Below are 57,671 nucleotides of genomic sequence, written 5' to 3' on the forward strand. Positions count from 1 at the left end.
GAAACCTGCGTCGACCTGCGCGCGCGCCAACCGGTGCCCGCGAGCCTGATGTCGTCGATCGATACCGCCGTGGCGCGTGTCACCGCACAGGGGCTCGCCAATGCCGGCACGCCGAGCGCGACCTCGCAGACCTCGACACGGCAATTGCGCGACGCGCTGCACGCGCTGGTCGGCTTGCGTCTGTCGCTGTTTCCGGCCACGCTCACCACGCCCACGCCGCCCGAACCGGAGCCCGCCGCCTGATGCGCCCGTCCCGCACCCTGTTCTTCTTCCTTGCTGACTGCCCGCGATGATCGGTGAAATCGATATCTTCGGCGTGTTCGTGCCGGCCGTGCTCGTGCTGATGTTGATCGCGTATCTGATCAACCTGGTCATCCGCACGGCGCTCACACGTGTCGGCTTTTACCGCTTCGTGTGGCACCGTTCCATCTTCGATCTCGGCATCTATGTGCTGGTGCTGGGCCTTGTCGTCGTCGTTTCGCACAGACTAATAACGTGAAAAAAACCTGGTTCTCCGTCGGTCAAATTCTGCTGACCCTGATCGTCGTCGTGATCGCGGCCCTCGTGCTGTGGAAACTGGTCGGCTATTACATGTTCGCGCCGTGGACCCGCGACGGCCACGTGCGCGCCGACGTGATCCAGGTCGCGCCGGATATCTCGGGGTTGATTTCATCCGTCGAGGTGACGGACAACCAGCAGGTCAAGCAAGGCCAGGTGTTGTTCGTCATCGACCAGGCGCGTTACACGCTCGCACTGCGCCAGGCACAAGCCACCGCGCAGCAACGCCGCGCCACGCTCGAACAGGCGCGCCGCGAAGACGCGCGCAATCGTAAGCTCGGCAACCTGGTCGCGGCGGAGGTCGCCGAAGAAAGCCGCTCGCGTGTCGATCAGGCCGAAGCCGCGCTCGCCGATGCGAACGTCGCGATCGATACGGCCAGGCTGAATCTGCAACGCACCACGATCGTGAGTCCGGTCGACGGTTATCTGAACGACCGCGCGCCGCGCACCGGCGAGTTCGTCGCGGCGGGCCGGCCGGTGCTGGCGGTGGTCGATATGCACTCGTTCCGTATCGACGGCTACTTCGAGGAAACCAAGCTGCGCGGCATCGACATCGGCCAGCCGGTCGATATCAAGGTGATGGGCGAGCCGAGCGTGCTGCGCGGTCACGTGCAAAGCATCGTCGCAGCGATTGAGGACCGCGATCGCACGCAAGGCTCGAACCTGCTGCCGAACGTGAACCCGGCGTTCAGCTGGGTGCGGCTCGCGCAGCGGATTCCGGTGCGCGTCGCGCTCGACGAAATCCCCGCCGACTTCCGCATGATCGCGGGACGCACCGCGACCGTGTCGGTGCGCGATCTGTCGCCGACCGGCAAACCACGCCGCATTGCCGGCACGACGGGCACGTCGGGTGCCGTGGATGCGCCGGCGGCTCCGTCCGGGTCCGCGTCCGCTGTTCCGGCTGCCTCTGCTGCACAGGCGGCGTCCGCGGCTGCCATCTCGGGCGCCTCGCAATGAAACGCTCGCGCGCCCTGCCCTTATTGCCGCTGTTGTCGCTATTGCCGCTATTGCCGCTCGCCCTCGCGCTCAACGGCTGCATCAACGTCGGCCCCGATTACGCGCTGCCGAAGCAGGCGCTGGTCAACGCGCCGCTCGCCCATGCGCCGCTCGAAGGCGCCGATGCCGCGTTGACGTCGCGCCAGAACGTGCCCGCCGTGTGGTGGAAGCTGTATGACGATCCGGTGCTGAACGGCCTCGTCGACGAAGCGCTGCAATCGAACACCGACTTGCGCGTCGCTGCGGCGAATCTGGCGCGCTCGCGCGAAGCGTTGAGTGTCGCACAGGCGCAAGGCGGTTTCTCCGGCAAAACTTCGGCGGTGATCGAGCGCGCGCAGGAATCGGCCGAGCAGTACCTGCTCACGGAGAAGTTGCCGGTCGTCAACGAAGGCGACATCGGCATCAGCATCTCATACGAAATCGATCTGTTCGGCAAGCTGCGGCGCGGCGTCGAAGCGGCGCAAGCGGACACCGAGTCCGTGCAGGCCGCCGGCGATCTCGCGCGGATCACGGTGGTCGCGGACGTGGTGCGCTCTTATGTCGAACAATGCTCGGCGGCCGAGGAACTCAGGATCGCGCAGCAATCGCTGGCGTTGCAAAAGCAGCGCGTGGACGTGTCGCGCCGTTTGCGCGATGTGGGCCGCGGCAATCAGACCGAAGTGACGCGTGGCCAGACGCAAGTCGATACGCTGGCGGCGGATATTCCGCGCTACACGGCGCGCCGCAAGATCGCGCAATACCGGCTGGCAGCCCTGCTCGCTCGCGCACCGTCCGATCTGCCGCCGACGGTGCTGGCTTGCAATACGTTGCCGCAAATCCGTCAGCCGATTCCAGTCGGCGACGGCGCCGCGCTGCTCAAGCGCCGCCCGGACGTGCGCGAGGCCGAGCGTCAACTGGCGGCTTCGACAGCGCGAATCGGTGTCGCCACCGGCGCGTTGTATCCGACGGTGAGCATCGGTGCATCGGCCGGCTTGACCGGGGTCCTCGAAGACCTCGGCACCTCGCCGACCGCGCGCTGGAACTTCGGCCCGCTGATCAGCTGGACCTTCCCGACGAACGGTGCGCGCGGACGTGTGCGCGAAGCGGAGGCGTCGAGCAATGTGGCGTTGGCGAAATTCGACGGCGTGGTGCTGACCGCGTTGCGCGAGACCGAAACCAGCCTCGCCACCTACGCCGCCGACTACGCCCGCGCCGACGCACTGCGTGCCGCGCTGAAGTCGGCTACGGAGTCGGCGGATGAAACGCATCGGCTATATCTCGCCGGACGCGAGTCGTTCATTTCGGATCTGGATGCGACGCGCACGCTGACGTCGACGAAGTCTCAGGTAGCGGCCGCGCAAGGCCAGGTGGCGACCGATCAGGTCAACCTGTTCCTCGCGCTCGGCGGCGGCTGGGAAACCAATCCGCAGACGGCACCTGCCACCGCAACGCCTGCCAAGACCATGCCGAGCGCGGCGGCCACAATCAAAGTGCCTTGACCAGCCTCAATCGATTCTGACGACGGGCCGCGCTAGCGCGGCGTCGGCACCGCACCGCGCGCGCTGACCCAAGCCGGTCCAAAAGTTATTTTTGACAAGCTTTCTTTTACCTTTCAATTCGGGTTAAATACGAGCCTTCATTTATACGTTTCGGGGGCACGTATGTCGAACTTCATGCAAGGCGCAGCCACGTTGGGCGGCTGTATCGGCGTTTTCACGGTGGTTGTCGCGATGGTGGAGATGCTGGTGAACTGAGCGGCGTGCATATGCGGCGGCGGCTTCAGCCAGCCCGCCGCTTCGCCGCCTGGTGAATCGCGGCCCGCACCCGCGGATAAGTGCCGCAACGGCACACGATATTCGACATTGCCGCGTCGATGTCGGCGTCGGTAGGATCGGGCTTCTGCTTGAGCAACGCACAGGCCGCCATCAGTTGCGCACTTTGGCAATAACCGCATTGCACCACGTCGAGATCGAGCCACGCCGCCTTCAGCGCCTGCGCCTCGGCACCCTGCACGCCTTCAATCGTCGTCACCTTCTGCGTATGCAAGCTCGACATCGGCGTCTGGCAGGCGAGGCACGCCTTGCCGTCCAGATGGATCGTGCACGCGCCGCAAATCCCCACACCGCAGCCGAACTTGGTGCCGGTCATGCCGAGTTCGCAGCGCAGCACCCACAGCAGCGGCATATCCGGCTCGGCTTGGACAGCCACTGCCCGGCCGTTGATGTTTAGCGATCCCATGCTTTTCTCCATGCGCTTCAAGCGAGCTTCAAAGGCAACGCGCGCAACCGCTGTCCGGTCAGCGCGAACACCGCGTTCGCGACTGCCGGCGCGATCGGCGGCGTGCCCGGTTCGCCGACGCCTTGCGGGTGCATCCGGCTCGGCATGATGTCGGTTTCGATCACCGGACAATCGTTCATCCGCACCACCGGGAAGTCGAGAAAGTTCTTCTGCTGCACCTGGCCGTCGACGATCGTGACTTCGTCCTGCAACGCGGCCGAAAGACCGAACACGATCGCGCTCTCCATCTGCTGACGGATCAGGTTCGGATTCACCGGCATTCCGCAATCGATCACACAGACCACACGATGCACGCGAATCCGCTTGTCCGGCCCGAGCGACACCTCCGCCACTTGCGCGACGACGCTGCCGAACGCCTCGTGCAGCGCGACGCCGCGCGCTTGCGGAGCGCCATTCGCCGCGTGCTTCAGTGGATGCCCCCAACCGGATAGCGCCGCCACGCGCCGCAGCACGGCCAGATGGCGCGGATGCTGCGTGAGCAGCGCCGCGCGAAACGCGATCGGATCCTGGCCGGTGACCGCGGCCAGTTCGTCGGTGAAACTCTCGGTGAAAAACGCCTGGTGCGAATGGCCGACCGACCGCCAGAATCCGACCGGCACAGGCAATTCCACGATCTCGTGCGCTACGCGTGCCGTGGGCCATTCATAGGGTTGATCGAAGGCGCCTTCGCAGGTGGTCTTGTCAAGCGGAATGCGCGGTAGTCCGTAGTAACGCGCGAGCGATTCCGGCACGATCGCCTGACTCGCCGAGGTGCTGTGCCACGCGACCAGCTTGCCCGTGCCATCGAATCCTGCCTTGAAGCGCGACAGGCACGCCGGGCGATAGAAGTCGTGCGTGAAGTCCTGCGCACGCGACCAGATCGTTTGCACTGGATGGCCACTGCCCTCGCGCGCAATCGCTGCCGCCTGCGAAATGAAATCGATCTCGAGACGGCGCCCGAAGCCGCCACCCAGCAGTTGCGTGTGCATGTCGACTTTGTCGGCGTCGATGCCCAGCACTTTCGCGGCGTGGTGACGCGCGAGGGCGGGCATTTGCGTCGAGACCCAGACGGTAGCCGCGCCGTCCGCGAATTGCACCGTACAATTGATCGGTTCGACTGCGCCGTGTGCGAGATACGGCGCGTAGTACTCGGCCGTGATGGTTCGCGCCGCACCGTGCAATGCTGCATCCACGTCGCCGCGTTGGTAGTAGGCGTGGCCGTCGCTGTCATCCAGCGCTTGTGCGAGGCGGCGGTGCACGTCGGCGGTGGACAACCTGGCTGCGTCGCCGTGATGCCACTCCACCGTGATTGCGTCGACTGCGTTCATCGCGCGAAACGGATTGTCGGCAATCACCGCGACGCCGCCACTGCCGCCGTTGTATGGCTTCACCGAGAACGCCTTGATGACGCCCGGCATTTTCATCGCGGGCGACGCATCGAAATGCGATACGGTGCCGCCTAGCGTCGGGCACATGACGACGCCGGCATACAGGAGGCCGTCGGGCAACGCGTCGATGCCGAAGCGCGCCGTGCCGTTGATTTTCGACACGGCCTCGATGCGCCGCACCGGCTTGCCGATCAGCTTGAAGTCGGCGGGATCTTTCAGCGCGACTTTGCGCGGCAGCGGTTGCTGCGCGGCCAATGCCGACAGTTCGCCGAAGCTCGCCTTGCGGCCCGATGCGTGCAGCACGTAGCCCGCTTGCGCGCGGCATTCGCTGGCCGGCACATGCCATTGCGCGGCCGCCGCGCCGATCAGCATCGCGCGCGCCGAGGCGCCGGCTTCGCGCATGGGCGTCCACAGGTCGTTGATGCTCGATGAACCGCCCGTCATCATCGTGCCGGCTTCGCGCGCTACTTTGCTCGTCAGCCAGACTGCAGTGCGCTTGATGGTGCTGTCGTCGTCCGGACGAAACGGCAGATCGTCGACGATGTTCTGCACGCTGTTATAGATCTTGTCGATCGGCGAACTCTCCACCCGCACCTGCAACCAGTCGGCGTCCAGCTCTTCGGCCAGCAGCATCGCGAGGCCGGTGTGAATACCCTGCCCCATTTCCGCTTTGCTCATCATGATCGTCACGCTGTTGTCGGCGGCGATCTTGACCCAGCCGTTCAGCGCCGCCTGCGTGCCTTCGACCGGCAGCGGCGCGGACGTGGCCAGGCGCTGGCGCGGCGGCAGCACCGACCAGCCGACCAGCAGCGCGCCGACAGCGCCGGCGCTGCCGAGCAGGAAGGTTCTGCGCTTTAACATGACATGGTTTGCTGTGCGTCCACGGCGGCAGAAAAGCTGTAATGGCGCAGGTCGGCGCCAACCACTTCTTCGGAACACTAATAAGACGTGTGAGGGCCTGCTCGACTGAAACTCCCGCGTTCTGGCCATTTCCGCGCGGCCCGGCAAATGGCGTTGGATGGCGTCGGATGTCGGGCAAGCCGAGTGTTGTTTCATTAAATGACATTCGCCACGCCGCGGCACGCTGCATTGCAACTGGCTTGAACGGCAAACGGCAAGACATGGCGCATTTTCGCTAGCGCCCGGCATTGCACGTCGGATGGAATAAACGCGCGACCCGCACGTTCAGTATTCTAACGACGGCTCACACTACCTGCAGCCGGGACTGTGGGGGATGGCGTTCGGCAACGGCATCAGCAACCAGCCGACCAACACGTTGTTTTTTGTTCCGGGGCCTACGCCGACGACGGGGGTGTATGGGAGGATTGATGCGTTGCAGGAAGGTGGGCGGTGTCTTTTCCGATCGCGGAATTATACAAACTTTTGTATAATTCCGCGATCGATGCGAAGCCATTAAAGTTCTGCGGTAGCGCCCTGGACGACTTGCGCGAGTTCCCACTCCCGGCTCGACGTGACGCCGGCCATCAACTCGATCAAGTCCAGCACGGTCGGGAAGACTCAGAAGACCAGCAAAGCAGATCTGGATTTAGCCACAAAGCGCTACCGCGAATTGAAAGAGGTGAAGCCATGAGTAACCAAACATTTTCGAGCGTGTGGGACGCGATCGAGGACACGCCGGAACAAGCGGAAAACATGAAGCTTCGGTCAGTGTTGATGATGGCGATCAAGGACCATATCGCCCGTACCGGAATGAGTCAGGCAGAGGCTGCCAGGCGCTTCTGCGTCACCCAGCCGCGCGTGTCCGATCTCATGCGCGGCAAGATCAATCTGTTTGCACTTGATGCGCTGGTCAATATGGCGGTTGCGGCTGACATGCGGATCGAGTTGCGCGTGTCGGACGCGCCAGTGCAACGCCCTGCTGTCAACGCGAGCGTCAAAACGGCAGCACGCAAGAAGCCAGCAACAACGGCCAAAAAGACGACGGCGGCGAAGAAGCCGGCGACAAAGGCGCCTGCACGGCGGAGCAAGGGCGGCAACACAGATGCCGCCGTTGCCCGCTGATCGACAATTCCGTCGCGGTAAAGCATAGAGTCGGAATCCGGCCTGGCCTTACCAAAGGCCGAGAATCCTCAGCATCGGCCTGATGCATCGTTGAAGCGTCAACGCCGGTTCGACCCCGACACCACATCGATCCACACCGCAAGCACCAGAATGCTGCCCTTCACGATCATCTGCCAGTACGCATCGACGTCGAGCATCGACATGCCGTTGTCGAGGCTCGCCATCACCAGCGCGCCGATCAATGCCCCATAGACCGTGCCGGAACCGCCGCGCATCGACGTCCCGCCGATAAAGCACGCCGCGATCGCATCCAGCTCGCCCATCGAACCCGCCGACGGCGAGCCGGCTGCGAGCCGCGCCGTATTGACGATGCCACCGAACGCGCACATCAACCCCATCAGCGCGAAGATCGCCAGCTTCACGCGATTGGTGTTCACACCCGATAGCCGCGTCGCTTCGAGATTCGAACCCACCGCATAGATGCGGCGGCCGAATACGGTCTGCGTTGCGATCCACGTGAAAACGCCGAGCAGCGCGAGCAGCAACAAAACCGGCACCGGTATGCCGCCATAACGATCCAGCGTGGCGACGAACGCCGCCAGAATCACGCCCGCGCCGACGACCTTCACGACGTCCTGCCAGACCGGTACGACCGTCAACTGATAGCGTTCACGGTTGCGCCGCTGCCGCACGGTGAGAAAGGTCAGCAGCAGAAACAGCACGACGGCGAGCGTATCGCCCACAAACCGTGGTAAATACCCTTGTCCGACGAAGACGAAACTGTCGGAGACCGGTGCGATGGTCGAGCCGCCGGTGACGCCGAGCAGAATGCCGCGATAAGCCAGCATGCCGCCCAGGCCGACAATGAACGACGGCACGCGCCGGTAGGTCGACCACCATCCGTTGAACATGCCCATGACTACGCCGAGCAGCATCACCACGGGCACCGTGACGCCAATCGGCCAGTGACGGTTCACGTCGAGAATCGCCGCAACGCCGCCGAGCAGACCGAGCAACGAGCCCACCGACAAATCGATCTCGCCGGCGATGATCACGAACACCATGCCGCACGCGAGCATGCCGGTAATCGACATCTGCCGCAGCAGATTCGACAGATTGCGGGGCGTGACGAACGCACCGTGCGTGAGAAACGAAAAGAACATCCAGATCGCGGCAACAGCGATCAGCAACGCGAGAATCTTGTAGCGCGCGAACAGTTGCTGAATGCGCTGCGCGCCGCCGAATGCGCCTCGCGGCGCGGCATTGTCGGCGCGTTGGGTAATAACGTCGGGAGTCATGCGGCACTCGCTGCGGTTGGTGCGGTTCGGTTTAGGGATCGCTGCACGGGACGGATCGCGGCGCTGAGAATGTCCTCCTGCGTGAGGCCGTTGTTGATGAAATCGCCGCGCAATTCGCCCTCGCCGATCACCAGCACGCGATCGCTGATACCGAGCACCTCAGGCAATTCGGACGACACCATCACGATCGACACGCCACGCTGTGCAAGCTGGAAGATCAGTTTGTAAATTTCGTATTTCGCGCCCACGTCGACGCCGCGAGTAGGTTCGTCGAGGATCAGCACTTTGGGATCAGTCAGTAGCATGCGCGTCAGCACGGCCTTCTGCTGATTGCCGCCCGACAGGCTTGCGATCGACAGCATCGGATGCGCGGCGCGTACCGACAGCCGCTTCATCTCCGTGTGAATCGTATCGAGTTCGGCGGCGGAATCGATACGGCCGCCGGTCGCAAAGCGCTGCAACACCGCGAGCGTGATGTTGTGACCGACACCCAGATTCGGCACGATGCCGTGCCGCTTGCGGTCCTCGGGCACCATGCCGATGCCCGCGCTAATCGCATCGATGGGCGCGCGAATTTTCAACGGCTTGCCTTCCATTACCACCGTCGCTTCGCTCACCCCCGGATACGCGCCGAAGATCGCCTGCATCAACTCCGTGCGCCCTGCGCCAACCAAACCGGCGACGCCGAGAATTTCGCCGCGCCGCAGCGCAAACGATACGTCGTTCACACGCTTGCGGCGCGGATTGGTGACATCGAAACAGGTGACGTGGCGCGCTTCGAAAATCACGTCGCCGATCGGATGCGGTTCGCGCGGAAACAGGTTCTTGATTTCGCGGCCGACCATCATTGCGATGATGCGCTCGGTAGTCAGCGCACGCATCGGCTCGGTCGCGACATGCCGGCCGTCACGAATCACGCTGATCGTGTCGCACACGGCTTCGACTTCGTCGAGCTTGTGCGAGATGTACACGCAGGCCACGCCGCGCCGCTTCAGATCGCGCACGATGTCGAGCAGAATGCGTGTCTCCGAAGCCGTGAGCGACGACGACGGTTCATCGAGAATCAGCAGCTTCGCGCGCTTGTTCAAGGCCTTTGCGATCTCGATCAGTTGCTGATGCCCGCCGCCGTAGTTCATTACCGGTTGCGCGACGTTGATGCCGCCGATATCGAGCTCACGTAGTAACTCATCGGCGCGCCGATACATCGCGGCGTAATTCATCCGGCCGCCTGGCAACGTGATTTCATTGCCGAGGAAGATGTTCTCCGCCACCGTCAACTCCGGCACCAGCATCAATTCCTGGTGAATGATGATGATGCCGGCCCGCTCCGTGTCGCGCACGCTTGCGGCCTTCAGCGGCTCGCCTTCCCAGATGATTTCGCCATCCCAGGTACCGTACGGGTAAACGCCGGACAGCACTTTCATCAGCGTCGATTTGCCCGCGCCGTTTTCGCCGCACAAGCCGATGCACTCGCCCGGCGCAACCGTCAGGTCGATGCCGTCGAGCGCCTTCACGCCGGAGAATGCTTTGACGATGCCGCGCATCGTCAGTAAAGGTTGCGTCATTCGCTATGCCTCGCTGCAAGGCGCGCGGCGGCACCGGTGCGCATAATACGCACCGATATCCTCCGCGCACGCGTTACGCTCATTGGCTCGCGAGCTGGGCCCGGGTGTAGAAGCCGTCCTTGACTACGACATCGACATTGCTCCTGGTCAGCAACGTCGGTTGCAGCAGGACTGTGTCGACTTTCTTCTTGCCGTTGTCGTACTGCGCGTTATAGGCCGGCTTTTGGCCCTTCGCAAGCGCGACCGAGAGTTTCGCGGCTTCGCCTGCAATCAGCTTTAGCGGTTTGTACACGGTCATCGTTTGTGTGCCGGAGATCACACGCTTCACCGCCGCGAGGTCCGCGTCCTGCCCCGAGATCGGCACCTTGCCCGCCATATGCTGTGCGGCAAGCGCCTGAATCGCGCCGCCCGCGGTGCCGTCGTTCGATGCGACGATCGCATCGATCTTGTTGTTGTTCGCCGTCAGCGCATCCTCGACGATGCGCAACGCCGTCGACGCGCTCCACTCCGGCACCCACTGCTGGCCGACCACCTTGATGTCGCCTTTATCGATAGCGGGCTTCAACACTTTGAGCTGCCCCTCGCGCAGCATCTTCGCGTTGTTGTCGGTCGGCGCGCCGCCGAGCAGGAAATAATTGCCCTTCGGCTGTGCGTTGAAGACACCCTGTGCCTGCATTTCTCCCACTTTCTCGTTATCGAACGAGATATAGGCATCGACATCGGCATCGAGAATCAACCGGTCATACGAGACGACCTTGATGCCCGCCTTCTTCGCTTCGGCGATCACGTTGCCGAGCGTCTTCGAATTGAACGGCACGATGACGATCACGTCGACGCCGCGCGAAATCAGGTTTTCGATCTGCGAGATCTGCCGCTCCTCGCTTGCGTCGGCCGATTGCACCGACACTTTTGCGCCGAGCTTTTCCGCAGCCGCGACGAAGTAATCGCGATCGCGCGACCAGCGCTCGACGCGCAGATCGTCGATACAGAAGCCAATTTCCGGATGATCCTTGCTTGCATGCGCGAGCGGCGCGACAAGCGACAGACTGGCGAGTATCGCTCCACAGACGAGCGAACTCAGAACGGTACGGCGCGTTGCGAATTTCATTTCTGTCTCCTTCTTCTGATAGCCGGAATACCGGATTGGACGGCCTGCGCTGCGAGCCACAAGGCCGGACAAACGACAACCCAAAGCTTCCTTTTATTCGCGTAGTCGACGTGGCCACGCGATTTTTTTTAATGTCCCACCCGCCGTCTTGCGCGGCCTTCACTGCATGCGTGGTACTTCAGCGCACGCCATAAATCGCCTGATTCACCACGTTCTCCAGCCGCTCCTGCTGGCCGCTTGTATGCTGAGGATTCAGGTCACGCGACAGCGCGTCCGTGGCCAGCGTCGACAGCGAATAGCCGCCAGCCAGGATCTTGCGGCCGAACTCCGTGTCCCAGCCCGCATATCGCTGACGCTTGAACTGTTCGAGACGGTCGTTCTCGATTAACACTGCCGCGCGTTCGACGGCGAGCGCCAGATTGTCGATCGCACCGATGTGACCGTAAAACAGATCCTCGGCATCGACGCTCTGCCGCCGTACTTTGGCATCGAAGTTCATACCGCCGGTCGTGAATCCGCCGTGCTTGAGGATCTCATAGTAGGCCAGCGTCAGTTCCTCGACGCTGTTTGGAAATTGATCGGTATCCCAGCCGTTTTGGGGATCGCCGCGATTCGCATCGACGCTGCCGAAAATGCCGAGCGCGAACGCGGTCGCGATCTCGTGATGAAACGAGTGGCCGGCAAGCGTCGCGTGATTGGCCTCGATATTCACACGGATTTCATCCTGCAATCCGTATTGCTGCAGGAAACCGTGGACGGTCGCCACGTCGTGATCGTATTGATGCTTGGTCGGCTCCTGCGGCTTCGGTTCGATCAGCAGCGCGCCTTTGAAGCCGATCTTGTGCGCATGTTCGACCACCATGTGGAGAAAGCGGGCGAACTGATCGCGTTCGCGCACGAGGTCGGTATTGAGCAGCGTGTCATAGCCTTCGCGGCCACCCCACAACACATAGTTCTCGCCGCCGAGCCGCTGTGTCGCATCGAGCGCGTGGCGAACCTGGGTCGCCGCAAACGCAAAAATCTCAGGATTTGGGCTGGTTGCCGCGCCCGCCGCATAACGCGGATGCGAAAACAGATTCGCCGTGCCCCACAGCAATTTGATGCCGGTGTCCTGCTGCTTGCGCGCCAGATAGTCGGTAACGCGCCCGAAGTTCTCGCTGTATTCCTTCAGGCTCTCGCCTTCGGGCGAGACATCGGTATCGTGAAAGGTGTAGTAAGGCGTGCCGAGCTTCGTGAAAAATTCGAACGCGGAATCGGCTTTTTGCCGCGCCCGCTCCATCGCGTCGCCGGCTTGCTGCCATGGACGCCGAAACGTTCCCTCTCCGAAGATATCGACACCAGGCCAGACGAACGTGTGCCAATAGCAGACGGCGATACGCAGATGTTCTTCGAGTGTCTTGCCAAGCACACGCTTGTTCTTGTCGTAATGGTGATACGCAAGCGGGTTATCCGATTGCGGACCTTCGTAGCGAACTTCCGGAATGTGTTCGAAGTAGGACATCAGCGTCTCCTGTGTCGACCTGAGTTAGCGCTTTAGCGCTTACTCAGGTCCCATGTTGCATTGCAACCTGCGCAACATCATGTGCGGGTCGGCAGGGTGACGCCATGCTGACGCTTGAGACAGGTACCGGCAATTGCGAAATTGCACAGCGTGCTTGATGTTTCTTACCGCTTATGCGTTTGACCCACACCGGCGCGATCGTCAGGGCCTAGAATAACCAGACGCTTAAAAAACCCGTGCGGCATTCGATGCCCACCCAACAGGAGACGAGGGCGCAGCGGTTCCTCACGATCCGCCCGCCGCCACTGCCATGACCCGCCCTCAAACGCCACAGACGACCCATCGGATCGCGCTGCTGTTCAACGCGAACAAGGTGTACGACCGCGAGATCATCACGGGCATCGGCAATTACCTGCTGTCGACGCGCGTGGCCTGGGACCTGTTCCTCGAAGAGGATTTCCGTTGCCGGCTGGCGGGCATCGAGCGCTTCGACGGCGACGGCATCATCGCGGATTTCGACGATCCCGCCGTGGGCGAAGCGCTGCGCGACTGTTCGTTGCCGGTCGTCGCGGTCGGCTCTTCGTTCGAAGATCCAGCGCACTATCCTCCGGACTTACCCTATATCGCGACTGATAATGCGAAGCTCGTCTCGCTCGCTTATACGCATCTGATCGGCGTGGGTCTGGAGCACTTCGCTTTATATAGCCTTCCGCAGGCGCAGGAGAACCGCTGGGCCCAGCAACGCGAGTTGGCGTTCACTCATCTGCGCAGCGCGGACGGCCACAGCGCAAAGCAGATCGACACCGAAATCTATCGCGGCCTGTCGACCAGTGCGCCATCATGGAATCAGGCGACCGAGCAACTCACGGCATGGCTGCGCCAGTTGCCGAAGCCAGTCGGCATCGTCGCGGTAACCGACGCGCGTGCGCGGCATCTGCTGCAAGCGTGTCTGATCGCCGGCATCCCTGTGCCTGAGGAAGTGGCGATCATCGGCATCGACAACGATCCGCTCACGCGTACGTTGACCCGCATTCCGCTTTCTTCGGTGATTCAAGGCACCGAGGAAATGGGCCGCACCGCCGCTCACCTGCTGCACCAGATGCTGCGCGGCGCGCGTTTTCCGGGGCGCCGCATTCTCGTGCCGCCGGTCGGCATCAACGTGCTCGAATCGACGAAACACCAGCCGCTCGCGAGCCCGTATGTGATGCGCGCGCGGCACTTCATCCGGCAGTACGCATGCCAGGGAATTCGCACCGAACAGGTTGCCGATTACGTGGGCGTATCGCGCTCGTCGCTCGAAGAATATTTCCGGCGCGAATTGCAATGCACCGTGCATCAGGAAATTCTGCGTCATAAACTCGATGTCGCGAAGGCACTGCTTGCTAAGCGCGATGCGTCGAGCGCGGAGGTCGCAATCCGTTGCGGTTTCTCTTCTCTGCAATACATGTACGCGGTCTTTCGCCGGGAACTGGGCTGCACGCCGCGCGAGTATCAGGATCGCGCGAATTCGGCGGCAACACCCGGCTGAAACTGCTTTCTTCTTTTATTTCGACCGACGACATGATCAGCATCGCACCAATTTCCTCCGAGCCGTGGGGCACATTGCCCGGTGGCGATCCTGTCCGGCTCTTCACGCTGCGCAACACGCACGGCATGAAAATCGCCATCAGCGACCTGGGCGCGACGCTGGTCTCGTGGCATGCACCGGATCGCGCCGGACGGCTCGGCGATATCCTGCTCGGGCACGACACGCCTGCCGAATATGTCGCGGCGACCACCTACATGGGCGGCCTGGTCGGCCGGTGGGCGAACCGCATTGCCGATGCGCGCTTCACGCTCGACAGCATCGAGTACACGCTGGATCGCAACGAAGGGAGCAACCTGTTGCATGGCGGCACACAGGGCTTTCACCGCGCGCTATGGGACGTCAGCGAGGACAACGGCTCGCTGGTGATGCGGCTTGAATCGCCGGAAGGCGACGCCGGTTTTCCGGGCAATGTGACGGTGCAGGTGCGCTACATGCTCGACGACGACGGCACGTTGACGATCACCTATGAAGCCGTCACCGATGCGCCGACGCCGCTCAATCTGACGAGCCATCCTTACTTCAACCTGTCAGGTCGGCCGGGCAGCGACATCCGCGGCCATGTCTTGTCTATCGACGCCGATACGTTTTTTGAAGTCGATGCGGCGCTGATTCCTTGCAAGCGTGCCGACGTAGCAGGCAACGCATTCGACTTCCGGCAAAGCGCGCCGATCGGCGCACGGCTGGACTGGCCGCATACGCAGCTTGCGCGGGCCGGTGGCTTCGATCATTGCTACGTGCTGCATGACATCGCCGACGGCGAATCGAAGGTGCGCCGCGTGGCCTGCGCATACGATCCTGGCAGTGGGCGCGAACTGACCGTGTCGACCGATCAGCGCGGCTTGCAGTTTTACACCGGCAATGCGCTGAATGGCGACACGGGACGCGGCGGCATCGCATACCAGCCTCACGCCGGGTTTTGCCTCGAAGCGGGCGGTTTTCCGAATCAGGTCAATATGGCTGAGCAGGAACAGGTTGTGCTACGGATCGGCAATCCGTATCGTCAGGTGACCCAGTATCGGATCGGCGTACGCAGCGGCGTTTAAGCCGATACCTTATGGTTTAACGCAGGCTTCCTTACAATTCCGACTCTTTATTTCCTGCAAGACTGAATTACGTGATCGGGGGTTTCCCCTGGATTTGCTGCTTCCTAGAATTTGTCTATCAGTTGCGGAATACATGTTGCGCGGCGCCGGATAAAACAGTTCTCGGAGGGAAGCATCATGAAATCGTTGATCAAGGCGGTGGCGCTGGCAGTCGTGATCGCCGCCCCAGTCGCTTCATTCGCACAATCGAATCAACCGGTCACGCGTGCGGAGGTCAAGGCTGAATTGCGTCAACTCGAGCAAGCGGGCTACAACCCTGCTGCGTCAACCGACGCCACCTATCCCGCGGACATTCAGGCTGCGGAAGCACGCGTTGCGGCAAAAAATGCCACCGCGCAAGCCGACACGACCGGCTATGGTCCTTCGGCTAACGGTGCGTCGCAGGCCGGCCACAACGGCGACGCTGCGAACGCGAAGCCGGAAGAGCCAGCCATGGGCGGTCAGTAAGGCGCTACCGTCGCGTAGTTCCGTCACCGGGCGGAAGTCGTAAGAGACGCCAAACATGGCACGGCTTTGCGTATTGCTCTGCGTCGCAATCGTGCGCGGACGCGCACACACACCCCGCCGCAATCAGCGAGGCGATCAGGTTTCTTTTCATTGTTCTTGCTTGTGATGTGAGGAGCACGCCCGATGCGCCGGTCTCGACGGCGCATCGAACGCGTTGTAAAGGGGCCCGCGAGACGTCGCCGATATCAGATTTTGAAGCTCTCCAGCGTGGCGGGATGAAACAGCTCTTCCGGCTGCAGCAACCGGTTCGACAAGCCTTCCTGGTGATGCCGCGTCAGGAAGCGCGACAGCACATGACGGTTCGGCTCGAAGCCGTACGACCAGAAGTCGTGGCCCATCAAACGGCGCGCGTTGCGCAACTGCTCTTCGACGAAGGGCAGCGTCACTTTGGTCGCGGAGGTGTCGCTCAGTTTCGCGAGCGCGACGGCCTTGCTTTTCTCGAACGCCTTCGCGATCGCGCCCGGCAGCCACGGATGCTGCTCCGCCAGCGTCCGGCGCACGCCCAGCAGATGCATGATCGGGAACAGCTTCGTGCGTGTGTACCAGTCGGCGGCGGCCTTCTGCGGATCGTCGTAGAGATACTTCACGTTCGGATGACCGTTCGTGAAGCACGACGGCGCTCGCGGGCCGATGACCGCATCGATTTCGCCGGATGCCAGAAGGCCCGTGATCGTCGCGTTCGACGGTGCGTTCTCCAAACGCACATCGGCGGGCAGGTTAAGCCTGATCTTCTCCTCGCGGCCCGTTTCCTCGTAGCCACCGCGTACCCAGGTCACGTCCGACGCCTTCAGACCGTGATCCTCTTCGAGAAACAAACGCGCCCACACATTGGCCGTCAATTGATACTCGGGCACGCCGATGCGCTTGCCCTTCAGATCAGCGGCCGTATCGATGCCTCGATCGTTGCGCACATAGATCGACGTATGCCGGAACGCGCGCGACGGAAAGATCGGCACGCCGATATACGGACTCGTGCCGGCCGCCGTCTTCACGCTATAGCTGGAGAGCGACAGTTCGCAGATGTCGTAATCGGCATGACGGAACGCCCGGAAGAAGATCTCCTCGGGGTCTTGCAGCATGAAGACCGGATCGACGCCGTCGATCTGCACCTCGCCGTCCACGAGAGGACGCATGCGGTCATAGTTGCCTACCGCGACCGACAGATTGAGCTTGCCCATATTCAAAGTTCCCTGATGATTGGTTTTCTAGCCGCCGATGAGCACGTCGCACTGTTCTGCGCTGGATCGCAGCATCGCGAGGCAGATTTCGAGCGTGCCGCGCGCCCAGACACCATCGTGCAGCGGCGCGATATCGCCATGCACGGCGGCGATAAGTTCGTCGATGACTTCGGCGCGCGGCACGGCAGGCGCGTCGAGTTCGACGCGCTCCCGGCGTTCATCACCGTAGACGACGATGGCATCGGGCATCGGCCGCAGATCGCCGTGCTCGCATGACACGATGAGCGGCCCGAAGTGCTGATGACGCTTGCGCGCTTCGGGCGTTGTCTGGGAAAGCGGCGTGTAGGCGTTGCCGCCATAGGTGCCTGCAGCTTTCAGCCGCGCTTCTTCTTCCTCAGACTCCACGCGTGCCAACTTGCGGCGCGCGTTGCCGTATTCGTCGGCGCCGCGTGTCTGTCCCATCTCGCCGATCCAGCCGGTCCACTCGTCCGAATCGAAATGGGCGTAGCCGTTGTATGCGAGCGTCGCGAAGGCGCCGTTCTCGAACCAGATGGTCGCGGTGTAGGCGCCTTCGGTCGGACGCGCCCGATCCCATTTGCCCACTGCCGCTCGGAGGCGCGTCGCGCGGCTGCCTGCGAGCAGCCGAACGATATCGACCTGATGCGCGGCCTGGCTGAAGACGGCTCCGCCGCCCTCTTCAGTCTTCAGTTCCTCCGGCCTGCGCGGACGGAACAGATAGTCGGTGTAGTTGAGCGCCTGGATCATCTTCACGTCGCCGTACGCGCCCGATGCGACCAGTTCACGTGTGCGCAGATATGGCGTATCGAAGCTATGGCAATGACCGACGATCAGATGCACACTCGCGTCGCTGCATGCGGCGATCATGTCGTCGCATTCGTCGAGCGACAACGCCATCGGCTTCTCAACGAGCACGTGCTTGCCGTGCGATGCCGCAATCCGCGTGTGCGCCGCATGAAACTGATGCGGACTCGCGATATAGATCGCATCGATGTCCTGCAGGCGCGCGAGCGCCTCGATATCGTCGAAGGCGGGTGCGTCGAAATCGGCTTCGAACTGCTTGCGTGCCTGCGCGCGAGGATCGCACGCGCCGACGAGTTGCACGCGTGTGTCAGCGAGAAACGTCGGCAGCATCAGCGAGAATGCGCGGCCGAGACCCGCAATGCCGAGTCGGATTTTTTCCATCAGACTTGAACCTGATAGTTCCGCTCGAGTTCCGGCGCCGCTTCTTCACCAGGCTCAACCCACACCGGATGCGCGACGTACTGCTTCCAGTCGGTGTCCTTCGGCACCATCGCCTGGAACGAGCACACGCTGCGCGGTATCGCGTCCTCGCCGACTCCGATCGCCGTTTCGCCCGACTGGAATTCCTTCAGCGCATCGAGCATGCGGCGGCGGAATTCGACCACGGCGACGTCGCTCGCGCCGAGCCGCTCTTCGGTACGATCCGCGATCGGGCCCATCGTCAGCCACATCGCTATGTCCTGATTCGGAAAGCCCTTGATGCCGGTGAAGTTGCCCGCCTTCATCGCTTCACGATCCTGCCAGAAACGGTTGTCGTGGTTGCGCAGCGGCCGGTAGAACTCGTCGAGATCAATACCGACTTGCTGTCCGAGAAACTTGCGCCACGTCTCGGTTTCGGGTGTCTTGTCAGGATGACCCCACGCCATGAAATAGAACGCGGTGCTGGTGTCGTCGCACGGCACGTTGATGTTGGCCACGTTGTACAGGTTGTTCGGTGGAATGAGCACGGTAGCCGGCGCGACGAACACGGTAGAACGCACGTAATCGTGCGTGGACGCGTTCTGGATTGGGCGGCGCAGCGCAGCATAGCGGAAGCCGTAACTCGTGCGATGCACCTGCAGACGCGGCGCCTTGTCCGTCGACGGACGCAGCCAGTTCTTCGACGTCGCTTCTGCACCGCCCACACGCGCCGGCACAAAGTCCGACGAATGCAGGCTCGAGCTATGCGCGGAATCGATCGCACCTTCGAGAATCTGCGCCCAATTGCACGGCAAAATCGCCTTAGCGATGCTGACGCGCGTGTCCTCGGTCGGCGCCCAGGCGGGCGGCACGAATTCAGGTATTGCGTCCTGCGGGCCCATGTACGCCCAGACGAAACCGCCCCATTCCTTCGTCTCGTAGGCCTTGTGCTTCACCTTCCTGGTCATGTCGCTGCACGAAGGCTCGGACACCATTTCGATCACGTTGCCCTTTACGTCCATCTTCCAGCCGTGATAGAGGCAGCGCAGGCCGCAATCCTCGTTGCGCCCATACACGAGCGACACTCGCCGATGCGGACAGTATTCGTCCATCACGCCGACGTTGCCGTCAGTGTCGCGGAACACCACGAGGTCCTCGCCGAACACGCGCGCTTTCACGGGCGCGCCGTCCGGCTCGCTGATTTCTTCGATGAGACACACGGGCGTCCAATGACGGCGCATCAACTGGCCCATCGGGGCATCGCCTTCGACACGACACAGCAATTCGTTTTCTTCACGCGTGAGCATTTACGCTTCTCCTGACCAACGTATTCAATGGGGATGATTTTCAGAGGTCCAGCACCAGTTCTTCGCTCTTTGCGCGCGACACGCAGATCATGATCTGGCCGCGCTTCTCGTCGTCGTCGAGCACCATGTCGCGATGATCCGCTTCGCCCGCACACAGCGTCGTGCGACACGATCCGCATGTGCCGCTTTCGCATGAACTCGGCGCGCGGATGCCGTTGTCGCGCAGGATTTCGAGGATCGAGCGGTCCTTCGGAATGTCGAAGCAGCGGCCCGATCGCTCGAGCCTCACGCTGAACGGCGTGTTCTCGGCCGCGCGCGACTGATCCACGCCGAAGCTCTCGAAATGCACGCTGCCTGTCGGCCAGTGACCAGTCATGTCGCGCACGCCGTCCATCAGCGCGCGCGGGCCGCAGCAGTAGACGTGTGCACCGCTGCCGGGCTTTTCGAAAACAGGCCAGAAGTCGAACGCATTGGCGAGATCACCATGATCGTGATGCACGACGACGTGCGGCTTCCATTCCGCGCTGCTTAGTTCCTCGAGGAACGCCGTCGTCTCCGGGCTGCGCGAGACGTAATAGAGCTTGAAGCGCGGGCCGCCGGTGGCCTTGAGGTGACGCATCATCGAGAGAATCGGGGTGATGCCAATGCCGCCCGCGACGAACACAAAGCTGCGCGCGCGTTCGCTCAGTTCGAATTCGTTGCGCGGCTCGGAAACTTCGATGCGGCCGCCTTTCGCGACGTCATCCGTCATGCTGACCGAGCCGCCGCGGCCCGCTGCGTCGCGCTTCACGGCGATCACGTAGCGGTCCGTTTCGTCAGGATCGTTGCACAGCGAATAGTTGCGGTTCGCGCCGCTCGGCACGCGCACCGTCAAGTGCGCGCCCGCCGTGAAGGGCGGCAGTCCGCGCCCTTCTTCATCGCGGAGCTCGAAACGGAAGATGCCTTCCGCCACCGGGTCCTTCTTCGTCACCACGAGCGTCCTGAATGACAGTTCGTTGCTGGCCGAATCGCTCATTGCACCTGCTCTCCCGCATTTGTCTTCATTCGATGACACCATCCCTCCGGCGTCGATCACCATGACGTTTATATTAGATATCTAATCATTTAGAAGCAAGAGGGTTTTCCCTGAAATCGTTCGGATGACGCAAATGAAAACGGCGCCTTCACATCGAAGACGCCGCCCCTGCTGCGAGAACTGAACGCTAAGATTGCTTTTCCGCGTGCTCGCGCAGCGTATTGGCCGGCACGCCAATCAGCACCGCGAGTCCGCCAAGCATCACGAGCGCGGCGATCGCGGATAGGCCGATCGCAAGGCTGCCCGTCATCGTCTTGATCCAGCCGAGCGCGATCGGTCCACAGAACGCGCCCACTTGCCCCAGGCTGCTGATCGCGCCGATGCCTGCGGCGGCGGCATCATCGGATAGATATGCGGGAGGGATCGACCAGATAATGGCCGCCGCGCCGAAGTAGGAAATGGAGATCATCCCCAGACAGACGATGGCCGCCGTGGTGTTGCCCGACAGTACGGGCAGCAGAAAGCCGCCCAACGCGCCGACCGCCGTGCACCCGAAGAAATGCCAGCGCCGCTCGAGCGTGACGTCCGAACTGCGCGCGACCGCGAACATCCCGAGCGCGCCGATGATGTACGGCAACGCCGACAGCAGGCCCACGTTGAGCACGTCCGAAACGCCTGCCTGACGAATGATGGTCGGCGTCCAGTAGTTGAGGATCGTGCCGCACAGGGGCACCGTGCCCCAGCCTGCCGCGAGGATATACACGCGCGGGTCCCTCAGCGCGACCAGCAACTGATGATGCGTGTGCTTTGCGGGCTTCTTCTCGGCGCGGTCTGCGGCGAGCGCATCAAGGATGATCTTCTTCTGCTCGTCGTCGAGCCAGCGCGCGTCCTGCGGACGATCGACGAGGTAGAAGAACGCGACAACGCCCATCAGCAGCGCGGGCAGTCCTTCGAGAAAGAACAGCCACTGCCAATTCTTGTAGCCCAGCACATCGACGAAGTTATGCAGGATCCAGCCGGACAGCGGCCCGCCAATGATGCCCGCCGCCGCGATGGCCAGCAGAAAGCGTGACGTGATGCGCGCGCGCCGTGCGCCCGGATACCAGTACGTCAGGTACAGAATGATGCCGGGCCAGAAACCGGCCTCGGCCGCGCCGAGCAGGATTCGCGCGATATAGAACTGCGTCGGCGTGGTCATGAAGGCCATGGCGGTGGAAATGCCGCCCCACAGGACCATGATGCGCGAGACAGTGAGGCGTGCGCCAATCTTCTTGAGCCAGAGCGTGCTCGGCACTTCCAGCGAGATATAGCCGATGAAGAACAGGCTGACGCCGAGGCCATAAGCCGCATCGGACAAGCCGAGATCCTGCTTCAGATGCAATTGCGCGAAGCTCACGTTCACGCGGTCCAGATAATTCAGCACCCAGCAGACGAAGATGAACGACATCAGTCGCCAGGTGACCTTGTGATACGTGGCCTCGACGCGGGCTGCCGTCGCGTCCGATTCCGACATGAATTGCGTGACTGTGGATTTGGCCACTAAACGTCTCCAATTTCCGTGCATGAGGGCGACACACCGGCGCGCGAAGTGTGACCGCGTGTCGAGGCATCCGCTATTTTTTCTTCGATATCTAATCATAATGGTAGGGAGACGATCGCTCGGAAACAAGTTCGGGTTTGCACCGAGAAGGCCATGGCCGACGCCGGACGCGCAAGACGGAACACCAAGCAGCTATCATGTAGAGAAAGACCTGCACTCTGGAACTCGATACCGCCATGACACCAAAGAAGACTGTTGAAGGCACGCCGCGTGAAACCGCGGAGATGCTGCGCCACTGGCACGAATCGGTGCCGAACGACCGCCTCGCACACCTTGTGAAAGACGCCTCGCGATCGATGGTGCGCGCGTTGCAAATGCGGCTCGCGGAGCACTCGGTGTCATTCGGGCACTGGACCTTCCTGCGCATCCTCTGGGAAACGGACGGGCTCACGCAGCGCGAACTGAGCGAGCAGGCGGGCGTGATGGCGCCCACCACGTTCGCCGCCGTGACGGCGATGGAAAAACTTGGACTGGTCGAGCGTCAGCAGCGTCCCGAGAACAAGAAGAACACGCACGTATATCTCACCGCCGAGGGCCGCGCGCTGAAGGACAAGCTCGTGCCGCTCGCGGAGGAAGTAAACGAGATAAGCGTGACCGGCCTAAGCGAACGCGATATCAAGACCGCGCGCAAAGTGCTGCTTATGATTATTGAGAATCTGGCAGACGACGAGTCGGGCTCGACGAACCCCATGCGACGCGTACTTTCCACTCGCGAACTTGGCAAGCTGATTGCCGAGCGCGGTGAAGCGTGGGAGGACGCTTAAGAGCTAAGAGCAAGCGTGGCTTGATACTGAAAAGAACATCACTGGTATCGCAGATGCTTGGACTGCGACAACGATTGCAGCTTCGGATCGTTCATGACGGTGCTGACGTTCGGCCTATCAGTCAGATGCGCGGACGATCCTGCGCAGCGGCGATTCTCGAACTGCTGCGTGGTAGACCGCAGATTTAAGTTCGGCTCGCGACAGTCGACGTCAGTATCGTTCTGGATTCGCATGGATTCGCGACAACTGGCCTATTTCGACTTGCTAACTCGTACTCGTCAAAGCGACGATAAAGTCAAGAAATACCCTTGTCTTGGCCGGCATGTGGTGCCGCGACGGATGGTACGCATAGAGCGGGAAGCGCTCATCCGGCCAGTCTGGGAACAGGTTGACGAGCCGTCCCTCCCGGATCAGGTGCTCGGCTCCGAGCAGAAGCATCTGCGCGACGCCAGAGCCGGCCAGGCACGCGTTGAGGAGTGCGCTCGGATCGTTCACCGTAAGCCGTCCATTCGTTTCGACAACAAGCTTTTTGCGCTTGCGATGAAACTCCCACGGATACGGCTTTCCGGTATCCGGGTTTCGGAATTCGAGACACCTGTGCACACCGCGACCCAGCTCTTGAGGCTCCGCTGGCCGCCCCCGGCGAGCGAGGTACGAGGGCGATGCGACAGTGACAACCGCCGTGTCAAGCAGCTTTCGCGCAACCAGACTGGATGAGCGAGGCTCGCCAAATCGCAAGGCCAGATCGAAACCGTCCATGATGAGGTCGCCGAGTTGATCTCTCGCAATGAACTCGAGTTCAAGTTCAGGATGCACATCCATGAATTCGTCGAGCTTCGGGCCCAGAATGATTCGCGAAAAAACCGGATCAAGATTGATTCGCAGCTTCCCGCGCACTGTCGCTGCACCTCCGGCCGCGGCTGCGGCCGCTTCCTCCATTCCCCTCAAGTGCGGCATGACCTGCTCGTAGAACCGTCGGCCCTCTTCCGTAAGGGAAACAGCGCGGGTCGTCCGATTGAAGAGCCGTATCTTCAGCCGCCTTTCGAGTCGAGCGATTGCCCGGCTAACCCCGGGTGGCGACATACCCATCAATTCGGAGGCGGCTGCGAATGTCCCCGCATCGACGACGGCAGCAAATACGCTGATACCGCTGGAGAGATTCTCGCTGGACGATCTCATAGGCGCTGCATTCTGGTCATTTAATGATCGGAAGACGTTCAGTCGAACGCCAACATAGCACGCAGGACGATTCCGACTCGCCGCCGCGATCGAAGGCCACGCCGCCGGTCCCGAACACTCGATTCAGTACCGTGCCAGGGCCGTTACTGGCTGGCGCTGCACAGTGCGTCAAAAACCGCACTATGACTCATTAGTAACTATCCGTCATCTCACAAATGTCATTCGTGTCATTTAGTTTCTCATCGCGTTTACCCACAATGCATCCCAACAGTACGTTTCAACCTTAACGACCCAAAGGAGCATCGCCATGAGTACCCGTCATCTCGCACTTGCCATCGCAGCCGCCATCGCCTTCCCTGTCGCTGGTGGGCAAGCTTGTTGAGGCAGTGACCGATCAGTCGCTAGAGGTCTACTTCCGGGAGCACATTTTCACGCCGCTCGGCATGAGCAATTCGGGATTTCTGATCAGCAGCGCGCAGAAGCGCCGGGTGGCGACGATGTACCACCGCCAGTCGGACGGCTCGCTCAAACCCGAGCCGTTCGAGATCAACCAGCGTCCCGAGTTTTTCATGGGCGGCGGCGGTGCATTCAGCACGCCGCGCGATTACATGACATTCCTGCAGATGCTCCTGCATGGCGGCACCTACAGAGACGCCCGGATTCTGCAGGCAGACACCGTGGCGTCAATGTTCCGCAACCACATCGGCGATCTGCAGGTGACGGAATTGAAAACCGCGCAGCCAGTCTGGTCGAACAGTTTTGACCAGTTTCCGGGGATGACACACAAATGGGGACTGTCGTTCGACATCAACACGCAACCTGGGCCACACGGGCGCAGCGCCGGCAGCGTCAGCTGGGCGGGCCTTCTGAACTGCTATTTCTGGCTCGATCCGGTCAAGCGGGTCACGGGGACCGTGTTTACCCAGGTTCTGCCCTTCTACGATCCGCGCATCGTGGACCTTTACGGGAAGTTCGAAGAGGGACTGTACGGCGGACTCAGCCGCGCCTGACATAGACCCGCTCATCACTATCACGCCGCACACCGATACGGCAGCACTTAACCAGACAAGGAAGCTAGATCATGTACGTCATCACAGGCATTACCGGAAAGGTCGGCGGCGCCCTCGCGCAGACGCTGCTCTCTGCCAATCAACGCGTGCGCGCCGTCGTGCGCGACGCTGGGCGCGCACAGGCATGGGCCGAGCGTGGCTGCGAAGTGGCGGCCGCTAACATGGACGATGCGGCGTCGCTCTCCGCCGCATTCGAAGGCGCCACCGGGGTCTTCATCCTGCCGCCGTCCGAATTCGATCCGTTGCCGGGCTTTCCGGAGGCGTGTGCGGTCATCGACGCCGTGAAGGCAGCGCTCGAATCAGCGCGTCCCGGCAAGGTCGTCTGTCTTTCGACGATAGGCGCGCAGGCGACCCAATCCAACCTGCTGACCCAGCGCACTCTGATGGAACAGGCGCTCAGTGACCTGCCGATGCCAGTCACGTTCCTGCGTCCCGGCTGGTTCATGGAGAACGCTGCATGGGACGTCGGCCCGGCGCGCGACGGAGGGGTCGTTCACAGTTTTCTGCAACCGCTCGACAAAGTCGTGCCGATGGTCGCGACAGCGGATGTCGGGCGCGTTGCTGCGCAACTGCTGCAGGAGACCTGGAACGGCAAGCGTGTGGTGGAGCTGGAAGGGCCGCAGCGCGTGAGTCCGAACGACCTCGCAGCGGCGTTCGCCGAAATTCTCGGGCGCCCGGTTCGTGCCGAGGCCGTTCCGCGCGAAACGTGGGGTGCATTGTTCAGGGCACAAGGTACGAAAGACCCGATGCCGCGCATCCAGATGCTCGATGGCTTTAACGAGGGCTGGATCGACTTCGAAGGGGATGAGGCAACTGTGGTCAAGGGCCAAGTGGAACTGGAAACGGTACTTCGGCGGCTAGTGTCGCAAGCCGGCTAATGCCGCTTGGTTCGACTGACGCGCGGCAGGGGAAATCGGAGGAGGTCGTCGGACAGGTACTGTCCGACCTCGGCTTTGACGAGACACGCATGCTGGTCGCAACAAAGGTCCGGTTGCGCACGGGACAAGGGCCGAACGAGGTCGGGCTTGGCCGCTCGCACATCATGCGGTCGGTGGAACGCAGTCTCAAGCGGATCGGGCGCGATCACATCGATCTGTTCCAGTTACACGACCGTGACGCACTGGTGCCAATCGAGGAAACGCTGCGCGCACTGGACGACCTCGTGACGCAAGGGAAGGTCCGGCATATCGGCGTGTGCAATTTCAGCGCGGGTGACCTCGAGCGCGTACATGGGATTACGGCATGCACGCATTGGACCCGCGTGGTAAGCAACCAGGACCACTATTCGCTGACTGAAGGCCGACCCCATTGTTTTCGAATTGCGAAAGGTCGCGACGGAACTCGATTCGACGCCGGCACAGGTTGCACTGGCGTGGGTATTGGGACGTAGCGAAGTGACCTCGGTGATCATCGGTGCACGCACCGAGGCTCAGCTCGAAGATAACCTGAACGCGCAGCGGCTGGTTCTTTCGGGCACGCAGAGAGACCGGCTCGATCGCGTGTCGCAACCAGAGGTAACATATCCACACTGGATGCAGCAGTTCCACGACAAGGATCGCATCTTGACTTGACTTGATGGAGCCCGCCATGAGCAACGCCTCTTCAGGCAATCCCGACGAGCTGTTGTCAGGCGGCAGCCGCTACCATCAGGTGTATCCCACTCTGGACGAAACGCAGCTGGCGATATTGGAGCGATACGGTGAGCGACGCAGGCTGAAAGCCGACGACATCCTCTATTCCGAAGGCGACCGGCATATCGCGATGTTCGCCATTCTCTCCGGAACGATCGAGGCGACCAGAGCATCCGTTCAGGGCCCCCAATTGCTGGGCACACATGGCCCCGGCAGTTTCACCGGCGAGGTTGGCACGCTCGCCGGCCGGGCCGCGGCGGCCACGACACGCGCCGTTTCCGATTGCGAGGTCATCGTCATCGATGAGGAATCACTCCGCGCGCTCGTGATTGCTGAAGCGGAGTTAAGCGAAACCATCATGCGCGCCTATATCCTGCGCCGGGTTGCTTTTATCCAGGGGCAGCACGCAGGCGTGGTGGTGATTGGCAGCACGGCCTCCGCCCCTACGCTGCACCTGCGTCACTTCCTGAGCCGCAACGGTCAGCCCTCTGCCTACTTCGATATTGTCGAGCACACCGAGACAAAAGAACTCCTGACACGTTATGGCGCAACGGAAGCCGACATCCCGATTGTGGTCACGTTGCAAGGCGCCGTGCTCAGGCGACCCAGCCACAGGGCCGTCGCAGATGCTATCGGCCTGAGTCCAGACAGGCTGAATGGCGCGCGCTTCGACCTCGTTGTGGTCGGCGCGGGACCCGCAGGCCTCGCGGCCGCGGTTTATGCCGCATCAGAGGGGCTGAAGGTGGCGGTTCTGGATGCCAAGGCGCCGGGGGGCCAGGCGGGCACCAGTTCGAAGATCGAGAATTACTTTGGATTTCCGACTGGCATATCGGGGCAGGCGTTGGCCGGCCGCGGCCTGTCTCAATGTCGCAAGTTCGGGGCCGAAGTCGGTGTGCCTATCGAGGCACTGACGATCGAATGCGCGGACGCCCAATCCTTTCAGATCGGACTTGATCATGACGAGGGCGTTCACGCTCGCGCTGTCGTCATTGCTACCGGTGCGCGTTATCGGAAGCCGGAGATTACTCGCCTGGAGCATTTCGAGGGTCGCGGCATCTACTACAGCGCAACATTCATGGAGGCTGCGTTCTGCAACAACCAGGAGTTGATTGTGGTTGGCGGTGGAAATTCGGCCGGACAGGCTGCGGTATTCCTTGCGAGGTTCGCACTTCATGTTCATGTCGTTATTCGCGGCGACGGGCTCAGTGCAAGCATGTCGGATTATTTGATCAGGCGGATCAACGCGGCAGCCAACATCACGCTTCACACGAGGACAACGATCGTCGAGTTATGCGGCGAGTCGAAACTTGAGGCGATAAGGTGGGACCGGCAGGGGCAGGTCGAACACAAGTCCATCCAGCACGTTTTTCTTTTTCTTGGAGCTCGGCCTAATACCCGGTGGCTTGGCGATTGCGTCGCCTTGGACAAGGATGGGTTTGTGCTGACCGGCGCCGCTACCGGCGACAAGTGGAAAGCAGTTCGGCCGCCGCATGATCTCGAGACAAGCCGGCCCGGTATCTTTGCCGCCGGTGACGTGCGGAGTGGCTCCGTCAAGAGAGTGGCGGCTGCCGTGGGAGAGGGGGCAGCCGCCATTCAGGCCGTTCACCAATATCTTGCAAGCTGCGGGTGACGTCTGTCGAGCGTTACCCAATTCGTCCGCTATGGAGAGGGTCGAGTGTCTCCTGTGGATCTACTGGCATTTGCATTTTTCGGTAGCGTCCATTCACGGCTGGCGCTGCACAGTGCAATTGCGCAGAAGGATGGCCCTACCGTGCTGGTCGGACATTCGTGGGCAGGCACAGTTGTCAGTGACGTGGGAACGGACCCGAAAGTGTCAGCCCTGGTGTACGTCGCCGCTCGCGCACCAGACGCAAATGAGGACTTCGTCGCATTGTCCGGTAAGTTTCCTACCATGCCAGTCCGAGCCGGCGTTAAGAATAACAACGGACAAACTGTGATATCTGAGGACGCTTTCCTGAACTATTTCGCCAACGGCGTCACGCCAGAAAAGGCGAATGAGCTCTATGCCGCGCAGTGGCCCACGGCCGCTTCGCTATTTGGTGAGCGCACGACAGCTGCCTGGCATTCCAAGCCAAGTTGGTATGCCGTTTGAATTTCGAGCGAGTCGCTTTAGCAGGTCAAGGGCAGGCGTGATCCCGCCGCAGCAAACCGTGCGACCTGACCAAACTTAAGGTACGTGACGTATGTCACGGGGAGCACGCCGCAAGTCGGGCGATGATCATGCAGCAAAGGATGCAGCGACCGGCACCGTCCGATATCTTGGCATCGAGGTCGACGCTGCGCTGGAGTAGATGAGACGGTCGGGGGTCACGAGGCGGTACTCGCCGAGCGCCTGCATTCAGCCCGCTACTTCGAAGATATCGCGCAGCCACTGCGCGAATACCCTGACCCGCGATGAAAGCTGACGGTTGTGCGGATACAGCACCGACACGGGCATCGGTGGCGGCGGAAAGACGGCGAGTACAACCTTCAGTGTTCCGGCAGCCAATTCGCCCGACACACGGTATCGGGGTACCTGAACCATGCCGAGGCCCGCCACTGCGGCGCCCGTGTACAGATCCGCCCCCGTGACCGACACGATCGACGCAAGCTGCATCTCGATCACTTCTCCGTCGACCGTAAATTCCATCGGCAGCGCCCGTCCCGAGCCGCTCGAGATGTAACTCACCACGCGATGGGCCTCGAGCGCCTGCAGCGTCGCCGGTTCGCCGAATTGCGCGAGATAGGCAGGACTGGCCACGGTGACCTGTTCCAGCGAAGCGACGCGCCGCCCGACCATCGACGAATCCTGCAGCGTCCCCGCCCGCAGCACGCAATCGATCCCCTCGCGCACCAGATCGACCAGCCGGTCATCCTCGCCGATATGGAGTTCGATACCGGGATACTGCGCGACGAAATCCGCCAATGCGGGCACGACGAAGTGCTTCGCCAGCGTCCCCTGCACATTCACGCGCAGCAGTCCCTTTGGGGCGACGTTGCGAAACGAGCCCTCCGCTTCCTCCAGATCGGCCACGAGGCGCACGCAGCGGCGATAGAACGCCTCACCGTCATGGGTCAGGCGCACCGTGCGCGTCGTCCGCTCCAGCAGCCGCGTGCCGAGCCGTTCCTCCATCCGCTTCATCAGATTGGTGACGGTGGCACGGGGAATCTGCAGGTCGTCCGCCGCATGGGTAAAACTACCGCGCTCGGCGATTCGGATAAAAACCTGCATTTCCTGGAAACGGTCCATATGAGCGCGCCGTCAATTGTTAAAGCAAATGGAATGATGATACCAGTTTGCTGGTAATTATCTTTTCCGTCGAATCGTCGAATATTCGTCTCACCCAGTCATTACCTGAATCACCCACCGAAAGGGAGCAAATCATGACCATCATCAGGAACAGCCAGGTTGCCATCGTTACAGGCGCATCACGTGGGATCGGCGCGGCGGTTGCGCGGCGCCTCGCCAGCGACGGTTTCGCTGTCGCCATCAACTATGCGTCGAGCTCGAAGGAGGCCGAGGCGCTGGTCGCCGAGCTGTCGGCGCAAGGCGCGAAGGCAATTGCAGTAAAGGCAGACGTCGCGAACGCCGGCGAAGTCCGGGCGATGTTCGAGATCGCCGAACAGCAGCTCGGCAAGATCGACGTGCTGGTGAACAACGCCGGCGTGCTGAAAACGGTGCCGCTCGCCGATACGTCGGACGCGCTGTACGACCAGACCTTCGACATCAACGTGCGCGGCACCTTCAACACACTGCGTGAAGCAGCCGGGCGGATGAACGAAGGCGGCCGCATCGTGAACTTCTCGAGCACGACGCTCGCGCTGAACATGCCGGGCTACGCTGTCTACAACGCGACCAAGGCCGCTGTCGAGGCATTCACCCACGTTTTCGCCAAGGAACTGCGCGGTCGCCACATTACCGTGAACGCTGTTGCGCCGGGCCCGATCGCGACGTCGCTGTTTCTCGACGGCAAGACTGAGGAGCAGATCCGGACCTTCGCGAACATGCCGCCACTGCAGCGGCTCGGCCAGCCGGAGGAGATCGCCTCGGTCGTCTCGTTCCTCGCCAGCGCTGACGCCGGCTGGGTCAATGGCCAGATTCTGCGTGCGAATGGCGGCGTGGCTTGAAGCTGAAGCCTTGCTTGAACGAACCTGGTCCGGTCGAGGCGTTCACCCCTGAAGACGCCCCATCTCTGCGGGACGGTCACGGGGTGCCGTGACCCGCGGACGTTCCGGGCGCGTCGACCCTGGATCATGATGACGGGCAGCCGGAAACTTCGTGAATGCTTCTGGCTACCATCTGCCGGCGAACGCGGACTACATCCGAATCAATTCAAGACGTCGCAAATCATTCAAAAATATAACGTCCGCTAAACCCACTAAAGGTTTGCGATTGTCAGCCGTAAAAGAGAATGCACCGCCGTCGTCAAGGGATGAACACCATGTCATCGGCCTCGCTGTGAACGGCGGCTGCCGGGGGCTAGCTTTCCTTTCGGAAAAATTTAAAAAATAGAAACGAGAGATATTCATGTTCAATACGAAACGCGCAATCGCACTTGCAGGCGCAAGCAGCCTTGCGCTGTCACTATCCGCTTGTATGACACCACATTCCTACGTGGACCAGTCGCTCGGGGATCCGCACTACGCTGATTTGAAAAAGCCAGCAAGTCCACAGCCCATCCAGTTGCTAGTCGAGTTCCAGACCAAGGGCGTTGCAAATGCGCGGGTCACCGAAACTGTCAGACCGCACGTATATGAACAGGTATCCCAATCCGGCCTTTTTAGTCAGGTGTCGTACGACCCAGTATCGTCTGGACGCAAGCTGTCCGTTTCGATCAACAACGTTGCACTGACAGACAACGTGGCAGCTAAGGGATTCGGCGTTGGACTTACGTTCGGTCTGGTCGGCACGATGATCACCGACGGCTACATTTGCAGCGTCAGCTACATCGAACCCGGGCATGATGCTGTGACCAAGGTAGTCAAGCACGCGATCTACACGACGATCGGCAATGCATCGGGCCCGGCTGGGCTTCAGCCGATGCCTATACAGCAAGCGTCCGACACGATGCTTAGACAGATCGTGGCGAAGAGCCTCGAAGAAATCGATCAGTCGTCTGATATCGCCCAGTGACCCGGCTTCACAGTGCGCGTCGGCGCATCTCCAAGTCGCTTGCCGGACTGGCGGTAATGGGCGGCGTGTTGATATTGAACGGCTGCGTCACGCGGCAAGTGCTGCCTTATCAGGTCAGTGTAGCCAACCAGATGACACTATCGCGTGTTCCTCATGCGGCACGCTATCGGGTGACGACTGGCGAAGATCCAGCCGACGTACAAACAACGGTTCGGTCGTTGCGCGTGTTGGCACCGGGAAGCGGTTCGTGGTCCGACTATCTGAATCATGCGATACGCACTGAGCTGTCGACTTCCGGAAACTACGACGCTGGCTCAACCGCGATCCTGGAAGCGACGCTGCTTGAAGTCCATGTGTCTGATGGGAAGGCGGAACTGGCAGGCCGCTTTATCGTCAGGCGTGGCCAGACGGTCTGCTATGACAAACTGCTACGCGTGAACACTGATTGGGATTCAGAGTTTCTTGGTGCGCTTGCCGCGTCGAACGGTCTTAATCAGACCACGGCAATCTTTCAGAATCTGCTGCGCAAACTGTTCGACGATCCGGATTTCACCAAGGCCAGCCAGGCTGTGACGGCGCGGGTGCCACTCTGAGTTCACGTTCTCAAGCGCGCAGTTCCATATTGGTAATAATGGGCGGACTGCCGGCCATCAATTTCTAAACAATAAATCCGGAAATACAAAATGCGTTTTATCTCGCTTTCAGCGATCTGCGTCTTCCTTCTCGCCGCGTGTGCGGGAGCGCCAACCATGAATCCTCTACCCGCCGACCGGGGACACGATGTAAGCGTCGCACTTACTGGCGGTGTGAGCGAATTGCAGATCGATACGGGATCATTCGACATTTCTTCTGAAGCGAAGGCGGACCTTCTCGGGGCCTTCCATGCCGAGATGACGAAGATCGGTATTCCGGTTACGGCGTCGGGCGCTCCGGTCGCGCTGCACGTAAGCGAATTCAAGACGCGCCCTGTTGCGGCACGGATACTCTTTGGCGCGCTCGCCGGCAGCGACCACATCAAGGGGACGGTCACGGTCGCAGGAACCGAGTTCGAGGTGGGCGACACAGGCATCACGGTGGTGGGTGGCCTAGGTGTTGTCGCGAGGAACGTGGGCGTACAGACGGCAGATGGGATTGGACATCTGGCCGGCGTTGCCGTCAAGTAATAAGCGCGGTATTGTCTGGGGCGGTCAGCACTTCTGACGGCGAGGCCCGTGCCACAAGTGCCATTGGTTGCGGCGCGGGCGCCGAAACCCTGCCCCAGAGGGATGAGCATTCGTATCTGATCGACCGCTTTCGGCCGATCGAGGGACCGCTCGGGGTCGGTCACGGAAGCCGGGCGCTCAGGCGGCGTAATGTCATCGCTGAACAGCTTCTGATTTCCTCGGTCGGCCATCTTCAGCCGTTCGCCATCGCACCCATACGGTCATCTGAGCGGCTGGTCCGCACACTTAACATCTGTCATTCGACTAGTCCAGTATCTCACTGCAGAGAAGGACACGGCACCGCGGGAGACCAGGCCACCTTGCACGAGACGTAGATGGACCGAATTCACACCGTGCCAGCTGTGCCCCGCTGCGCCGCGCGGCGATTACATCCGATGTAATTGGCGTACCGAACAACCGCTTCTACTCTTTGGTTGCCGCTCCACCAATCCGGTGGCGCTCATCGTCAAGGAGATACCATGTCTGGCTACCCCGTTCACACGATCGAGTCTGCCCCCGTGCAATCAAGGCCCGCGCTGCAGCAACTGCAACAGGCGTTCGGCCTGATCCCGAACATCGCAGGCGCGATGGCCGCTTCACCAGTGCTGATCAACGGGTTCATCGGGCTGTTCGAGCGCGTGCATGCGAGCAGTCTGACGGAGCGGCAGATCCAGACATTGCTGCTGACCAACGCTGTCACGAACGCTAGCGAGTGGGCGGTCGCGTTTCACACCGCGCTCGCGTTGAAGCAGGGCGTGCAGCCCGCCGATGTCGACGCAATCCGGCACGGCGGCCTGCCTGATGAAGCCGGACTGGCCTCGCTGTCAACGCTGGCGCGTATGCTGATCGAAACGCGCGGCCACCTCGCTGAATCAGACAAGAGGCGCTTCTTCGAAGCGGGGTTCAGCTCCGAGCAGATACTCGAAGCCATTGCGGTGGTTGCCGCATCTACGATCACGAACTACACCGGCAGCGTTACCCGGCCGGCGCTCGAAACCCTGTTCGAGGAATTCGTCTGGCATGCACCCGCACTGTGAGTCCGTCATATTCATCCACCTTGATTAGGGAAAGCCGATGAGGGTCACCAGTCCGGATCCGAAGGTGCCGCCAAGCGAACTTGGCGATTTGTTGCGCTATTGGCGAGACGTGCGTGGCGTGAGTCAGCTCGATCTGTCGCTCGAGGCCGGTGTCTCGCAGCGTCAGATCAGCTTCATTGAAAGCGGACGCAGCGTGCCGGGCCGGCACACGATCTTGACCCTCGCGCAGACGCTCGATGTACCGCTGCGCGAGCGCAATGCACTGTTGCTCGCGGCTGGTTACGCGCCCGTGTATTCGGACGCACCGTGGAACGCACAGGAGATGCACAGCGTCATCCGCTCACTTGAGCGGGTCGTTCGGCAGCACGAACCGTTTCCGGCGATCGTGATGGACCGTCACTGGAACGTGCTGATGACCAACGATGCAGCGCCGCGCTTTTTCAACCACTTCATCGACATGGCTTCGCGCGAGGGACCGCGCAATATGCTGCATCTGATCTTCGATCCGCAGGGTATGCGTCCATTCGTGGCCGATTGGGACAACGTCTCGCGAGGCTTGCTGCAACGGGTATATCGCGAATCGGTCGGCCACGTGATCGACGACAACACTCGGCGTCTGCTCGACGAGCTTCTCGCGTATCCCGACGTGCCGCACGACTGGAAGGCGCATCATGCGCCGTCCGCCACGCCCACGATGCCCGTCATTCCGCTCGGCTTCGTTAGCGACGGCGTGATTCTTCGTTATTTTCGATGGTGACGAGCGTCGGAACACCACAAACTGTTGCCGCGCAGGAGCTGCGCCTCGAATGCATGTTCCCCGCCGATGATGTAACCGAAGCACGTCACCTGCAACTGTTCGTAATGCATTCAAAGGAACGCTGATCGGGTTGCCGACCGCAGCGGAACAGCCGAAGCCGGTGGGGGTAACTTATCAGAATCGTGAAGCGTATCTCTACGACTACGGTATGCCAAGATGAAAGGAATCACAGAAATTTGGAAGCGAAGTTCACGAACTTCCGTAGTTCGTCGAACTGAGTAACCAGTTCGAGGCAAAGGACGAACGCCACCATCGAAAACTGTCCTGGGTAGCGTTCAATCCATCGCAGCGATTGAGTCGCATAACGCGCTCTAACGGCGTCCCGCGTCATGACGTAGGTAATGGCGATTCCAATCGCGGCCCCCGCGAGTAAATCGGTTGGGTAATGATAGCCGAGGCGCGGAATGCAAATGAAGATAGCGGTGTACAGAAATGCCAGCACACCAACTTGTCGCCAGACAATGAAAATGCCTGTCGCGATCGACATCCACAGCATGGCGTGATCGCTCGGAAACGAACTCCACGTTGTCAGCATGGGGTCGTGTTGCGAGTCAGTTGCGAAGTGCAGATGGAGGTTGGGGTCGTAGAGAGGACGTACCCGGAATGGCAACAATTCAGCGAGAAGTCTTCCCGCGGCGAGTGCCAACAGACCGCTCGCGATCGTTGCGATGACTATTTCGCGCTGCCATTCACGACGCTCGCCAGGTTGGAACCATATCCACACAAAACAGGGATGAGCACGAGACCCTTGAACGCATACAGATCTGCGACGGCCCTTATTGCATGGTTAAGTAGAAAGAGAAAGCCAAAGCTCGGTTTTGCAAGAAGCGTCTCGATGACAGTATCGAAGCTGTTCATATTCTGTCGGTAAGCATGGATTCGTGACGGGTGCGCACTGGCTCCCCCTCTTGTCAGCCATGGTAGCGCCGAGCGGATTCAACCGATGAGCAGTTTTGTAAGAAATTTTCGAATTTGTAAATCTACAAACGCGACCTGCACGCGCCAACGCCAGCGGGGCATTGTGGCCGGTTGTTCGACCAGAATCATCAGATTTAATGATGCAAAAAATACTTCGGGCGCTGTTACAAACGAAGATTTTTCCTCTTGAGGCGAGGCAGGACGAACGATATCTTCAAGGCACTCGTGCGGTCTACCCAGTCCCGCGGGCGTGTGTTTCAGCGGCGTCCCGATTCCAATCCGGTGACGCCGCCTTTTATGCCCCCGGCGTTCCGATTACGGCGCTGCAATATGCGAACCGTCGACAGTCGCCACGCTGGGCACTTTTTGTCATTTTCTTTATTTGTTCGTCTTACTTAGCATTTTGAGTGCGTCGTGTGTGTGGTTCGACAAACAGTTAAAGCCACACGGACCATCATGCCATGGATTGATGCGGCGTCGCGCCAAGAGGATTCGAACGCACAGTCTGGACCGACCGTTGCAAAGAGGCACTCGTCCGCTGCCCGATCTCTGAGGAGGAGACATGAGCGACCATACCTGCCAACCTTACCGTGGCCTCGGGGTGCACATGCGCGTCGCCGAGAACGCCGCGCTTTCCTTCAATGGTGTCGAGCCACGTTATACCGTCACCTGGTATGTTCACGGGGAAGGTCATCGCTTCCCGGAAAACGTGATTGCACGTTATGCAGAGCCGCTTGAATTTGCAAGTGCTGAGGAGGCTGTCGCCTACGGTCAGCGTCGTGCGCATACCTTCGTCGATTGCGCATTCGTCGTCTCGAGGGCGTGACGTCACCACGCGCAAGACAGGCTTGTGACGCGTGGTACTGTCATGAAATCGTCCAAACTGATGATCGACGCCGAAGTCACGAAGCACTATGGTTCCCGATGTTGGGCACGGTGTGCACGTACCCAACGAACAGTTAGTTGCCGGCTGCCGTGATCGACTTGGAATTGGCGCTGGCGATGTTGATCACCGGATTGGGGACGGTGGTGTTGCCTGGGGGCCAGCCGTGATACACCTCGACCCTCGACCCGATCGCCGTCCAGTCTATGCTCCCGACAATGCCTTGCGCCAGGATCATGGTGTCGGTCTCTGGCAAGTAAATGATTCGCGTCAGTGGTGCGATGGTGCGCGGAGTGGGCTTTGAAATCGCTGCGCCCCAATTCGGCTTACCGCTCGCGTCAAAGCCGGTGAACGGATAGTGCGAGATGGTATTCGTCTTGTCCAGACCCGCCCAGACGCCCCCCTTTGCTATCGAGGCAGGAGCCATTGCGGATCCTTGCACTCGTATTGAACGCCGTACCCGGAATCGTCGCGTCGCCTGGATAGTCGATTGGATCGATGGTGTTCGCTACGAAGGTTCCTCCATTGGTGCCGGTGTAGATGTTGGTGCCTCCATAGAAGTACGCGCCGTCCGTGCCCGGATCAGGCGCGGCGTTCCCTTCGAAGTTGAGGGAGGGTCGATCCGTGCGCAACGGAGTCAGATCCCGGGTCCGGATTCGGCGCAGTAAATAGCACGTTAATAGCGAAGGTGGCGCGCTCTTTTTTTGAGCGCCATAGCGAATCGCGTTTCGAACCGCAAGTCTTGCGTAAGTTTGATGCCACTGCTGGCCCACGTCTCGCTTACAATAAGATTCATGCATGCTTGCTTGCGGTGGTTCCGATGAACCCGCAGCAGCCATGCCGGTCGGGTGTCGGCACCGCGTCCAACACCAGGAACCTCTCGAAGGAGCCAACATGACACGACTCATTGTTTTGCTTCTAATCGCCGGTACCGCTCTCCTCGCGGGCTGCAACACGATAGCTGGAGCTGGCGAGGACATATCGAAAGGTGGCCAGGCCATCCATAACTCGGCCGAGCAAGCGAAATAAGCGACGCTAACGCCACGCGCCAACTGTCCGACATCGTGCCGCACCGTCGCGCGCCTGCCCTTCTCTGCCCGTTTGGTTTATGAATGTAGGCAGCTGCTCGACCAACGGCGGGACGTGGCTGTTTAGTGAAGCTCACGAGGGCCGACTCCGACGGGCTCATTCCGATCCCTTGTGTCCGTTACTCTTGCGAAGACTGCTTACTTATTGTGATCGGCTGTTGTTATGAATCTGGATTTTCGGCAGGCCGTATCCGGAGACGCGGAATGGCTGTTTGACACGTACACGCGAACGATGAGGGGTTTCGTTACCTCAACGTATGGCTGGGATGAGGACTTGCAACAAGCGGGCTTTGCAAAAAGCCTTCGCCAGGGTTCTTGTCAGATCGTTGCGCGGGAAGGCAACCGATGCGGATTTGTGCACTGGGAGGTCGAACCGGATCTCGTCTGGCTGAGGATGCTTTGCATCGTGCCGGAAATGCAACTCAAGTCGATCGGCAGTGAAGCGCTTGCCAAGGTCATGTCGTTGTCCAGTCACTTGCAAAAACCGCTGTACCTGAATGTCTTCGTATGCAACAGCGTGGCCTATACGTGGTACAGGAGAATCGGTTTTGTCGAAATCGAGAACGACGGCAAGGTCTCCACTTTGGTGCTTGGTCCTTCGTCGCTACCGGCCTTTACCCTTACGGAGTGACATGTGCAGTCTTCCAGGCATCACGTCCATAGCGAACAGTCGGGTGCGGCCAGGTTCGGTCAATCGACACACTCGCGTAGATCGTCGACACCCATTAGCGGGCCCGGTGCTCGGTCAACAGGAACTCCGCTCGGGGTCAAACGTGCGTTCCTCATACGGGAAAGTTGGGTTGCAGGCGACCCATGACGCAACCTAAGGGACCCGGCGCAGTTCACAGCGATTCGGGAAAGAGCAACAGTTTCGCAGTCGGCGATGGTGACGAAATTCGAGGTTAAAGCACTTTCATCAAAATATCCTGCAAGCTGGCGCGCCGATTATCGTGTACGCCGAGTACGGCGCGCAGTCCCCCCATGCATCAGAAGATGAATCAAAGATTCACAAATGCCGCGCCACGACTTCGTCACCCCGGAGTTCAGAGAACTTCAAGTTTGCGACAATGAGCAGCGCACTCGATTTCTGCTGGTTTGGACCGCCCTTGATAACGGTGAGCAGCGCTCGGTTCGCTCGCCGCAGGCCCGCCCGCGTAGCTGGTAGCGCATACAGGCATGCCGGAACTCATGGCCATGCGCACAATGTTTCTGCAGTAGGCGGCGACGGGCATCGCCATCTGGTTCCTGTACCGTCGGCTACCGCATTCCGGTACACAGACTCAACGCCGTCGTCGTCAAGTCCAGCGCCCGGTTGAATAACCGAGCCGAAGACGGTCATCAGCCCAGGCATGAATGGGAGCGCCGCATGCGCGGCTTCCGCGATCCTGAACGTACGAGGTCTTCCCGTCGATCCAGCAGCACTTCGCGCTGAAGCGCCATCTAATGTGCGCCCCCCTCGACCGCGGACAACTCGGAGAACGTTTTGCGGCATGGAATCGCTTCACTGAGCTCACTCAAGATCCGTCCGCTTTCTGAGCAGATGTGTGCTTCCTTTGCGCTACTGCGTTGCCAGCACTTCAACGTGACAACGCCCTTCGCACCACTCGTGATGCAAATTCCTAAGCAAAACTTTCGTTTCGTCGTTGTTGTCATTGCACTTTACGTAAAGAAGTCCTCGAGGCGAAATGAAAATTTCGACTCGATTTATCGCGTGAGAAATGGGCCGGCTGAATAACCGTTACGTTGCGGTCCGATTACATTTTCGTCATCGGACATGCTCATCGATCGTCTTTACCAAGGCTCAAGCCCTTACGCACGCTCAATCCAAGAGACTTCATAGCCATCTTCAATGAGCGTCATCGATAGAACCAAATTCACCCGCCGGTTGACTATAGACAGAATGGGGCGAACCTCAATGGGAGATCAGATGCTCGAAATCATCAAGCGATTCAATGCACGCAATTCGGACAACAGGTCTCGCGGAGAGCAAGGGCGGCACGAGAAGGCGGGTTCATATCTTCGACACGTCATTTCGCGCGGCGCGCAAGTAGGTTTGGCGGCGTCGCTTGGCGCGTTCGCGAGCCTATGCTTCGCCCAGAGCCAGACTGCGACCACAAGTACAAGCAACGTTGCGCAGGGTCCGTCGATTGCGACGTGTGTAGCATGCCATGGTGCGCTGGGTGCCGGAAGTGAAATAGGCGTGCCGCGGCTGGCAGGCAAGAATCCAGAGTACCTTGCACACGCGCTGTCGATGTTCAAGGCCGGCACGCGTGTCAGCCCTCAGATGCAGGCGGTCGCTCAGAACCTGTCGGAGAGCGACATGCGAACCCTCGCGGTCTTCTTCTCGAACCAGCATCCGCCGCTTGTGAAAGCTTCACAGCCGCCAGCGCCGGAGCTCGTCGCGGCCGGCAAGCAACTCGCCGAAATGGGAGCGGGCACGAGCGTACTGGCATGTTTCAGCTGCCACGCCGCGGGCGGCAAGGGCAATGGCGCGCGCTTCCCCGCTATCGCAGGCGAGCCCGCCGCATTTACCGTCGCCCGGCTGCACGAATTCCAGGCGCGCGCAAAAGCCGCACCTCCGAAGGCTGGAACAATGACGGCAGTATCGGCTACGCTGGATGACACGCAGATCGAGCAGGTCGCCGCTTATCTGTCCGTTAACGGACCCTGAGGATCTGGAACAAGGAGCCGGGTAACGCTAATGGGACCGGCGAGTCGTACAAAAGGGGTTCGGGACAAGCTGTTCGCCGGCTAGCCGGCGAACAGAGAAGAAAAGTAGCGACTGAGTGATTGTCCGGAGGAGCCGGCCTTCTGGCGTTCGACCGGCTGATAACGTCACAAATTCTCAACGCTGACACCGCGCAGGAAGCAAAAGGGTGCCCAAAGGCGCCAGACTGCCCCGTTGCTTCAGTCCGTCTTTACAGGCCCGCCAGATCGTCACCCCGAACGATATCGTCGGCATGCGGTGCCGGCGCGCAGCGTTGTGTTTGTTCGGCATTGAATAAGTTTGCCTCACAACCTTCCCGGATTCCGATCAGCGCACCAACGCCGTTGGCGACTCGCTGCAGGCGACCTATAGTGTTGGGGAACGCCGGATAGTCCACGGACGACGTCCCAGCAGATGACTTGACGAAGCCGGGAAAAGCCGGGTCCGATGCGTGCTCAGTCCGGTGTCAGGCGGCAGGCACCTCGAAAGGAACATCATGACTTTCGGAATGCGACGCGCGATCCGCACGGGACTTGTATTCGGGTATGGGTGTCTTTTCCCGGTCATTGCATTCGCGCATGTCGGCCAAAGCGACATATCCGGCGGCCTGCTCGCCGGTTTCAGACACCCGATTTCGGGCCTGGATCATGTCGTCGCGATGGTTGCGGTTGGATTGTGGGGTGCCCAGCTGGGGAGGCCGGCGATTTGGGTGCTGCCGGTCACGTTCCCGATCGTCATGGCCTTCGGCGCTGTTCTCGGCGGCCTGGGCGTCCCGATTCCGGGGATCGAGGTCGGCATTGCGCTATCGGCACTGGCGCTCGGTGCGGCGGTGGCACTTGCTTTGACGCCGCCGCTCTGGATAGCGAGTCTGCTGGTTGCCGTGTTCGCCGTCTGCCACGGACACGCACACGGGGCGGAACTGCCCGGGTCCGCGAACGCAATGACCTACGCGATCGGCTTCGTCGCGGCCACCGGCACACTTCATGCACTCGGCATCCTGACCGGCACAGTCAATCGCTGGAAGGCGGGCGGCTACGCACTGCGGGCAGGCGGAACCCTCATCTCCGGCTGCGGTGTCTATTTCCTCACGTATGCGATTCAGGGAGCGTGACGCATGCGCGCATTGCACCGGGTGGTCCGGCAAGCCGCGGCCGGTCTGAGCACGCTGATGTTGCTTGCATCAGCCGAAGCACACGCGGTGTACCAGGGCGCGGGCGACTTTTACGCCGGGATGCTGCATCCGTTGACGTCGCCGGAACATGTATTGCCCATGCTGGTGCTCGGCGCGCTGGCAGGGCAGAACGGCCTGAAGCGATGTGAATTTGTGCTTTGGGCGTTTCCGGCCGCCATGGCGGCCGGCGCGTGCATCGCCCTTTCAGTTCCGGATCTGCGTGGTGTTCTCCTGCTCAACGTTGTCTCAGCCGTATTGCTTGGCTCCCTCCTTGCGGCTGCCTTGACGCTGCCGTCATGGCTGATCTTGATTCTATCGATCGGGTTTGGCCTGACCCACGGGTACGCAAACGGATCAGCCATCATCGGTCAAATCCGCCCAGGCGTTTTCATAGCGGGCATGGTGGTCGCGAGCTTCATCCTGATCGCCTACACGGTTGCGGCAACATCATTCCTGCTGCGGCTACGGCCCACCTGGATCGCCATCGCCATACGCGTCGCGGGCAGTTGGGCCGCGGCAATCGGGCTTCTCGTTCTCAGTCTCAGTCAACGTGCGGTGCTTCTCTCCTGAGCGGTCATCTCCATGGCCGTCAAGGGCATCTAAAGTGCAAGCACTGTCAGCCCGGTCGTTCGTTCATAAATCCACAGGGTCGCGAAAACCGAGATGGCTGCCGATCCGCCGTACAGGGTAGTCAGGCGAAACCAACGACTTGACCGATAGATGTAAAGGATGGGCAATAGCAGCAGGACCAGTGAGATCTGTCCCAATTCGACACCGATATTGAACCCGGCAAGGGCAGCCGCAAGAAGGGATCTCGGGAGGGCCATATCGGTGAGCACGCTTGCGAAGCCGAAGCCGTGGATCAAGCCAAAAGAAAACGCGACCAGCCAACGGCGCCTGCGCACCAGCGGAACAATATTGTTGAGAGCGGAAAGCAGGATCGTCACGGCGATTGCGATTTCCACCCAGCGCGACGGCAGCGCCACAACGTGCAGCGTGGCAAGAGACAACGTGATTGCGTGTGCCGCCGTGAACGCGGTGACGAGCTTCAATACATCGATCGACACGGCACCCGGGGAGTCGGCAGGAAACCACTTTTTCCCGTGCAACACGCAAGCTGCCGGCAACATCAGTGACAGGAGAAACAAGGCGTGGTCGAAGCCGCGCCAGATGTGCCACATGCCCTCCCCAATGAAATCGATGAAGGCGCGCCCGACTCCCTTCCCGCGTATGTCCAGGATCTCGGTCGGATGACTGAGCCCAAGAATAGCCGTCGTTGTCGCGCCGTTGCTCACGACGTGCACGAGGCCCTTGTGTAGCGTGTCGACGTCGGCAAACAAGCGGTAGTCGATGCCGAGCAGGGTCGGTCGAGTTGGACAGGCCACGTCGAATTCGAGCACCGCGTACGTGCCGTCGCTGTGGTGGTCGATCAGCATGTCGCCAGGATGAATCGCGCACGTTCGCCCGTCACCGGTAAGCTTGATCCGCGTGAAGGCATACGACTTGATGTCCGCTTCGCGGACGCGGACCTCGCCCCACGTCAGCACGCCGTTCCCGTCCGCATCGAGGATAAGCGGATTGTCCAGGTCCCGAAGTGCGATATCCCATCGGCCCGCAATCGTTTTGTCGCTGACTGTAAGCGTCAGGTAACTGTCGCTCGGCTTGTGCGCCTGCACCGCGGCAGCCCAGCACAACATGAAGAGAGCAACCCACCCGGACGCTCGCGGTTTCATGCAGACGGCTCGCCGCGCGTCGCCAGCATCGCGAACCCGGCCCCAAAGACAAGGCTTGCCAGCCGCGCCTCGAGTGACGTCAAGACCGGATGGCGCAATCGCGCGGTCTTCAGCCACGTCATTGCGGGAGCGGCGCGGGCAGGCTGCCGGGCGGCGATCGCCGCCTCCATCAGGATCCGGCAATCCGCGACCTCTTTTTGCACCTGCCAGTCAGCCTCGGCCAGGCTGAGCGCTTTCTCCGGGTCGTTAAGGAGTTTCAGGTTGAAAATGGCTTCCTCACGCAGATGCACGCGATCACCCCGCTCGGCGGATGCCGCAAACCGGCTTCGCAAATCTTCGACATGAGGCGCCAGATCAGCATTCAGCCCTGCCTGTTTCTCTGCCAGTGCCAGGCGAAGGAGCAGGTTGTCGTTGCGCACGTCGGCCGCGAGCAGGGCGAGGACCTCCCTGGGCCGGTTTCGGTCGAGCAGGAAGTCAGCCCAGGCTGCTTTAAGGTATGCGTCGCGCGGACTGGCGACCAGCGCCTTGCGGAAGAACTGTTCGGCGGCTTCCGGCTTGTCCATCCAGACCGCCGTTTCAGCTTGACTCACCATCAGCCAGGTGTAGAGCGAATCGGTCGGCGGTATCTGCGCGGCAAGCTGTTGCAAAAGGAGATAAGCCTGCTCGGGCCTGCCGCTGACCGCGGCCACATTGGCGAGGCATATCCCCGCGACGGCGGTATTCGTCAGGATGAGCCGACCGCAACTCTGCCGGGCCTCCAGGTAGCGGCCTTGCACTTGCAGGATATTCGCACGGATCAGCCATGCGTCCACGTTGTCCGGCTGGGCGTGAATTGCGCGATCGAGATCGTCGAGCGCGCTCGCAAAGAAATGATTGCTTTGCCGAACGCTCGCACGCAACACCAATGCGCGCGGCGGTGGGTTTGGCTGCCGGAGCCACGGTTCGATTGCGGCTTCGGCCTGACCCAGGTCGCGCGGGTCCTGATCGCGCCGAAAACGCTCCAGGTGGCGCTTCGCGAGTTCAGCCGCCAGGTCGAAGTTGTGACCGCCCGCAGCCAGGGCTGCGTGCATGCTCGCAATGGCCGAGTTAAGTGCGTCGTGCGCTCGGGGCGGAAGCGTTTCCAGCACCTGTGAATCCTGTTGCGGCCGCACGGGAGCCGCGTTCACCAACGCACCTGCCAGTCCAGTGAAGAGGCATGATACGCACAGGATGCGGCGCACATTCGTTTCCCTTTTAACGACACGCGTCCGGTTCGAATGATAGGCCCGTCGCTCCTTGAGGGCGGTCGATCTTTCTAGCGCCATGGCCGCCTCGGTCTGTCATGCGGCGGCGGGGTGAACCCCGCGCCGCATCATGGTTTGCTGCGACTCATTCAGGCTGCCCTTGCCCGGCTGTCAATTCATCGCACCAGGGATGGGCGTGGTCAGATAAGGAAAGGAATTGTCAAATACGCTGTCGTCGATGGCAGCGCCGTCTGTCAGCGGAGCCGCTCCGGCTGGAGCGTCGGACGGCGAGCAGCCGAAGATTCCAGGCTTGTTGAATGTACACAGAACCCCTATCACCACTCTGAGTGATGCCGTGACGACATCGTCCCCTGGCCGCCGTCCGTTTGGAAAGCCCGCGTTGTCGCCGGCGAGGACCCCCAGATTCTTCTGACTGCCCTTGGGGGTGGGTGGAATAGAGGTATTCAGACGCAACATTTCGGATGGTGTGACCGTGCTTAGCTGATTGAGTCCCTGAAATCCTGTGAGGAATGTAAAAACCAGATCGAGGCGCGGGAAGTTTGTAGGCGCTTTGGCCCCGGGGAAAAGGCTCTCGATCAACGCAGGAAGCGTGGGATTCGTCACATAGTCCGCAAACCGTCCATCGTTCGCGGGCTTCGAATTGTTGAATTTGTCCTTGTCCTTCAAGCCGATCACGAGTTCGTTGACCAGTGGCATCCCGAGCCGGGAAACTTGCATCCAGCCCCTCTCTGATATTCCTGCGGCGTCGTTATCGCTCAGCCTGTCCTTGCGAATGCTTGACGTCGTCCAGCCACCGATAACCGACTTGCCGCGCCCGCCAACCAGACATTGGGTCGGAACCTCGAGCGCGATCGAGGTGATGTTCTTGTCGGCCAGATCGTTCGGGTTACCGTTTCGGGGACCCAGAGGATTAAGGTTGAGCAAGTCGAACGTCTTGCCGAGCGCCACCGCAAACGACTCCTTTCTCTGGCCCACAAAAACGCGCCCAGGAGCCCCGCACCCGGGAATGTTGATCGTGTACACATATTGCCGCGCGTAGCTGGCATAACCACTTACGCTGCCAAACGTCTTGGTCCCTATAAAGTCCGTTGGTTTGGTGAACGTCGTGATGCCGCCCGGGCCCGTGACCACTTCCTCAGAATCTTCGTGATAGGCGCCACGCAATACCTTGAGCGTATACGTTTCGTTAACGTTCAGCTTCGATGAATCTCCCGCTGACACCGGGCCCGCCTGAACGAGCGGAATCGCCACCTGCTTGCCGCCGACGTTCAGTGCAACGTTGCCCACTGTATTCTTGAAACGAAACTGGAACGTCAGATGCGCTCTGGCGTCGCCGACATTGTCGATGTGAATTTCGTACAGCGCATTGGGGTCGAGTGCGAAGTAATTCGGGCCGCCGTAGGCGTCTTCCAAAGGCGAGTAGTTCGCGATCAGCGTCACATAGCCGCTTCGGTTCGGCTCATAGCTGTTGAACATGTAGAAGTCGGTGCCATCCACCTTCGGCATCGTCGTAATCAGCGGCGCCTCGCGATGGCTCGACGCGTAAGCAACGCTCGCGGCGGCGCACAATAGAATTCCGGCGGCGAGTACCTGCTTCGACGCGAAGTAAACAGGCCGAAGATTAAGTCTTGAAGTAAGCATGGCAACTCCTCAAAGATACGACGCCGAAACGGCGGTTCGTCACAGGAAGGAGGACACTGTCTCACTATAGGCAAGATTCGTCGCTGCGATATGGATTTCCCGCAGGCAAGTAGCGGGATGGTGTCGCGTGGCATGTGCATGTCGGCAAGGGTTGTGACGCAAACGTCCGGCTTGCCAGCTCCTGCCGGAGTTCGATGCCTGGCAAACAGGACTCCGCAGGCCTGCACCACATTCCGAAGATGGTGTTTCGGGGCGGGCCTATAAAGGCGGACTGAAGCCACGAGGCAGCCTGCCGCACTGGACCACACCAGAGGCGCGGGAACAATGCCACGCGCTGCACCGGACGATACCGGACGGAAGGGCGCGCTACCCGGACCTGACCATCGCCACCAGTCTGATGTTACGCACGGCATTCAGGATGCCGCTGCGTCAGGCCGAAGGCCTGATGGTATCCGTGATCAGCGTGATGGGACTAACGCTCGACGGCAGTGCCCAGCGTTGCGGCCGATGCAGCGCACTTACAGCGGAGACGGCCATCGGACCATGATCGACGCTCAGGGGCGGCTGGCTTGGCGGAACGCCACGGGCTACGGACGACGCGCGTTGGGTGAAGCCACCCTGGGCCGATACAAGGCACTGGTCAGTGCACGATTGCGGGCCGGTGGCCTGGCGACTCAACGCGAGGAGGGCGCCCCATCGGCGCGGCCGTGCTCAATCGCACGTCCGAAAAGTGGCGTGCGACGAAACCTTCGGGGCTCTCGCGCCGCTGTTCCGCTTCTCATCGGATGAAGAAGTGATGCGCCTCGCCAACGACACCGAGTTCGGCCCGGCGTCGTACTTCTATAGCCGCGACATAGGCCGCGTGTGGCGTGTCGCCGAAGCGCTTGAATATGGCATGGTCGGCATCAACACCGACCTCATCTCGAACGAAGTCGAGCCGTTCGGCGGCACGCCACACTTGCATCAGAACGAATGGCGGATACCCGCCATGACGCCGAGTTGTCCGACGCCCGGCGCCGGTGTGGTGCCGCCACCGCCCTGGCTCACCGTGTACGCGGCGTGCGGGCTATTGAACAGATACGCGCCTTGCAGATAAACGGCTGAACGCTTCGACAGCAAATACGTCGTGCGCAATGCGGCAATCGTGCCCCGCGTGTCGTCCGCGCGATTGACGATGCGGTACACGCCTCCGTCCACGACGAATGCAGGCGTCACGCTATAAGCTGCCGTCACGTAGTACAAATTCGAGCGCACGTCCGGCAACCCCGGCGACACCGTTTCGACGTGACGTCCGAGCCATCCGGCGCCGAGCTTCACCGGACCGATGTGACCATACCCGTTCAACTGCATCCGCACGTCCTTGTCTCCCGATTGGGTCAGCGCGAAAGGCGTCGTGCCGTCAAAAAAATTCGCGCTCGCGCCCGGGCCGCCGCGTTGTTCGTCGTAAGCACCGGCCACGCCGTAACCGTTCATGTCATAGCGCAACATCGCCGACCATTCGCGGCAACTCTGCGAGCTACCCGGGATCGACCCCACGCAGGTACCCTGCCCCGGCGAGTTGCCGGTACCAGCGGAGTCCCGCCCGAACGAATAGGTCGCGCCGAACGTCACGCCCGAGAACGAGCCTTTATACGCAATCGTGTTGTCGCTGCGCGCACTCGGCATGTACTGATCGAATGAGCCCGTGCCGCCGTAAATATCCGGGCCGAGCAGATCGGAATCGAGTATTGCCGTGTACGTCATCGTGTATTGCCGGCCGAAGGTCAATGTGCCGTATGGACTCTCGAGCCCTACGTAGGCCTGCCGCCCAAACAGCCGGCCGCCCTGATTGAGGGTGCCGGTCTTCGTGTTGAAACCGCTTTCGAGCACGAAAACCGTAGACAGTCCACCGCCCAGTCCTTCCTTGCCGCGAATCCCCCAGCGCGACGGCAATTCGCCGGTGACGCCCGGCATGCGCACGACGCTATCGCCCGCCGCGTTCGCGTGCGTGACCAGTTCGATGCCGGTATCGATGATCCCATACAAGGTCACGCTGCTCTGTGCGAATGAAGAAGCGCTGATGCCGAGCAACATGCTTCCGAAAGCCAGTTTGTATTTCATTGTCTCCATGTCTCCTTGATTAGTAGTTTGTGTGAGGGTGCAACGATCCAGACGCGGTTCATAGGAAGCGTCTTTATGTAGCCATACCAATTACATGCGCGACGACACCGGCCGTTATGCGGGCGGCGGGCGGTTCGCCACACTGAAAGATTGACCGCTTCGGATACGGCGATCCGCGCGTTGCGCCTGGATCGCCGTCACTTTTGGCATTGCGTGCGTCAGATGCCCGGCTTCGGAATATGGCGCTTGACCGCCATCAACGCGACCATCACGATCGCCATCGCGATACCGAGCATCCACAGGTATGACGAAGCACCGCCGGCGGTAATCACCACCGCGCCCGCGAATGCGCTGGCAATTGCGCCGAGCCGGCCGAACGCGAGCGCCGATGCGGTGCCGGTTGCTCGCACGCGAGTCGGATAGACGTGAGCACAGAGCGCGAACATCGTCGATTGAACGGCGTTGACGAACAGGCCGTGTATGCCGAAACCGAAGATCAGCAAGCCGGTGTGGTTGGAGATATTCACGCCGAGCAGCAGCAATGCGCTTAACGCACCGCCCGCGCTGCAGAGAATCAACGGCCAGCGCGAGCCGGCGCGAGCAATCACCACCGCGCACAACAGAGCTCCCACCACGCCGCCGAGGTTGTACGCGGTGAGCCCAGAACCCGCGACCGATACCGACAGGCCTTGCGTGGACAGCATGGTCGGCAGCCAGCTAAAGGCGCTGTATACCGCCAGCAGGCACAGGCAGAACGCGCACCAGATCGCCACGGTGTCGAGCGCCAGGCCCTCGCGGAATAGCGCGGTGAAACCCGTGTGCTTTTCGGCGGCCTGCTCGCGCATGTCGGTAAACACGCAGCCGCTTGCCACGGGCCGCGACATACGGCCAAGCAGGCGTTTGAGTTCCGGCCAGCGCTGCGCATGGCGGGCGAGAAAACGCGGCGACTCGGGCAACGTGAACAGCAGCAGGACGCCGAGCGCCAACGGCAGAACGCCGCCGACCAGGAACAGTCCACGCCAGCCGTACACCGGCAGAATCACATGCGCGAACAGACCCGCCACCATGCCGCCGAGCGGCACGCAGACGATCGTCGCGGTCACCGCGAGGGTCCGGCGGCGAGCCGGCGTGAACTCCGCTGTCATGGTCGTCGAGCTCGGCAACGCGCCGCCGATGCCGAGTCCTGCGATGAAGCGCAACACGGCAATGGCCGCAATGTCCGGTGCGAAGCAGATACCGCACGTTGCAGCGCCGAACAGCAGCACACTGCCGATCACGGCCCAGCGGCGGCCGAAGCGATCGGCCAGCAGCCCCGCACACGCGCTGCCGATGCCCATGCCGATCAATCCGGCCGCCACCACCGGCGCGAAAGCCGCGCGCGTCACGTCCCATTCCTTGATCAGGACCGGGATCGCAAAGCCGATCAACTGGCTGTCGAAGCCATCCAGCACGATCGACAATGCCGCGAGAAAGACCACGAGCTTCTGCATCGTGGTGTAAGGACCTTCGTCGAGCGTGCGGCCGATGTCGACCGTGTGACGTCCTTGTTCAGCTGCTGTCTGACGGCCCGCGAGCGGCGCGTCGGCGGCGCCGCTCGCGCTGGTTGCGTCACTGGCCGATCCTGCCGGCGGTACATAATTGCTCATGAAGCTGTCTCCTGTAGGGTGCGCGATCTACAACCCGAGCTTTTTTGTCGTCACGTTTTTCAATCAGTATGTGAGCGCGTAACCGGCTTGCGACATTGCCGTTTCGCGCAAAAGCCATGACATGCACGCATGTCCTGGACATGCCCGCGGATTCGCTGCGATGGTTCGTTCCGCAACCGCAGCAGACTTGCCAGGCCCTTCAGAACGGGTAACGGCGCGGCGTGGTTTGCATCGTGATCCAGCGCAAATCCGTGAACTCGGCGATCCCTGCCTGTCCGCCGAAGCGTCCGAATCCGCTGCCTTTCACGCCGCCGAACGGCATTTGCGCTTCGTCGTGAACGGTGGGTCCATTGATATGGCAGATGCCCGATTCGATGCGCCGCGCGACGTTCATCGCGCGCGCCACATCGCGGCTGAATACCGCGGCCGACAGCCCATATTCGTTGTCGTTGGCACAGGCCACGGCTTCGTCTTCACCGCTTACTCGCACGATGCCTTTCACCGGACCGAACGATTCATCGGCGTAGAGGCGCATGTCGGGCGTGACGTGATCGAGCAGCGTAGCGGGCATCAGCGTGCTGTCTGCGCGGCCGCCGCAGACGAGCGTCGCACCTTTGGCCAACGCGTCGTCGATCAGCGCATTGCAGCGCGCAACCGTGCTCATGTCGACGACCGAACCGAGCACGACCGGCCCCTTGCGCGGGTCGCCGAGCGGCAAATCGCGTGCCTTCTGCGCGAGCCTGGCGACGAACGGCGCGGCGATCTTTTCGTCGACGATGATCCGCTCCGTCGACATGCAAATCTGCCCCGAGTTGGCGAACGCGCCGAAGGCGGCCGCGTTGACGGCGGCATCGAGATCGGCGTCGTCGAGCACGATCAACGGTGCTTTGCCGCCTAGCTCCAGCACCGAGGGCTTCAGATAGCGTGCGCAGGTCGCGGCGATGATCTTGCCGACATGCGTCGAGCCGGTGAAATTGACACGCCGGACTTTCGGATGCGCGATCAGCGCTTCGACTACCGCGCCCGCGTCGGCCGGCGCATTCGTGACGAAGTTCACGACGCCCTTGGGCAAGCCCGCTTCCTGCAGCACTTCGACAATCAGGCCGTGCGTGCCCGGGCACACTTCGGAGCCCTTCAGCACGACCGTATTGCCGCACGCGAGCGGCAACGCAATCGCGCGCACCGCGAGGATCACCGGCGCATTCCACGGCGCGATGCCGAGCACGACGCCGGCCGGTTGACGCACGCCCATCGCGAGGCTGCCCGGCACGTCGGAGGGAATCAGTTCACCGCCGATCTGCGTGGTGAGCGCCGCCGCTTCCATCAGTCCGCCCGCCGCGAGATGCACGTTGAAGCCCGCCCACATTGCGGATGCGCCCGTCTCCTCGGCCATCACCGTGGCGAACGCTTCGCCGCGCGCTTCTAATGCCTGCGCGGCCTTCATCAGCAGTGCGCGGCGCTCGCCAGGCCCCATCGCGGACCATGCGGGGAAAGCAGCCGCGGCGGCATCGGCGGCGGCCACCGCATCGGCGACGGTCGCCGCGGGCGCGCGCGTCGCCACTTCGCCATCGAGCGGATTGCGGCGCTCGAAGGTCGCGCCGTTGCCCGCTTGCACCGCCGCGCCGTTGATCAGCATCGAAATCGTCTGCATCGTGTTTGTCTCCTGCGGTAAGTTTTATCTGTGCGACGCGGCCCGGACTCAGGCCACGACGACTTCGACCAGCATCGGCGATGACGACGCCAACACCGACGCCAACGCATCGCGCAGCACGTCATGCAGGCGGTCAGCGTCCGTTACGCGCGTGCCGGCGCAACCCATGCCTGCGGCCAGCGTCACGAAGTCGAGTCCGGGCAGATCGGTGCCTTGCACCAGATCGGTCGGACCGAAGCCGAATTCCGGCGCAAAATCCTGCAACGCGGCGTAGCGCGAATTGTTCAGGATCACGAATATAATCGGCAGCTTCATCTGTACGGCGCTGTAGATTGTTTGGATCGAATACATGCTGGAGCCGTCACCGATCAGGCCGATCACGCGTGTGCCAGGCCTCGCCAACGCCACGCCGACAGCAGCCGGCATGCCGTAGCCTAGGCCGCCGCTGTCCATCGTGTAAAAGGTGCCGCTCTGCGTGAACGGCAGATAGTTCTGCATCACGGGCCGCGAACTCGGCGCTTCCTCGACCACGATGTCGCGCGCATCGCGCACTTCGGCAAGCGTCTGCAGCGCGAACGCCACCGACATCAACGCCGACGGTTCCGCGCGCGCCCGCGCCGCGCGCGGCGCGGGCAACGGACGCACCTTCGGTGCCGGGCGCATCAGCAGATCGGCCACGCCCAACCGGATATTGCCGACCGCGGCGGTGCCGGTCGGCGCCCACGCAGCGGTCGCCGGATCATCGATCAACTGGTACAGCGCCGCGCCGTCAGGCAGATGCGGACCGTACCCCTCGACGTGATAGGTGAACGCCGGCGCGCCGATCACGAAGATCAGGTCATGCCCGCCCAGCAGGTCGACGATCTTATCGCGCATGGCCGGCAAGAAACCCGCGAACAGCCGATGATCCTCGGGAAACGCGCTGCGGCCCGTCATCGGCGCGACGAACACGCACGCGTTGTGGCGCTCGGAGAGACGCACCACTTCGTCCCAGCCGCCGGCGCGGTCGACCGCGCCGCCCACCACGAACGCCGGCCGCTCGCAAGCGTCGAGCGCCGCGCCGATCTGCTCCAGCACGAATGGCTCCGGTCGCGTTTCGGTGCTCACCACGCGGGCTGGAACCGGTTCGGCGGCGCGCTCCCAATCGTCGACGGGAATCGACACCAGCACCGGTCCGCGCGGCTCCTGCATCGCTACGTGATAAGCGCGCGCGATTGCAAGCGGCACGTCTTCGGCGCGCGCCGGTTCGATGCTCCATTTGATGTAGGGCTTCGGCAATTCGGTGGCTTGCGTGGACGCGAGGAACGGGTCGAACGGCAGAATCGAGCGGGCCTGCTGGCCGGCCGTGATGACGAGCGGCGTGCGGTTGCGGAACGCGGTGAAGATGTTGCCCATCGCGTTGCCGACGCCCGCCGCCGAATGCAGATTGACGAACGCCGCGTTGCGCGTGGCCTGCGCATAACCGTCGGCCATGCCGACCACGACCGCTTCCTGCAAGCCCAGCACATAGCGGAAATCTTCCGGGAAATCGCGGAACAGCGGCAATTCCGTCGAGCCCGGATTGGCGAATACCGAAGTCATGCCGACGCTGCGCATGAAATCGATCACGGCGTCGCGCACGGTGAACCATGCGTGTCGAGAAGTACCCGCTACGTCTGAACGGGGCGCGTTGCTGGCCATGCCTGCCTCCTGTGGATGGGCGCCATTTATTGATCGCCCATTATGGAAAGCCCGTCATTGATTGAAAATTGCCTTTTATAAGAAAAGGCATTACTTTCGCGCATGACCCCGCCCGGACTTCTTGCAGCCGATGACGACTTTCAGTTTCCAGCAGCTTCACGCGTTCACGACGATCGTCGCCAGCGGCAGCCTGGGCCGCGCTGCGGAAATCCTCCATGTCACGCAGCCGGCGCTGAGCCGCACCATCAAGAAACTGGAAGAACAGCTGGGGGCCCCGCTGTTCGAACGTCATTCAAAGGGAATGCAGCTGACCGCAATCGGCGAGGCGCTGCTGCCCCATGCGACGCTGCTGCAACGGGAGGCCGACAGCGCGCGGGAAGAGATAGAGGCGATGCGCGGACTCGCGAAGGGAACGATCCGGGTCGGCGCGGTGGCCAGCATTGCGACCCTGGTGCTTCCGCTCGCCGTTAGCGGCGTGCTTGGCCGCTGGCCAAATCTTCGTGTGGAAATAATCGAAGGCGTGTGGGACCGGCTCGCCGATAGTTTGACGAAGCACGAAATCGACCTCGCGCTCAGCATGGCCGTGCCCGACACCGAGGAAATCACCGCAATCGCCGATTGCTGGTGGGAAGACACGAGCTATGTGGTCGCGGCGCTCGATCATCCGCTCAGGCGCAAAGCGAATCTATGCCTCGCGGACACGCTCGATCAGCAGTGGTGCGTGCCGCCTCGGGGCACGGGTCCTTTCGAGCATATGCAGCACGTGTTCGCCGAGCATGGACTAGGAATGCCGGACATCGCGGTCGAGACCCGCTCGATTACCGTGCTGAAAAGTCTCGTCACGCGCGCCGGCTTTCTAAGCTGGATGGCCACACCGATGTACGACACCGAAAGCGCGGCAGGTGTGTTCGATACCCTGCCGATTCCGGGGCTCGTGGCGCGGCGCAAGTTGACCGCGTTCCGGCGACGCCATGGTATTTTGCCGGGGCCGGCAGTTAAGCTGCTGGAGCAGTTGCGGCAGCTAACGGCGCTCCAGCGGTAAACGCCGGCGCGCGGCTAACTGGCCGCTTGATCATGCTCAATCGAGAGGTTTCCTCGGAGGTACCCTACGCAGCCGGAGCGCGCCCGATTTTCATCTTGCATCTCGTTCATGTCCTTCGACTGCCGTGGGGCTGGGTGCGTACAGTGGTCGAGGATCGTGCATCCTTTACATCGCTACGCCGCTGGCGTATGAATTAAGTGTAAATGCGACGCGCATAAACAAAGGCGGACCTATGAAGAAGTTTTGGGTTTGGCTAATGTCGATGGCACTGCTCGGCAGTGTGGCCGCATGTGGAGGTGACCACGAGGACCATTTCGTTAGGCCCTTGGGCGTGGCCGGCATTATGGAGGGAATCTGGAGCGGCAACTTTCACTCGCATGTGACGGGCCGCGACACGGGCATGTTCGTCATCGTAACGGCAGGCGGCGAGTTCAACCTGATTACTGACGACTGCGCCCAGATCTCCGCGAGCATTGCTGCGAACGGTCCGTTCTTCTCTGGCGCCGGCACGAGTTATACGCAGACGAACTGCGACGGCGTTAACGTCACCGTGCCACCCGTCACCAGTGTGGGCACCATTCAACCTTTCCAGATCTCCGGTGTGTTCGATGATCGTACCGGTACCGTATTCGCCAACTACGTCACGGCGGACGATAGCGGCACGATCTCGTTCCTTGATTTCTTTCCCGACTACCTTAACGAGCAGGGTACGCTGCCGCGCACTGTGGGTTCGTATTCAGTGAAACAGAAATCTACCGTGTTGAGCGTCGGTGCGAACGGAAATACTTCTTTCCGCGATGTGACGGGACAAATCTTTGCAGGCAGGTTGTCCCTCATAGATCCGACCGTTGATGTTTATCGCATGACGCTGCAGGTGGGTAGCCAGTCGCTAACGGGTCTGGCTACCCTTGTCGATGACGGCGATGGCCGAAACAATGACTTCCTGTTTATCGTCGCCAATGGCGCGCTTGCCTACAACGCAGAACTAAGACGCAACTGATTAAAACATGTCAAATAGGTTCCCGAATTGTTGGGCCAACGCACCTGTTCGCCGCGTACAGAGGCGGACATTGCCGACTGGCCGCTTTCGGAATGCCTGACTACGGAGGATCAGGGTTGCCTGCTGCCGATCGCGGCATGCAAGGACGAAGCAGGTATGCCAATCGCAAGAGGCGGTACCCGTCCAATGGACTGATATGATTTTTATGTGGACGCCTCCTTTTTGCGAAGATTTTAAAGGAGGGAAGCCCTTATGCCAGTCTCGATCCGTCTGTCTGTCCCGGTGGTACTGAGGGCAACCGTCGCGCTTGCCATCTCAGGAGTTGGAATACTCCCGTCGTTCGCCCCTGGACCGCAGGCCGCAAGCCCAGACGAGGCGCCGTTTCTTCAAGAGAATGACGCCGCGATGACGAAGATGATGGCCGACATGTCGATCAGGCCGACGGGCGATGTTGACCGGGATTTCGTCGCGATGATGGTACCTCACCACCAGGGGGCCATTGACATGGCACAGGCCGAATTGCGCTATGGACGCAACGAGCAATTGCGTCGCATCGCGCAGGAAATTGTCGTCGAGCAACAACAGGAGATTGTTGCGATGCACCTCGCGCTCGGTCAGCCCCTGCCGCTGTCGACACCCGCACCAGACCCGCAGGAGCCTGCTTCCTCATCCGCGGGCGACGCACACGCGATGTCCCACCACGGCATGCAGATGAACATGCGGAGCCACACGCAAAAGGAGCCGCAATGAAACACACGTCCCTCCTTACTTCGGCGCTGACCGTGGCAGCACTGGCTGCAGCCCAGTTCGCATGGGCTGGGCAGGCCCCTGGTTCGTCGTCCGACCCAGATATTCCGGTCAGCCACCATGACCGCGTCTATGCCGCCGAGCAATTCTCGAACACCGTCTCCGTTATCGATCCGGCGGACAACAGGGTGGTCGGGGTGATTCGTCTGGGAGACCCGTCGCCAGGCAACTTCAGCCCGTTGTACAAAGGCCAGTTGCTCGTGCACGGCATGGGGTATTCGCCCGATCACCGCACAATTGCTGTGGTGTCCATCGGCTCGAACTCGGTCTCCTTCATCGATACGCGGACGAATGCAGTCAAGCACGTCACATACGTTGGCCGCTCGCCTCACGAAGCCTTCTTTACGCCCGACGGCAAGGAGGTTTGGGTGACTGTGCGCGGCGAAAACTATGTGGCCGTGCTTGACGGTACAACGTTTGAAGAAAAATCCCGGATCACCGTGCCAGCCGGCCCGGGCATGCAGATCTTCTCGCCAGACGGGAAGTATGGCTACGTGTGTTCATCGTTCAACCCTGAAACGGAGGTCATCTCGGTTGCCGACCACAAGATTGTCGGCACGGTGAAGCAGGCAAGCCCCTTCTGCCCGGACATCGCTGCGACCCCGGATGGCAAGCAGATATGGTTTACGCTCAAGGATGTGGGCAAGACCCAGGTGTTCGACGCGCGGCCGCCATTCGGGCTGATCAGGACACTCGACACGGGCCCGATTACGAACCATGTGAACATCGTGCATAACGCTAACGGTACGTTCGCCTATGTGACCGTCGGAGGCCTGAACCAGGTCAAGGTGTTCCGAACCGACGACTTCTCGCAGGTTTCGACGATTTCCGTCGGCGACCTGCCGCATGGGCTATGGCCGTCCGGTGACGGCAACCGTATCTACGTCGGCCTTGAAAATGCCGACGCGATGACCGCTATCGATACGCTGACGAACAGGGTAATCGCGACCATGCCCATCGGCCAGGCGCCGCAGGCTGTCACCTATGTACCGAATGCGGTCCCGGAAGGAGACGGCACGCAAAATACGCAGCCGCTCGGTCTCGCCGGGCAGAGTACGCACCTGGTCCTGGTTCCCGTGGGCTCGGGCAAGTCGATGGACCTCGCTAGCGCACCCACGAGCGTCGCATTGTTCGACCAGGGTCTCGTGCAGGTCCTTCAGGCGGCCGTCACTGGCCTGCAGCCAAAGCAAGCGTATGTGCTGGGCCTCGCAGACAACTCTGACGGCACCGGTAACATAGAAGCGCTGGCGAACTTCATGACCAATCCAGCCGGCTCCGCGATCGTGAATGCGCTCGGCCAGATCCGCCAGTTGGT

50 protein-coding genes and 7 pseudogenes (2 of these 57 cut by a window edge) are annotated in these 57,671 nt (G+C 61.2%); 35 read left to right on the forward strand and 22 right to left on the reverse strand.

Translation table 11 applies throughout. From position 1 onward, the window contains the following. The 4 genes in view from SB772_RS30630 to SB772_RS30645 are tightly spaced (at most 46 nt apart) and all read left to right on the forward strand, a layout consistent with a single transcriptional unit that may run on beyond the window. Positions 1 to 243, forward strand: the final stretch of a protein-coding gene (locus SB772_RS30630) for an FUSC family protein (RefSeq protein WP_410836898.1). The gene continues 1,860 nt to the left of window position 1, outside the view; the window shows 243 of its 2,103 coding nt (coding positions 1,861–2,103); the start codon falls outside the window, past its left edge; it ends in the stop codon at positions 241 to 243. Between the two features lie 46 nt (positions 244 to 289). Then, positions 290 to 499: a DUF1656 domain-containing protein gene (locus tag SB772_RS30635; RefSeq protein WP_410836899.1), complete on the forward strand. Its 210-nt coding sequence runs from the start codon at positions 290 to 292 to the stop codon at positions 497 to 499. After that, the gene (locus SB772_RS30640; RefSeq protein WP_410836900.1) at positions 496 to 1,515 is read left to right on the forward strand and encodes an efflux RND transporter periplasmic adaptor subunit; all 1,020 of its coding nucleotides are present in this window, start codon (positions 496 to 498) and stop codon (positions 1,513 to 1,515) included. The genes SB772_RS30635 and SB772_RS30640 overlap by 4 nt, the downstream gene beginning before the upstream one ends. Continuing rightward, positions 1,512 to 3,032, forward strand: a complete 1,521-nt coding sequence (locus tag SB772_RS30645) for an efflux transporter outer membrane subunit (RefSeq protein WP_410836901.1) — start codon at positions 1,512 to 1,514, stop codon at positions 3,030 to 3,032. Before SB772_RS30640 ends, SB772_RS30645 begins: the two co-directional genes overlap by 4 nt. A gap of 280 nt (positions 3,033 to 3,312) precedes the next feature. On the opposite strand, the gene SB772_RS30650 is transcribed toward SB772_RS30645, so the two are convergent. Then, a complete protein-coding gene (locus tag SB772_RS30650; protein ID WP_410836902.1) occupies positions 3,313 to 3,771 on the reverse strand; it encodes a (2Fe-2S)-binding protein in 459 nt (152 codons plus the stop codon). A 17-nt stretch (positions 3,772 to 3,788) separates the two neighbouring features. Beyond that, positions 3,789 to 6,059 (reverse strand): molybdopterin cofactor-binding domain-containing protein, encoded by a 2,271-nt coding sequence (locus SB772_RS30655; RefSeq protein ID WP_410836903.1) that lies wholly within the window; start codon positions 6,057 to 6,059, stop codon positions 3,789 to 3,791. 355 nt (positions 6,060 to 6,414) lie between these two features. Here SB772_RS30655 and SB772_RS30660 point away from each other — a divergent pair. Further along, a pseudogene (locus tag SB772_RS30660) lies at positions 6,415 to 6,615 on the forward strand (hypothetical protein); the annotation flags it as partial. A 170-nt stretch (positions 6,616 to 6,785) separates the two neighbouring features. Beyond that, positions 6,786 to 7,061: pseudogene (locus SB772_RS30665) on the forward strand (helix-turn-helix domain-containing protein); the annotation flags it as partial. Between the two features lie 257 nt (positions 7,062 to 7,318). Here SB772_RS30665 and SB772_RS30670 read toward each other — a convergent pair. The 4 genes from SB772_RS30670 to xylA form a co-directional block, all read right to left on the reverse strand. Beyond that, positions 7,319 to 8,518: a sugar ABC transporter permease gene (locus SB772_RS30670; RefSeq protein ID WP_410836904.1), complete on the reverse strand. Its 1,200-nt coding sequence runs from the start codon at positions 8,516 to 8,518 to the stop codon at positions 7,319 to 7,321. Continuing rightward, a complete protein-coding gene (xylG, locus tag SB772_RS30675; RefSeq protein ID WP_410836905.1) occupies positions 8,515 to 10,083 on the reverse strand; it encodes a D-xylose ABC transporter ATP-binding protein in 1,569 nt (522 codons plus the stop codon). Before xylG ends, SB772_RS30670 begins: the two co-directional genes overlap by 4 nt. A gap of 79 nt (positions 10,084 to 10,162) precedes the next feature. Then, positions 10,163 to 11,191: a D-xylose ABC transporter substrate-binding protein gene (gene xylF / locus SB772_RS30680; protein WP_410836906.1), complete on the reverse strand. Its 1,029-nt coding sequence runs from the start codon at positions 11,189 to 11,191 to the stop codon at positions 10,163 to 10,165. A gap of 178 nt (positions 11,192 to 11,369) precedes the next feature. After that, positions 11,370 to 12,692: a xylose isomerase gene (gene xylA, locus SB772_RS30685; protein ID WP_410836907.1), complete on the reverse strand. Its 1,323-nt coding sequence runs from the start codon at positions 12,690 to 12,692 to the stop codon at positions 11,370 to 11,372. Positions 12,693 to 13,002: 310 nt separating this feature from the next. Between xylA and SB772_RS30690 the strand changes: the two genes are divergently transcribed. The 3 genes from SB772_RS30690 to SB772_RS30700 all read left to right on the forward strand — a co-directional run bounded on the left by SB772_RS30690 (position 13,003) and on the right by SB772_RS30700 (position 15,830). After that, positions 13,003 to 14,220, forward strand: a complete 1,218-nt coding sequence (locus SB772_RS30690; protein ID WP_410836908.1) for a XylR family transcriptional regulator — start codon at positions 13,003 to 13,005, stop codon at positions 14,218 to 14,220. Positions 14,221 to 14,252: 32 nt separating this feature from the next. After that, positions 14,253 to 15,323, forward strand: a complete 1,071-nt coding sequence (locus SB772_RS30695) for an aldose epimerase family protein (protein ID WP_410836909.1) — start codon at positions 14,253 to 14,255, stop codon at positions 15,321 to 15,323. A 177-nt stretch (positions 15,324 to 15,500) separates the two neighbouring features. Then, positions 15,501 to 15,830, forward strand: coding sequence for a DUF4148 domain-containing protein (locus SB772_RS30700; protein WP_410836910.1), 330 nt, complete (start codon positions 15,501 to 15,503; stop codon positions 15,828 to 15,830). A gap of 245 nt (positions 15,831 to 16,075) precedes the next feature. Here the strand turns inward: SB772_RS30700 and SB772_RS30705 are convergent, their stop codons facing one another. The 5 genes from SB772_RS30705 to SB772_RS30725 form a co-directional block, all read right to left on the reverse strand. After that, on the reverse strand, positions 16,076 to 17,068 hold the full coding sequence (locus SB772_RS30705; RefSeq protein WP_410836911.1) for an ABC transporter substrate-binding protein: 993 nt from the start codon (positions 17,066 to 17,068) through the stop codon (positions 16,076 to 16,078). A 27-nt stretch (positions 17,069 to 17,095) separates the two neighbouring features. After that, positions 17,096 to 18,271 (reverse strand): Gfo/Idh/MocA family protein, encoded by a 1,176-nt coding sequence (locus SB772_RS30710; RefSeq protein WP_410836912.1) that lies wholly within the window; start codon positions 18,269 to 18,271, stop codon positions 17,096 to 17,098. After that, positions 18,271 to 19,596, reverse strand: coding sequence for a Rieske 2Fe-2S domain-containing protein (locus SB772_RS30715; protein WP_410836913.1), 1,326 nt, complete (start codon positions 19,594 to 19,596; stop codon positions 18,271 to 18,273). The genes SB772_RS30710 and SB772_RS30715 overlap by 1 nt, the downstream gene beginning before the upstream one ends. A 40-nt stretch (positions 19,597 to 19,636) precedes the next feature. After that, positions 19,637 to 20,611 carry a PDR/VanB family oxidoreductase gene (locus SB772_RS30720; RefSeq protein WP_410836914.1) on the reverse strand — a complete coding sequence of 325 codons (975 nt, stop codon included), beginning with the start codon at positions 20,609 to 20,611 and terminating at the stop codon, positions 19,637 to 19,639. A gap of 187 nt (positions 20,612 to 20,798) precedes the next feature. Continuing rightward, complete coding sequence (locus SB772_RS30725; RefSeq protein ID WP_410836970.1) at positions 20,799 to 22,124, reverse strand: MFS transporter; 1,326 nt, start codon at positions 22,122 to 22,124, stop codon at positions 20,799 to 20,801. A 263-nt stretch (positions 22,125 to 22,387) separates the two neighbouring features. On the opposite strand from SB772_RS30725, the gene SB772_RS30730 reads away from it, so the two are divergent. After that, positions 22,388 to 22,975, forward strand: coding sequence for a MarR family winged helix-turn-helix transcriptional regulator (locus tag SB772_RS30730; protein WP_410836915.1), 588 nt, complete (start codon positions 22,388 to 22,390; stop codon positions 22,973 to 22,975). Positions 22,976 to 23,239: 264 nt separating this feature from the next. Here SB772_RS30730 and SB772_RS30735 read toward each other — a convergent pair whose 3' ends face one another. Next, complete coding sequence (locus tag SB772_RS30735) at positions 23,240 to 24,154, reverse strand: LysR family transcriptional regulator (protein WP_410836916.1); 915 nt, start codon at positions 24,152 to 24,154, stop codon at positions 23,240 to 23,242. Positions 24,155 to 24,519: 365 nt separating this feature from the next. On the opposite strand from SB772_RS30735, the gene SB772_RS30740 reads away from it, so the two are divergent. The 6 genes from SB772_RS30740 (at position 24,520) to SB772_RS30765 (ending at position 28,968) form a co-directional block, all read left to right on the forward strand. Then, entirely contained in the window at positions 24,520 to 25,164 is a 645-nt protein-coding gene (locus SB772_RS30740) for a serine hydrolase domain-containing protein (protein ID WP_410836917.1), read from the forward strand. Positions 25,165 to 25,235: 71 nt separating this feature from the next. Continuing rightward, on the forward strand, positions 25,236 to 26,102 hold the full coding sequence (locus SB772_RS30745; RefSeq protein WP_410836918.1) for an NmrA family NAD(P)-binding protein: 867 nt from the start codon (positions 25,236 to 25,238) through the stop codon (positions 26,100 to 26,102). Next, entirely contained in the window at positions 26,102 to 26,614 is a 513-nt protein-coding gene (locus SB772_RS30750; RefSeq protein ID WP_410836919.1) for an aldo/keto reductase, read from the forward strand. The genes SB772_RS30745 and SB772_RS30750 overlap by 1 nt, the downstream gene beginning before the upstream one ends. Further along, positions 26,544 to 26,795: an aldo/keto reductase gene (locus SB772_RS30755; RefSeq protein ID WP_410836920.1), complete on the forward strand. Its 252-nt coding sequence runs from the start codon at positions 26,544 to 26,546 to the stop codon at positions 26,793 to 26,795. The genes SB772_RS30750 and SB772_RS30755 overlap by 71 nt, the downstream gene beginning before the upstream one ends. 16 nt (positions 26,796 to 26,811) lie before the next feature. Beyond that, positions 26,812 to 28,485, forward strand: a complete 1,674-nt coding sequence (locus tag SB772_RS30760; RefSeq protein WP_410836921.1) for an FAD-dependent oxidoreductase — start codon at positions 26,812 to 26,814, stop codon at positions 28,483 to 28,485. A 54-nt stretch (positions 28,486 to 28,539) separates the two neighbouring features. Further along, on the forward strand, positions 28,540 to 28,968 hold the full coding sequence (locus tag SB772_RS30765) for an alpha/beta hydrolase (RefSeq protein WP_410836922.1): 429 nt from the start codon (positions 28,540 to 28,542) through the stop codon (positions 28,966 to 28,968). Positions 28,969 to 29,214: 246 nt separating this feature from the next. Here SB772_RS30765 and SB772_RS30770 read toward each other — a convergent pair whose 3' ends face one another. Next, a complete protein-coding gene (locus tag SB772_RS30770) occupies positions 29,215 to 30,105 on the reverse strand; it encodes a LysR substrate-binding domain-containing protein (RefSeq protein WP_410836923.1) in 891 nt (296 codons plus the stop codon). Between the two features lie 134 nt (positions 30,106 to 30,239). Here SB772_RS30770 and SB772_RS30775 point away from each other — a divergent pair, with 134 nt between their 5' ends. The 6 genes and pseudogenes from SB772_RS30775 to SB772_RS30800 all read left to right on the forward strand — a co-directional run bounded on the left by SB772_RS30775 (position 30,240) and on the right by SB772_RS30800 (position 35,110). Further along, entirely contained in the window at positions 30,240 to 30,983 is a 744-nt protein-coding gene (locus tag SB772_RS30775; RefSeq protein ID WP_410836924.1) for an SDR family oxidoreductase, read from the forward strand. A 400-nt stretch (positions 30,984 to 31,383) separates the two neighbouring features. Further along, complete coding sequence (locus SB772_RS30780; protein WP_410836925.1) at positions 31,384 to 31,989, forward strand: hypothetical protein; 606 nt, start codon at positions 31,384 to 31,386, stop codon at positions 31,987 to 31,989. A 56-nt stretch (positions 31,990 to 32,045) separates the two neighbouring features. After that, positions 32,046 to 32,582 carry a hypothetical protein gene (locus SB772_RS30785; protein WP_410836926.1) on the forward strand — a complete coding sequence of 179 codons (537 nt, stop codon included), beginning with the start codon at positions 32,046 to 32,048 and terminating at the stop codon, positions 32,580 to 32,582. Positions 32,583 to 32,738: 156 nt separating this feature from the next. Then, a complete protein-coding gene (locus tag SB772_RS30790) occupies positions 32,739 to 33,152 on the forward strand; it encodes a hypothetical protein (RefSeq protein ID WP_410836927.1) in 414 nt (137 codons plus the stop codon). A gap of 518 nt (positions 33,153 to 33,670) precedes the next feature. Continuing rightward, positions 33,671 to 34,228 carry a carboxymuconolactone decarboxylase family protein gene (locus SB772_RS30795; protein ID WP_410836928.1) on the forward strand — a complete coding sequence of 186 codons (558 nt, stop codon included), beginning with the start codon at positions 33,671 to 33,673 and terminating at the stop codon, positions 34,226 to 34,228. Between the two features lie 37 nt (positions 34,229 to 34,265). Next, positions 34,266 to 35,110: pseudogene (locus SB772_RS30800) on the forward strand (helix-turn-helix domain-containing protein). Between the two features lie 101 nt (positions 35,111 to 35,211). On the opposite strand, the pseudogene SB772_RS30805 reads toward SB772_RS30800, so the two are convergent. Next, positions 35,212 to 35,903, reverse strand: a pseudogene (locus SB772_RS30805) (phosphatase PAP2 family protein). A gap of 622 nt (positions 35,904 to 36,525) precedes the next feature. Here SB772_RS30805 and SB772_RS30810 point away from each other — a divergent pair. Next, entirely contained in the window at positions 36,526 to 36,789 is a 264-nt protein-coding gene (locus SB772_RS30810; protein ID WP_410836929.1) for a hypothetical protein, read from the forward strand. Between the two features lie 136 nt (positions 36,790 to 36,925). Here the strand turns inward: SB772_RS30810 and SB772_RS30815 are convergent. Then, positions 36,926 to 37,460: pseudogene (locus tag SB772_RS30815) on the reverse strand (SMP-30/gluconolaconase/LRE-like region family protein); the annotation flags it as partial. A 280-nt stretch (positions 37,461 to 37,740) separates the two neighbouring features. Here SB772_RS30815 and SB772_RS30820 point away from each other — a divergent pair. The 6 genes and pseudogenes from SB772_RS30820 to SB772_RS30845 all read left to right on the forward strand — a co-directional run bounded on the left by SB772_RS30820 (position 37,741) and on the right by SB772_RS30845 (position 42,382). Continuing rightward, a complete protein-coding gene (locus SB772_RS30820; RefSeq protein WP_410836930.1) occupies positions 37,741 to 37,875 on the forward strand; it encodes an entericidin A/B family lipoprotein in 135 nt (44 codons plus the stop codon). Between the two features lie 222 nt (positions 37,876 to 38,097). Further along, positions 38,098 to 38,565 carry a GNAT family N-acetyltransferase gene (locus SB772_RS30825; protein ID WP_410836931.1) on the forward strand — a complete coding sequence of 156 codons (468 nt, stop codon included), beginning with the start codon at positions 38,098 to 38,100 and terminating at the stop codon, positions 38,563 to 38,565. A 657-nt stretch (positions 38,566 to 39,222) separates the two neighbouring features. Continuing rightward, positions 39,223 to 39,470: pseudogene (locus tag SB772_RS30830) on the forward strand (IS6 family transposase); the annotation flags it as partial. Positions 39,471 to 39,861: 391 nt separating this feature from the next. Next, on the forward strand, positions 39,862 to 40,605 hold the full coding sequence (locus SB772_RS30835) for a c-type cytochrome (RefSeq protein WP_410836932.1): 744 nt from the start codon (positions 39,862 to 39,864) through the stop codon (positions 40,603 to 40,605). 532 nt (positions 40,606 to 41,137) lie between these two features. Continuing rightward, a complete protein-coding gene (locus tag SB772_RS30840; RefSeq protein ID WP_410836933.1) occupies positions 41,138 to 41,752 on the forward strand; it encodes a HupE/UreJ family protein in 615 nt (204 codons plus the stop codon). Between the two features lie 3 nt (positions 41,753 to 41,755). Then, on the forward strand, positions 41,756 to 42,382 hold the full coding sequence (locus SB772_RS30845; protein ID WP_410836934.1) for a HupE/UreJ family protein: 627 nt from the start codon (positions 41,756 to 41,758) through the stop codon (positions 42,380 to 42,382). A 29-nt stretch (positions 42,383 to 42,411) separates the two neighbouring features. Here SB772_RS30845 and SB772_RS30850 read toward each other — a convergent pair whose 3' ends face one another. The 3 genes from SB772_RS30850 to SB772_RS30860 form a co-directional block, all read right to left on the reverse strand. Then, positions 42,412 to 43,488 (reverse strand): HupE/UreJ family protein, encoded by a 1,077-nt coding sequence (locus SB772_RS30850; RefSeq protein ID WP_410836935.1) that lies wholly within the window; start codon positions 43,486 to 43,488, stop codon positions 42,412 to 42,414. A 53-nt stretch (positions 43,489 to 43,541) separates the two neighbouring features. Next, the gene (locus tag SB772_RS30855) at positions 43,542 to 44,672 is read right to left on the reverse strand and encodes a hypothetical protein (protein ID WP_410836936.1); all 1,131 of its coding nucleotides are present in this window, start codon (positions 44,670 to 44,672) and stop codon (positions 43,542 to 43,544) included. A 267-nt stretch (positions 44,673 to 44,939) separates the two neighbouring features. Continuing rightward, entirely contained in the window at positions 44,940 to 46,430 is a 1,491-nt protein-coding gene (locus tag SB772_RS30860; protein WP_410836937.1) for a DUF4331 domain-containing protein, read from the reverse strand. Positions 46,431 to 46,719: 289 nt separating this feature from the next. Between SB772_RS30860 and SB772_RS30865 the strand changes: the two genes are divergently transcribed. Both SB772_RS30865 and SB772_RS30870 read left to right on the forward strand, forming a co-directional pair. Then, positions 46,720 to 46,977: a transposase gene (locus SB772_RS30865; RefSeq protein ID WP_410836971.1), complete on the forward strand. Its 258-nt coding sequence runs from the start codon at positions 46,720 to 46,722 to the stop codon at positions 46,975 to 46,977. 180 nt (positions 46,978 to 47,157) lie between these two features. Beyond that, positions 47,158 to 47,379, forward strand: a pseudogene (locus SB772_RS30870) (aldehyde dehydrogenase family protein); the annotation flags it as partial. A gap of 14 nt (positions 47,380 to 47,393) precedes the next feature. Here SB772_RS30870 and SB772_RS30875 read toward each other — a convergent pair. The 4 genes from SB772_RS30875 to mdlC form a co-directional block, all read right to left on the reverse strand. Then, positions 47,394 to 48,539 (reverse strand): porin, encoded by a 1,146-nt coding sequence (locus tag SB772_RS30875; RefSeq protein ID WP_410836938.1) that lies wholly within the window; start codon positions 48,537 to 48,539, stop codon positions 47,394 to 47,396. A 209-nt stretch (positions 48,540 to 48,748) separates the two neighbouring features. Beyond that, positions 48,749 to 50,176: an MFS transporter gene (locus SB772_RS30880; protein ID WP_410836939.1), complete on the reverse strand. Its 1,428-nt coding sequence runs from the start codon at positions 50,174 to 50,176 to the stop codon at positions 48,749 to 48,751. 199 nt (positions 50,177 to 50,375) lie between these two features. Beyond that, the gene (locus SB772_RS30885; protein WP_410836940.1) at positions 50,376 to 51,827 is read right to left on the reverse strand and encodes an aldehyde dehydrogenase; all 1,452 of its coding nucleotides are present in this window, start codon (positions 51,825 to 51,827) and stop codon (positions 50,376 to 50,378) included. A 48-nt stretch (positions 51,828 to 51,875) separates the two neighbouring features. Continuing rightward, on the reverse strand, positions 51,876 to 53,507 hold the full coding sequence (gene mdlC / locus SB772_RS30890) for a benzoylformate decarboxylase (protein ID WP_410836941.1): 1,632 nt from the start codon (positions 53,505 to 53,507) through the stop codon (positions 51,876 to 51,878). A gap of 130 nt (positions 53,508 to 53,637) precedes the next feature. On the opposite strand from mdlC, the gene SB772_RS30895 reads away from it, so the two are divergent. From SB772_RS30895 to SB772_RS30910, 4 genes are all read left to right on the forward strand, one after another. Beyond that, complete coding sequence (locus SB772_RS30895) at positions 53,638 to 54,549, forward strand: LysR family transcriptional regulator (protein WP_410836942.1); 912 nt, start codon at positions 53,638 to 53,640, stop codon at positions 54,547 to 54,549. 232 nt (positions 54,550 to 54,781) lie between these two features. Further along, a complete protein-coding gene (locus SB772_RS30900) occupies positions 54,782 to 55,549 on the forward strand; it encodes a hypothetical protein (protein ID WP_410836943.1) in 768 nt (255 codons plus the stop codon). 252 nt (positions 55,550 to 55,801) lie between these two features. Continuing rightward, the gene (locus SB772_RS30905; protein ID WP_410836944.1) at positions 55,802 to 56,299 is read left to right on the forward strand and encodes a DUF305 domain-containing protein; all 498 of its coding nucleotides are present in this window, start codon (positions 55,802 to 55,804) and stop codon (positions 56,297 to 56,299) included. Next, on the forward strand, positions 56,296 to 57,671 hold the 5' portion of the coding sequence (locus SB772_RS30910) for a YncE family protein (protein WP_410836945.1). 112 nt of this gene lie beyond the right edge of the window; the window shows 1,376 of its 1,488 coding nt (coding positions 1–1,376); the start codon lies at positions 56,296 to 56,298; its stop codon lies off the right edge, out of view. Before SB772_RS30905 ends, SB772_RS30910 begins: the two co-directional genes overlap by 4 nt.

The sequence above is a fragment of the Paraburkholderia sp. SIMBA_030 genome (assembly GCF_046535245.1).
Classification (GTDB): domain Bacteria; phylum Pseudomonadota; class Gammaproteobacteria; order Burkholderiales; family Burkholderiaceae; genus Paraburkholderia.

Bases quoted from the DNA above. Each gene is read 5' to 3' on its own strand.
- SB772_RS30635 (WP_410836899.1), top strand. From the start codon at position 290: ATGATCGGTGAAATCGATATCTTCGGCGTGTTCGTGCCGGCCGTGCTC.
- SB772_RS30645 (WP_410836901.1), top strand. From the start codon at position 1,512: ATGAAACGCTCGCGCGCCCTGCCCTTATTGCCGCTGTTGTCGCTATTG.
- SB772_RS30650 (WP_410836902.1), bottom strand. From the start codon at position 3,771: ATGGGATCGCTAAACATCAACGGCCGGGCAGTGGCTGTCCAAGCCGAG.
- SB772_RS30655 (WP_410836903.1), bottom strand. From the start codon at position 6,059: ATGTTAAAGCGCAGAACCTTCCTGCTCGGCAGCGCCGGCGCTGTCGGC.
- SB772_RS30670 (WP_410836904.1), bottom strand. From the start codon at position 8,518: ATGACTCCCGACGTTATTACCCAACGCGCCGACAATGCCGCGCCGCGA.
- xylG (WP_410836905.1), bottom strand. From the start codon at position 10,083: ATGACGCAACCTTTACTGACGATGCGCGGCATCGTCAAAGCATTCTCC.
- xylF (WP_410836906.1), bottom strand. From the start codon at position 11,191: ATGAAATTCGCAACGCGCCGTACCGTTCTGAGTTCGCTCGTCTGTGGA.
- xylA (WP_410836907.1), bottom strand. From the start codon at position 12,692: ATGTCCTACTTCGAACACATTCCGGAAGTTCGCTACGAAGGTCCGCAA.
- SB772_RS30690 (WP_410836908.1), top strand. From the start codon at position 13,003: ATGACCCGCCCTCAAACGCCACAGACGACCCATCGGATCGCGCTGCTG.
- SB772_RS30695 (WP_410836909.1), top strand. From the start codon at position 14,253: ATGATCAGCATCGCACCAATTTCCTCCGAGCCGTGGGGCACATTGCCC.
- SB772_RS30700 (WP_410836910.1), top strand. From the start codon at position 15,501: ATGAAATCGTTGATCAAGGCGGTGGCGCTGGCAGTCGTGATCGCCGCC.
- SB772_RS30705 (WP_410836911.1), bottom strand. From the start codon at position 17,068: ATGGGCAAGCTCAATCTGTCGGTCGCGGTAGGCAACTATGACCGCATG.
- SB772_RS30710 (WP_410836912.1), bottom strand. From the start codon at position 18,271: ATGGAAAAAATCCGACTCGGCATTGCGGGTCTCGGCCGCGCATTCTCG.
- SB772_RS30715 (WP_410836913.1), bottom strand. From the start codon at position 19,596: ATGCTCACGCGTGAAGAAAACGAATTGCTGTGTCGTGTCGAAGGCGAT.
- SB772_RS30720 (WP_410836914.1), bottom strand. From the start codon at position 20,611: ATGAGCGATTCGGCCAGCAACGAACTGTCATTCAGGACGCTCGTGGTG.
- SB772_RS30725 (WP_410836970.1), bottom strand. From the start codon at position 22,124: ATGTCGGAATCGGACGCGACGGCAGCCCGCGTCGAGGCCACGTATCAC.
- SB772_RS30730 (WP_410836915.1), top strand. From the start codon at position 22,388: ATGACACCAAAGAAGACTGTTGAAGGCACGCCGCGTGAAACCGCGGAG.
- SB772_RS30735 (WP_410836916.1), bottom strand. From the start codon at position 24,154: ATGAGATCGTCCAGCGAGAATCTCTCCAGCGGTATCAGCGTATTTGCT.
- SB772_RS30745 (WP_410836918.1), top strand. From the start codon at position 25,236: ATGTACGTCATCACAGGCATTACCGGAAAGGTCGGCGGCGCCCTCGCG.
- SB772_RS30750 (WP_410836919.1), top strand. From the start codon at position 26,102: ATGCCGCTTGGTTCGACTGACGCGCGGCAGGGGAAATCGGAGGAGGTC.
- SB772_RS30760 (WP_410836921.1), top strand. From the start codon at position 26,812: ATGAGCAACGCCTCTTCAGGCAATCCCGACGAGCTGTTGTCAGGCGGC.
- SB772_RS30770 (WP_410836923.1), bottom strand. From the start codon at position 30,105: ATGGACCGTTTCCAGGAAATGCAGGTTTTTATCCGAATCGCCGAGCGC.
- SB772_RS30775 (WP_410836924.1), top strand. From the start codon at position 30,240: ATGACCATCATCAGGAACAGCCAGGTTGCCATCGTTACAGGCGCATCA.
- SB772_RS30780 (WP_410836925.1), top strand. From the start codon at position 31,384: ATGTTCAATACGAAACGCGCAATCGCACTTGCAGGCGCAAGCAGCCTT.
- SB772_RS30785 (WP_410836926.1), top strand. From the start codon at position 32,046: ATGGGCGGCGTGTTGATATTGAACGGCTGCGTCACGCGGCAAGTGCTG.
- SB772_RS30790 (WP_410836927.1), top strand. From the start codon at position 32,739: ATGAATCCTCTACCCGCCGACCGGGGACACGATGTAAGCGTCGCACTT.
- SB772_RS30795 (WP_410836928.1), top strand. From the start codon at position 33,671: ATGTCTGGCTACCCCGTTCACACGATCGAGTCTGCCCCCGTGCAATCA.
- SB772_RS30810 (WP_410836929.1), top strand. From the start codon at position 36,526: ATGAGCGACCATACCTGCCAACCTTACCGTGGCCTCGGGGTGCACATG.
- SB772_RS30820 (WP_410836930.1), top strand. From the start codon at position 37,741: ATGACACGACTCATTGTTTTGCTTCTAATCGCCGGTACCGCTCTCCTC.
- SB772_RS30825 (WP_410836931.1), top strand. From the start codon at position 38,098: ATGAATCTGGATTTTCGGCAGGCCGTATCCGGAGACGCGGAATGGCTG.
- SB772_RS30835 (WP_410836932.1), top strand. From the start codon at position 39,862: ATGCTCGAAATCATCAAGCGATTCAATGCACGCAATTCGGACAACAGG.
- SB772_RS30840 (WP_410836933.1), top strand. From the start codon at position 41,138: ATGACTTTCGGAATGCGACGCGCGATCCGCACGGGACTTGTATTCGGG.
- SB772_RS30845 (WP_410836934.1), top strand. From the start codon at position 41,756: ATGCGCGCATTGCACCGGGTGGTCCGGCAAGCCGCGGCCGGTCTGAGC.
- SB772_RS30860 (WP_410836937.1), bottom strand. From the start codon at position 46,430: ATGCTTACTTCAAGACTTAATCTTCGGCCTGTTTACTTCGCGTCGAAG.
- SB772_RS30875 (WP_410836938.1), bottom strand. From the start codon at position 48,539: ATGGAGACAATGAAATACAAACTGGCTTTCGGAAGCATGTTGCTCGGC.
- SB772_RS30880 (WP_410836939.1), bottom strand. From the start codon at position 50,176: ATGAGCAATTATGTACCGCCGGCAGGATCGGCCAGTGACGCAACCAGC.
- SB772_RS30885 (WP_410836940.1), bottom strand. From the start codon at position 51,827: ATGCAGACGATTTCGATGCTGATCAACGGCGCGGCGGTGCAAGCGGGC.
- mdlC (WP_410836941.1), bottom strand. From the start codon at position 53,507: ATGGCCAGCAACGCGCCCCGTTCAGACGTAGCGGGTACTTCTCGACAC.
- SB772_RS30895 (WP_410836942.1), top strand. From the start codon at position 53,638: ATGACGACTTTCAGTTTCCAGCAGCTTCACGCGTTCACGACGATCGTC.
- SB772_RS30900 (WP_410836943.1), top strand. From the start codon at position 54,782: ATGAAGAAGTTTTGGGTTTGGCTAATGTCGATGGCACTGCTCGGCAGT.
- SB772_RS30905 (WP_410836944.1), top strand. From the start codon at position 55,802: ATGCCAGTCTCGATCCGTCTGTCTGTCCCGGTGGTACTGAGGGCAACC.